At 68.1% G+C, this 51,454-nt stretch carries 47 protein-coding genes; 26 read left to right on the top strand and 21 right to left on the bottom strand.

Annotated features, from left to right (window positions below; genetic code table 11):
* Positions 1-40: 40 nt before the first annotated feature.
* The 3 genes from U0177_RS27015 to U0177_RS27025 are packed head-to-tail and all read right to left on the bottom strand — an operon-like array spanning position 41 to position 2,382.
* Positions 41-1,549 carry a CHAD domain-containing protein gene (locus tag U0177_RS27015; RefSeq protein ID WP_409573792.1) on the bottom strand — a complete coding sequence of 503 codons (1,509 nt, stop codon included), beginning with the start codon at positions 1,547-1,549 and terminating at the stop codon, positions 41-43.
* A 25-nt stretch (positions 1,550-1,574) separates the two neighbouring features.
* A complete protein-coding gene (locus U0177_RS27020; RefSeq protein WP_409573793.1) occupies positions 1,575-1,754 on the bottom strand; it encodes a hypothetical protein in 180 nt (59 codons plus the stop codon).
* Positions 1,747-2,382: an inorganic triphosphatase gene (locus tag U0177_RS27025; protein WP_409573794.1), complete on the bottom strand. Its 636-nt coding sequence runs from the start codon at positions 2,380-2,382 to the stop codon at positions 1,747-1,749. Before U0177_RS27025 ends, U0177_RS27020 begins: the two co-directional genes overlap by 8 nt.
* Before the next feature lie 213 nt (positions 2,383-2,595).
* Between U0177_RS27025 and U0177_RS27030 the strand changes: the two genes are divergently transcribed.
* Positions 2,596-3,402, top strand: a complete 807-nt coding sequence (locus U0177_RS27030; protein WP_409573795.1) for an ECF transporter S component — start codon at positions 2,596-2,598, stop codon at positions 3,400-3,402.
* A gap of 357 nt (positions 3,403-3,759) precedes the next feature.
* On the opposite strand, the gene U0177_RS27035 is transcribed toward U0177_RS27030, so the two are convergent.
* Positions 3,760-4,548 carry an FRG domain-containing protein gene (locus U0177_RS27035; protein ID WP_409573796.1) on the bottom strand — a complete coding sequence of 263 codons (789 nt, stop codon included), beginning with the start codon at positions 4,546-4,548 and terminating at the stop codon, positions 3,760-3,762.
* A gap of 183 nt (positions 4,549-4,731) precedes the next feature.
* Here U0177_RS27035 and U0177_RS27040 point away from each other — a divergent pair, with 183 nt between their 5' ends.
* Complete coding sequence (locus U0177_RS27040) at positions 4,732-5,169, top strand: nuclear transport factor 2 family protein (RefSeq protein ID WP_409573838.1); 438 nt, start codon at positions 4,732-4,734, stop codon at positions 5,167-5,169.
* Between the two features lie 189 nt (positions 5,170-5,358).
* Here the strand turns inward: U0177_RS27040 and U0177_RS27045 are convergent, their stop codons facing one another.
* The 5 genes from U0177_RS27045 to U0177_RS27065 form a co-directional block, all read right to left on the bottom strand.
* Entirely contained in the window at positions 5,359-5,601 is a 243-nt protein-coding gene (locus U0177_RS27045; protein ID WP_409573797.1) for a hypothetical protein, read from the bottom strand.
* Positions 5,602-5,759: 158 nt separating this feature from the next.
* Entirely contained in the window at positions 5,760-6,749 is a 990-nt protein-coding gene (mgrA, locus tag U0177_RS27050) for an L-glyceraldehyde 3-phosphate reductase (RefSeq protein WP_409573798.1), read from the bottom strand.
* 15 nt (positions 6,750-6,764) lie between these two features.
* Positions 6,765-7,742, bottom strand: coding sequence for an NAD-dependent epimerase/dehydratase family protein (locus tag U0177_RS27055; protein ID WP_409573799.1), 978 nt, complete (start codon positions 7,740-7,742; stop codon positions 6,765-6,767).
* Between the two features lie 169 nt (positions 7,743-7,911).
* Complete coding sequence (locus tag U0177_RS27060) at positions 7,912-8,616, bottom strand: TetR/AcrR family transcriptional regulator (RefSeq protein WP_409573800.1); 705 nt, start codon at positions 8,614-8,616, stop codon at positions 7,912-7,914.
* Between the two features lie 578 nt (positions 8,617-9,194).
* On the bottom strand, positions 9,195-9,680 hold the full coding sequence (locus tag U0177_RS27065; RefSeq protein ID WP_409573801.1) for a hypothetical protein: 486 nt from the start codon (positions 9,678-9,680) through the stop codon (positions 9,195-9,197).
* Between the two features lie 275 nt (positions 9,681-9,955).
* On the opposite strand from U0177_RS27065, the gene U0177_RS27070 reads away from it, so the two are divergent.
* The 10 genes from U0177_RS27070 (at position 9,956) to U0177_RS27115 (ending at position 20,618) form a co-directional block, all read left to right on the top strand.
* Positions 9,956-10,960: a hypothetical protein gene (locus U0177_RS27070; protein ID WP_409573802.1), complete on the top strand. Its 1,005-nt coding sequence runs from the start codon at positions 9,956-9,958 to the stop codon at positions 10,958-10,960.
* A gap of 175 nt (positions 10,961-11,135) precedes the next feature.
* The gene (locus U0177_RS27075) at positions 11,136-11,399 is read left to right on the top strand and encodes a hypothetical protein (protein ID WP_409573803.1); all 264 of its coding nucleotides are present in this window, start codon (positions 11,136-11,138) and stop codon (positions 11,397-11,399) included.
* A gap of 3 nt (positions 11,400-11,402) precedes the next feature.
* Complete coding sequence (locus U0177_RS27080; RefSeq protein ID WP_409573804.1) at positions 11,403-11,846, top strand: ABA4-like family protein; 444 nt, start codon at positions 11,403-11,405, stop codon at positions 11,844-11,846.
* 63 nt (positions 11,847-11,909) lie between these two features.
* Complete coding sequence (locus tag U0177_RS27085; protein ID WP_409573805.1) at positions 11,910-12,329, top strand: hotdog fold thioesterase; 420 nt, start codon at positions 11,910-11,912, stop codon at positions 12,327-12,329.
* A gap of 139 nt (positions 12,330-12,468) precedes the next feature.
* The gene (locus U0177_RS27090) at positions 12,469-14,151 is read left to right on the top strand and encodes a GAF domain-containing sensor histidine kinase (protein WP_409573806.1); all 1,683 of its coding nucleotides are present in this window, start codon (positions 12,469-12,471) and stop codon (positions 14,149-14,151) included.
* Complete coding sequence (locus U0177_RS27095; protein WP_409573807.1) at positions 14,148-14,777, top strand: response regulator; 630 nt, start codon at positions 14,148-14,150, stop codon at positions 14,775-14,777. Before U0177_RS27090 ends, U0177_RS27095 begins: the two co-directional genes overlap by 4 nt.
* 239 nt (positions 14,778-15,016) lie before the next feature.
* Positions 15,017-17,473: a BTAD domain-containing putative transcriptional regulator gene (locus U0177_RS27100; protein ID WP_409573808.1), complete on the top strand. Its 2,457-nt coding sequence runs from the start codon at positions 15,017-15,019 to the stop codon at positions 17,471-17,473.
* A 333-nt stretch (positions 17,474-17,806) separates the two neighbouring features.
* A complete protein-coding gene (locus tag U0177_RS27105) occupies positions 17,807-18,433 on the top strand; it encodes a hypothetical protein (protein WP_409573809.1) in 627 nt (208 codons plus the stop codon).
* A 350-nt stretch (positions 18,434-18,783) separates the two neighbouring features.
* Positions 18,784-19,749, top strand: coding sequence for a COX15/CtaA family protein (locus U0177_RS27110; protein WP_409573810.1), 966 nt, complete (start codon positions 18,784-18,786; stop codon positions 19,747-19,749).
* Positions 19,750-20,171: 422 nt separating this feature from the next.
* Complete coding sequence (locus tag U0177_RS27115; protein ID WP_409573811.1) at positions 20,172-20,618, top strand: cyclic nucleotide-binding domain-containing protein; 447 nt, start codon at positions 20,172-20,174, stop codon at positions 20,616-20,618.
* 6 nt (positions 20,619-20,624) lie between these two features.
* Here U0177_RS27115 and guaA read toward each other — a convergent pair whose 3' ends face one another.
* Positions 20,625-22,166: a glutamine-hydrolyzing GMP synthase gene (gene guaA, locus U0177_RS27120; protein WP_409573812.1), complete on the bottom strand. Its 1,542-nt coding sequence runs from the start codon at positions 22,164-22,166 to the stop codon at positions 20,625-20,627.
* A gap of 229 nt (positions 22,167-22,395) precedes the next feature.
* Here guaA and sixA point away from each other — a divergent pair, with 229 nt between their 5' ends.
* Both sixA and U0177_RS27130 read left to right on the top strand, forming a co-directional pair.
* The gene (gene sixA / locus U0177_RS27125; protein ID WP_409573813.1) at positions 22,396-22,869 is read left to right on the top strand and encodes a phosphohistidine phosphatase SixA; all 474 of its coding nucleotides are present in this window, start codon (positions 22,396-22,398) and stop codon (positions 22,867-22,869) included.
* Positions 22,870-23,093: 224 nt separating this feature from the next.
* Positions 23,094-23,711 carry a hypothetical protein gene (locus U0177_RS27130; protein ID WP_409573814.1) on the top strand — a complete coding sequence of 206 codons (618 nt, stop codon included), beginning with the start codon at positions 23,094-23,096 and terminating at the stop codon, positions 23,709-23,711.
* Positions 23,712-23,863: 152 nt separating this feature from the next.
* Here U0177_RS27130 and U0177_RS27135 read toward each other — a convergent pair whose 3' ends face one another.
* The 7 genes from U0177_RS27135 to U0177_RS27165 all read right to left on the bottom strand — a co-directional run bounded on the left by U0177_RS27135 (position 23,864) and on the right by U0177_RS27165 (position 33,802).
* The gene (locus U0177_RS27135; protein WP_409573815.1) at positions 23,864-24,622 is read right to left on the bottom strand and encodes an RNA polymerase sigma factor; all 759 of its coding nucleotides are present in this window, start codon (positions 24,620-24,622) and stop codon (positions 23,864-23,866) included.
* A gap of 249 nt (positions 24,623-24,871) precedes the next feature.
* Positions 24,872-25,936, bottom strand: coding sequence for a tetratricopeptide repeat protein (locus U0177_RS27140; protein ID WP_409573816.1), 1,065 nt, complete (start codon positions 25,934-25,936; stop codon positions 24,872-24,874).
* 35 nt (positions 25,937-25,971) lie between these two features.
* Complete coding sequence (locus U0177_RS27145) at positions 25,972-27,402, bottom strand: hypothetical protein (RefSeq protein WP_409573817.1); 1,431 nt, start codon at positions 27,400-27,402, stop codon at positions 25,972-25,974.
* A gap of 71 nt (positions 27,403-27,473) precedes the next feature.
* Entirely contained in the window at positions 27,474-28,967 is a 1,494-nt protein-coding gene (locus U0177_RS27150) for a hypothetical protein (protein WP_409573818.1), read from the bottom strand.
* A gap of 159 nt (positions 28,968-29,126) precedes the next feature.
* Positions 29,127-31,127: a hypothetical protein gene (locus U0177_RS27155; RefSeq protein WP_409573819.1), complete on the bottom strand. Its 2,001-nt coding sequence runs from the start codon at positions 31,125-31,127 to the stop codon at positions 29,127-29,129.
* 1 nt (position 31,128) lies between these two features.
* Positions 31,129-32,547, bottom strand: coding sequence for a sugar transferase (locus U0177_RS27160; protein ID WP_409573820.1), 1,419 nt, complete (start codon positions 32,545-32,547; stop codon positions 31,129-31,131).
* Positions 32,548-32,614: 67 nt separating this feature from the next.
* Positions 32,615-33,802, bottom strand: a complete 1,188-nt coding sequence (locus U0177_RS27165) for a glycosyltransferase (RefSeq protein WP_409573821.1) — start codon at positions 33,800-33,802, stop codon at positions 32,615-32,617.
* A 207-nt stretch (positions 33,803-34,009) separates the two neighbouring features.
* On the opposite strand from U0177_RS27165, the gene U0177_RS27170 reads away from it, so the two are divergent.
* The 4 genes from U0177_RS27170 to U0177_RS27185 all read left to right on the top strand — a co-directional run bounded on the left by U0177_RS27170 (position 34,010) and on the right by U0177_RS27185 (position 39,216).
* The gene (locus U0177_RS27170; protein ID WP_409573822.1) at positions 34,010-35,419 is read left to right on the top strand and encodes a hypothetical protein; all 1,410 of its coding nucleotides are present in this window, start codon (positions 34,010-34,012) and stop codon (positions 35,417-35,419) included.
* 257 nt (positions 35,420-35,676) lie between these two features.
* Positions 35,677-36,186 carry a DUF4870 domain-containing protein gene (locus U0177_RS27175; protein WP_409573823.1) on the top strand — a complete coding sequence of 170 codons (510 nt, stop codon included), beginning with the start codon at positions 35,677-35,679 and terminating at the stop codon, positions 36,184-36,186.
* A 27-nt stretch (positions 36,187-36,213) separates the two neighbouring features.
* Positions 36,214-37,026 (top strand): glutamate racemase, encoded by an 813-nt coding sequence (murI, locus tag U0177_RS27180; protein ID WP_409573824.1) that lies wholly within the window; start codon positions 36,214-36,216, stop codon positions 37,024-37,026.
* A gap of 93 nt (positions 37,027-37,119) precedes the next feature.
* On the top strand, positions 37,120-39,216 hold the full coding sequence (locus U0177_RS27185; protein WP_409573825.1) for a protein kinase domain-containing protein: 2,097 nt from the start codon (positions 37,120-37,122) through the stop codon (positions 39,214-39,216).
* A gap of 20 nt (positions 39,217-39,236) precedes the next feature.
* Here U0177_RS27185 and U0177_RS27190 read toward each other — a convergent pair whose 3' ends face one another.
* Positions 39,237-39,842 carry a hypothetical protein gene (locus U0177_RS27190; protein ID WP_409573826.1) on the bottom strand — a complete coding sequence of 202 codons (606 nt, stop codon included), beginning with the start codon at positions 39,840-39,842 and terminating at the stop codon, positions 39,237-39,239.
* Positions 39,843-40,133: 291 nt separating this feature from the next.
* On the opposite strand from U0177_RS27190, the gene selB reads away from it, so the two are divergent.
* From selB to U0177_RS27210, 4 genes are read left to right on the top strand one after another with little or no spacing between them, the layout of a single operon-like run.
* Positions 40,134-42,032, top strand: a complete 1,899-nt coding sequence (gene selB, locus U0177_RS27195; RefSeq protein WP_409573827.1) for a selenocysteine-specific translation elongation factor — start codon at positions 40,134-40,136, stop codon at positions 42,030-42,032.
* Positions 42,033-42,073: 41 nt separating this feature from the next.
* Positions 42,074-42,340, top strand: coding sequence for a hypothetical protein (locus U0177_RS27200; protein ID WP_409573828.1), 267 nt, complete (start codon positions 42,074-42,076; stop codon positions 42,338-42,340).
* The gene (locus U0177_RS27205) at positions 42,337-42,600 is read left to right on the top strand and encodes a hypothetical protein (protein ID WP_409573829.1); all 264 of its coding nucleotides are present in this window, start codon (positions 42,337-42,339) and stop codon (positions 42,598-42,600) included. The genes U0177_RS27200 and U0177_RS27205 overlap by 4 nt, the downstream gene beginning before the upstream one ends.
* Positions 42,601-42,625: 25 nt before the next feature.
* The gene (locus U0177_RS27210; protein WP_409573830.1) at positions 42,626-43,807 is read left to right on the top strand and encodes a zinc-dependent metalloprotease; all 1,182 of its coding nucleotides are present in this window, start codon (positions 42,626-42,628) and stop codon (positions 43,805-43,807) included.
* Between the two features lie 156 nt (positions 43,808-43,963).
* On the opposite strand, the gene U0177_RS27215 is transcribed toward U0177_RS27210, so the two are convergent.
* Positions 43,964-44,245: a PspC domain-containing protein gene (locus U0177_RS27215; RefSeq protein WP_409573831.1), complete on the bottom strand. Its 282-nt coding sequence runs from the start codon at positions 44,243-44,245 to the stop codon at positions 43,964-43,966.
* A gap of 207 nt (positions 44,246-44,452) precedes the next feature.
* Here U0177_RS27215 and U0177_RS27220 point away from each other — a divergent pair, with 207 nt between their 5' ends.
* Complete coding sequence (locus tag U0177_RS27220; RefSeq protein WP_409573832.1) at positions 44,453-45,352, top strand: DMT family transporter; 900 nt, start codon at positions 44,453-44,455, stop codon at positions 45,350-45,352.
* A 68-nt stretch (positions 45,353-45,420) separates the two neighbouring features.
* A complete protein-coding gene (locus U0177_RS27225) occupies positions 45,421-46,581 on the top strand; it encodes an aminotransferase class V-fold PLP-dependent enzyme (RefSeq protein WP_409573833.1) in 1,161 nt (386 codons plus the stop codon).
* A 547-nt stretch (positions 46,582-47,128) separates the two neighbouring features.
* Here the strand turns inward: U0177_RS27225 and U0177_RS27230 are convergent.
* Positions 47,129-47,617 (bottom strand): hypothetical protein, encoded by a 489-nt coding sequence (locus U0177_RS27230; protein WP_409573834.1) that lies wholly within the window; start codon positions 47,615-47,617, stop codon positions 47,129-47,131.
* A 321-nt stretch (positions 47,618-47,938) separates the two neighbouring features.
* Here U0177_RS27230 and U0177_RS27235 point away from each other — a divergent pair, with 321 nt between their 5' ends.
* Positions 47,939-48,337, top strand: coding sequence for a hypothetical protein (locus tag U0177_RS27235; protein WP_409573835.1), 399 nt, complete (start codon positions 47,939-47,941; stop codon positions 48,335-48,337).
* A gap of 220 nt (positions 48,338-48,557) precedes the next feature.
* Here U0177_RS27235 and aceB read toward each other — a convergent pair whose 3' ends face one another.
* Positions 48,558-50,153, bottom strand: a complete 1,596-nt coding sequence (gene aceB, locus U0177_RS27240; protein ID WP_409573836.1) for a malate synthase A — start codon at positions 50,151-50,153, stop codon at positions 48,558-48,560.
* A gap of 460 nt (positions 50,154-50,613) precedes the next feature.
* On the opposite strand from aceB, the gene U0177_RS27245 reads away from it, so the two are divergent.
* On the top strand, positions 50,614-51,454 hold an 841-nt coding region (locus tag U0177_RS27245; protein ID WP_409573837.1), incomplete at its 3' end, for a hypothetical protein.

Below are 51,454 nucleotides of genomic sequence, written 5' to 3' on the forward strand. Positions count from 1 at the left end.
CACGCGAGCAACCAGATTTGGGCGGCGCTCGCCGCAGGCGCTAGACCTTCACGATCAGCTCGAACAAGTGCCGGCGATAGGTTGCGCTATCGACTTTATCCCACAGCCTGGACAGCTCGGCCAGCAGCGCGGTGCGATCGGCGGCACGCTCGGCCAGGTACGCCTGGGCGCCGGGCTCGCCGGCCAGGCCCAGCGCGGCGACGTGCGCGCGGGCGGTGACAATATCCTGCAGCGAGCCAAGGCATTCCTGCAGCGCGATCAGCGGCTCGAGCACCTGCTCGACGCGCGGGCCGAGCGGCTCGGCGAAGAACTCGAGCGTGTAGCGGAAGCGCTTACCGGCAATCCGCGCCTGGTGCAGCGTCTCGTCGGAGGCGCCGTGCAGGGCACCCTCATACGCGCGCCACAGCTCGTAGCGCCGCCAGATCGCCGAGCCGGCGAAATCGCGCACGCGCTGGTTCACGCCGGGCTCGGGCGGCGGCAGCACGCCGGCGCCGGGCGTACTGAGAAACTCGGCGAACTCGCGCTTGAACTTGCGGTAGCGCCGCGACTCGAGATCGGCCAGCAGGGCGGCGCGCGCGTGCGCGCGCTCGGCGCGCACTGCCGCCAGCAGCGGGCCAAGTGCGGCGCTCTGCGCATCGAGATGCTCGAGAAACACGTCGGCGTCGCGCACCACACCGAGCGACTGGGCGATCCGGCGCAGGCCCTTGCGGTAGCGGCGGATCAGGTCGGGCTCGTACACGCCCGCAAGCGTCTGAAGCGCGGCGCGCAGCCGCCGGGTAGCCACGCGCATCTGGTGCACGTCTTCCGGGTCCTCGTCTTTCAGCACCGCCTCTTCGCGCGCCAGCAGTTTATCGAAGAAGCGGCGCAGCGCGCGGCGCGACGACTCGGCCACCGGCTCGGCGCCAAGGTCGGCGCTGAGCGGGCGAATGGCCGCCAGTATGCCGTCGCGCTCGGCCGCGAGCCAGAGCGGCGCGGGCGCAGCCGGCGAGCGAGCATCGGCAGGGCTGGCGGCATCGGCCAGGCGCGCCACCAGCGGCCCGATCGCGTCGCGCCACAGCCCGGCGGCCTGCTCGGCCGCCGCAAGCGCCTGCGCGGGCGCCTCGCCGCCGGCCAGCAGCACGGTGGCATCGCCCTCGGCGGCCACGAACAGCGAGGCCGGCAGCCCGGCAAGCCCGCGCGCGAGGCGCACAATCGCCGCGAGCGCCAGCGCGCTGCGCTGACCTTTCTCGCCCAGCCACACCAGCACCGACTCGCGGTTGGGGCGGGGCTTTTCGCGCTGCAGGGCCACAACCCCGGCGACGATCGCCTGCTGCTCGGCGTCGAGATGCGGCAGCCGCGCAGCCAGCACCATGTCGCGGCCCAGCCGCTCGCCGCGCGCATCGGCGAGCTGCCCGGCCCGCTGGGCGGCCTCGGCGGCGAGCCACAGCAGCGTGCGCGCCCGCGCGCCAAGCTTGTGCGCCTCGGCAGTAGCGTCGAACAGCGCCAGCGCCAGTTCCGAGGCGGCGGCGCGCGGCAGGGGGATCAGCTCGCTCGCCAGGGTTTCGGTCATAGTCATAGTTCCCTTTCTCAAGGGCCTAGCTCGCCGCGCGGTCGAGGGCGCACCAGCGCGCGCCGCTCGAGTACACCTCGAGCGATGCACCCAGCAGCTCGCCGAGCGCCTGGCCCAGTCGGTTCGAGGGCAGGCCGGCCATAGGGCGTTCGCGGGCCGGGTTAGCGTGGTTTGCGCGCAGCCTGCCGCCCGCCGGGCTATCCACCGTGCTGCGCGTTGGCCTCGTCGAGCAGCGCCAGGCCGCGCGCCAGCTTGCTGCGGTTCTCGGGCGCCAGCGGAAAGCGCGCGCGCAGCAGCCCCACCAGCTCGTCGAGGTCGGCGCGCGTTCCATCGCGCAGCAGCTCGGCCTCAAGCTCGCGGAAATGCTGCGCCAGGCCGCCCGCGCTGATATCGCCCTCGTCGAGGCTCAGCTCGGCCACGCGCGCGCCGCCGCGCTCGGCGTAGACGTGGTGGCGCAGCGTGCGCATCGACAGCTCGGGCGCCACCGGGGCGCCGCCCAGCAGCGCCAGCACGCGATCGCGCAGCTCGCCCGCCGGCCAATCGGCCGGGTCGTCGCTCGGGCCGATCTCGGCCTCCCACTCGTCGCGCTCGTACATGCCATCGCGCACGGTAGCGGCGCCCTTCAGCGTCGCGATGCGGCGCTGGCCGATCAGGCGCACGCGCAGGCCATAGCGCGCCTGGCGCAGCCGCCGGTCGGCGGTATCGAAATACACATTCAGCTGATCCTCGACCTCGGGCGCGGGCACGAGGCGAAACGGCCCGAGCGCGCCGAGCGCCAGCAGCGCCGGAAACACGCCGCCGTCGTCGACCCGAAATTTCGCTTCGATTTCCATAGCCAACCTATACGCGCGAAGTATTATGCGGAGATGAAGAGCAGGTAAATTTAGGCGTGCCATTTTGGCAGCCAGGTAGCCCTGGCAGCCATGCCGGCAAGATCGTTGCCAGCGCATGGCTTCGGCACCAGTATACCCTGCAGATCTGCGCGATGCAACCGCGCGCGGCCCCAAAATAATGGTATACTCAACCGCTCAGAGACGGGGGACGCGATGATCACACAGCCAAGAGCATCCAAATGGCCTGGCCTGGCCAGCACGGCGGTGCTGGCGCTGCTCTGCGCATTCGGCGCGGCGGCGTTTCTCTACCCATTCTTTCTCGCGGGCCGGGCGCTCAACGAGCAGAGCGCGCACGCCGCCGACGCGCCGCTGATCTTCGCGGTGCTCGGGCCGGCGCTACTGGCGCTGCTGGTGGCCGACCTAGCGGCCGGGCGGCTGAACGCCAAGACCGTGGCGGTGCTCGGGATGCTCACGGCGATCAACGCGGTGCTGCGGCTGCCGGCCGGCCCCGGCGATGCGCCGACGTTTTTCTTTCTGGTGATCCTGGCCGGCTACGCGTATGGCGCGCGCTTCGGCTTTCTGCTGGGCGCTCTGTCGCTGCTGGTGTCGGCGCTGCTCACCGGCGGCGTAGGGCCGTGGATGCCATTCCAGATGTTTGTGATGGGCTGGATGGGGCTGGGCGCCGGCGCGCTGCGGCCGCTGGCGCGCCGGCTCGCACCGGGCGGGCGCGCCGAGCTGCTGCTGCTGTGCGCGTATGGCTACGCCTGGGGCCTGCTGTTCGGCGCGCTCATGAACCTGTGGTCGTGGCCGCTGATCGGCGCCGGCGCGCTGTACTGGCAGCCCGGCCTGGGCCTGGGCGCGACGCTGCAGCGCTACTGGGCGTTCTACGCCACCACCTCGCTGGCCTGGGATTCGCTGCGCGCGCTGACGAACGTGCTGCTGATTGGCGCGCTCGGCCGCCCGGTGCTCAAAGAGCTGCGGCGCTTCCAGCGGCGCTTCCATGTCGATTTTTATGCGTAGGCGCAGAGCAAGGCGCGTGCGAAGTCTTTCGACCCGTCCCCCGAGCCGGGATGGGAAAACAAATCTAGCTGTGTGGTGGGGGGGGGGGGGGGGCGCCCCCGCCCCCCCCCCCCTTTTGTTTTGTGGGGGGGGGGCCCCGGGCGGGGCCCCCCGCCGCACAAGAAAACACAAGTAATCAAACGGAGTTGGTGTAAGCAAGGCCGTATGGTGGCGGAACTGGCGCCGGCGCGATTGCGGCGCCGGTGGCGCAGGCCTCAGGCTACGGCCACACCGGCCGGCGCGCCCTGAGGCATGATCCAACCACGCGCTCGCCAATACCGGCACCTATTTCCGCCAACTTCCAGAAACCTCGCGAGGCTACCCGGTTTTGGGGCGGTAGTAGCGCGCCAGCCAGCGGCTTAGCCCGTCGAGGCCGGGGAACAGCACGCGCTCGGTGACATTCGCCTGGTCGAGCTTGTCGCGCACCTCGCGCTGCAGTTCGGCCGGGATCACCAGCTTGCGCCCCACGCCCGGCTGCGCCGCCAGCCAGTGGTCGAGCCGCACGGCGTTGCTCGAGAGCAGCGAGAACAGCGCGAACTGGTTGACGATCCGGTCGTCGAGCGAGGGCGGCTCGAAGAACACCACAAACGGCTCGGCGGCCAGCCGGTCGAACTCGGCGAGGCTTGCGGCGGCGCGGTTAAGCATCTCGGCGGTGAACATATCGGCGCCCTCGTCGCGCAGCAGCGCCCGCAGCCGCTCGGGCAGCAGCCGGTTAGAGGCCACGTAGTCGACGCACCAGATCACGCCGTCGCGGTGGTGCTCGTAGGCGTCGTAGCTAGCGAAATGCAGCGCCACCTGCGGCGAGTAGGTCCAGTCGAGCATGCGCGTGGGCAGGCCGTGGTGCTGCGCCACCGCCAGCCAGTTCCACACCGAGTCCGACGGCGAGGCGTAGCGGTGGGCGTAGCGCCGGAAGGTGCGCAGCAGGTGCTGCTCGAGCTGCCCGAACCCCGGCCCCAGCCGCATCAGGCTGGTCAGCAGGTCGAACGACGCGTCGGGCATGCCGCGAAACACCTCGGTCGAGCGGAAGCGCCCAATCTGCGCCTGCCATGATTTGGCGTAGAGCTGCTCATTCAGCTCGTTCCAGCTTGTGACGCGAATTTCGTCCACAGCATCTCCGCAACTGCGAGCGCCGGCGCTCGTACGCGCCGTGCAAGAAACAGGCCAAAAGCGCAGGTCGCCGCGCGCCGCCTATGTTCGCGCATCGGGTGGGCGCGGCCACGAGCATCCGTGGTATAGTTGCGGCAGGTACCGCACGGCAAGCGCCACGCCAACGGAGGCATTGTGGATCGGATGGACGAGGCATATCGCCAGATCGAGGAGATCGTCGGGCGCGAGACGCGCGCCTGGGACACGCAGGACGCCGACCTGCTGCTGACGCTATTTCACCCCGACATGGTCTGGCCGTGGCCGCCAACCGCCGCCGACCACGACCCGCTCACGTGGGTGCTCGAGCTAGGCCGCTTCGACGCGCAGCGCTGGCGCGCGGGCTGGCAGGCGCTGTTCGACACTCACGCGCTGGTGCACAACCGCCGCGCCATACGCCGGATCGCGATCTCGAACGAGGGCGACGGCGCGCTGGCGGTTGTCGATATCGACACACTCTGGCGCGACGGCGCGGGCCGCGAGCAGCACTGGTGCGGGCGCGTCTGCAAGGTGTACGCCAACGTCGGCGGCGAGTGGAAGATGACCATGCACACGGGAGTGCTAGATTATAGCATCTCTGCTTGATCACGCTCTTTGTGTGATGCCCTGCGCGGCTTCGCCGTTTAGGGCATCACACAAAGAAATTCGGGTGCGGCTGCGCCGCCCCCGCCCCCCGCCATACAGCATAGATGCCGGCGTGGCTACACACAAAGAAATTCGGGGGCGGCTGCGCCGCCCCCGAACCCCGACCATACAGCATAGGTGCCGGAGTAGCTACATGGGCGCCGTGCCGCCGTGCATGTCTTCGACCAGGTGCGAGCGCGTTTCAACCTCGGCCAGGTGCGCGGAGGCGTACAGCGACGCGGCGCGCATCAGCAGCTCGGCCTGCGGCTTCGGCAGGGTTGCCAGGCTGGCGAGCGTGTGGCCCTGGCTGCGCAGGTACTGCTCGATATACGCGCGCTCCAGGTGCCCAGGCTCGGCCAGGTCGCTCGGCTCATCGATTCGTTTCTCGGTCATCGCACACCTCCTCGCTGGGTTGGCCGGCCGCCACTTCGCCCCGCCGCGCCTGGCGGGCTGGTATTGACCGGCGCCCACCGCTGGCTCTACTATAAGCCGAGAACGGCCGCCGCGGCGTGCCGAATCGTGCCCGCCGCGTGAAGAGATCGCCACGCGCGCTACCCCGCCAGGATCTGCTCGATCGCCTGCAGCTCGTCGGCGGCAAGCGGCAGGTTGGCAATCGCGCCGGCCGCATCGTCGATCTGCTCGGGGCGGCTGGCGCCGATAAGCGCCGAGGTAACGGCCGAGTGGCGCAGCACCCAGGCCAGCGCAAGCTGTGCCAGCGTCTGGCCGCGGCCGCGCGCCAGGTCGTTCAGGCGCTGCACCTTCGCCAGCTTCTCATCGGTCACGTGCTCGGGCCGCAGAAAGCCGTGGGGCTTCGAGGCGCGCGAGCCCTCGGGGATGCCGCCAAGGTACTTATCGGTCAGCAGGCCCTGCGCCAGCGGCGAAAACACGATCCCGCCGATGCCCTCGGCGTCGAGCGTCTCGAGCAGCCCATCCTCGACCCAGCGGTTGAACATGCTGTAGCTGGGCTGGTGGATCAGGCAGGGCGTGCCCAGCTCGCGCAGGATCGCAGCGGCCTGGCGCGTCTGCTCGGGCTGGTAGTTCGAGATGCCGGCGTACAGCGCCTTGCCGCTGCGCACCGCCTGGTCGAGCGCGCCCATCGTCTCCTCCAGCGGCGTGTTTGGGTCGGGCCGGTGGTGGTAGAAAATGTCGACGTACTCCAGCCCCATGCGCCGCAGGCTTTGATCCAGGCTGGCGAGCAGGTATTTGCGCGAGCCCCACTCGCCATACGGGCCGGGCCACATCAGGTAGCCGGCCTTGGTCGAGATGATCAGCTCGTCGCGGTACGGCCGCAGCTCCTGGCGCAGCAGCTGGCCAAAGGTTTCCTCGGCCGAGCCAGGCGGCGGGCCGTAGTTGTTGGCAAGGTCGAAGTGCGTGATGCCCAGGTCGAAGGCCCGCCGCAGTATCGCCCGGCACTGCTCGAGCCGGTCGACGCCGCCGAAGTTGTGCCACAGCCCGAGCGAGATCGCGGGCAGGCGCAGGCCGCTGCGGCCGCAGCGCCGGTACTGCATGCTGTCGTAGCGCGTATTCGCTGCCAGGTACATAGGAAGCCTCGCAAGCTAACTGGAAACAGTGCCGGCGATTGTACCATGGGGCGCGGCGGCGTGGGCGCGATACCAGGCGATCGTGGCGCGCAGCCCCGCGCGCAGGTCGGTGGCCTGGCCGCCAAACGCGCGCTCGTAGGCGCTGCTGTCCACCACAAACGGCCGCTCGAACTCGTACATCATCTCCACTGTCTCGCGCGCGCCCACGATGAACAGCCCGGCCAGGCGCATCATGGTGCGGCCGACGCTGCCGAACTTGGGCGGCAGGCCCAGCTCGTCGAAGAGCATGCCGAAGATCTGGCGCTGCGTCAGCGGCGCGGCGTTCGGCACATGCCAGGCGCGGCCCAGCGCCTCGTCGCGCTCGCCCAGCACTGCCAGCGCCTCGCCAAAGTCGTCGATATACGTGAACGAGTGCGGCGCGTCGAGGCTGCCGGTGCCGCTGGCCGATTTGCCGGCCAGCGCCGGCGCGAACACCCGATCGCCTAGCGCCGACTCGAGCACGCCCGGCCCGTAGAAATCCGAGCCTCGGGCGGCGGTGGTGCGCAGCTTGCCCGAGCGGTGGGCCTCGGCCACAGCCTCGGCCATGCGCGCGCGCACCGCGCCCTTGCGCGTGGTGGCGTTGAACGGCAGGCTCTCGCCGAGCGGGCCGCTCACCTCGCCGTACATATACAGGTTCTCGGCCACCACCAGCCTGGCGCCGGCGCCGGCCACGCCCTCGATGATGCTGGCCTGCAGGCGCGGGAACAGCTCGGGCCACTGGTGGTAGGCTGGCTGGGCGCACTGGTAGGCGGCGGTGGCGCCGGCGCACGCCTCGCGCACGGCGGCCGCGTCGTAGGCGTCGGCGCGGCGCACCTCGGCGCCGGCTGGGGCCGCGCCGGCTGCACCGCTACGGTTGACCATCCGCACGCGCTGGCCGCGCCGCAGCAGCGCGCGCGCCGTGGCGCTGCCGAGCGGGCCGGTTCCAAAAACAACATGCAGCTGCTGTGGTTCCATGGTCTTGCTCCTTCTGAACAATCAGGGCTTACGCTGTTGGCACGCTCGCACTTCGGCAGCGCGCCTCTTAATTCCGTTGTTGATCGGCTCGGGGTAGCGGTTTTGCGACAGCACGAAGCCACGCTCGCGCAGGCATGGCGCGGGCGGATCGCGCAAGCTTCCGGTAACGTCAGGCGCTCGGTGGCACCACCAGCCCCACATCCGCGAGGTAGCTGGCAACCTGGTGGCGGAAAAACGCGTCGGGGTCGCTCAGCGTCGGCCCCAGGTGGCCAAACAGCTCGAGCATGATCATGCCGTGAACCAGCGACCAGCCGGCCAGCGCGATCACCGCCACTGGCGCGGCCACGGCCTCGCCCGTGGTCGTTATCAGCGTGAAGCGCAGATCGGCCGGCAGCTGCTCGTGCTCGGGGCGCGGCCGCAGCGCGCCGGCCGTGTAGGCCGCCTGCAAGGTTTCGAGCAGCACCGCCACGCTGCGTCGCACCGCCGGCACCGTCTGCTCGGCCGGCGCGTGGTAGCCGGGCACGGGCGTGCCATAGATCAGCTGGAAATCGACCGGGTGGGCCAGCGCCCAGCCGCGGTAGGCCAGCAGCGCGGTAAGCATGCGGCTGGCGTATGCGCCGGGCGGCAGCGGTGCCACTGCGGCCTCGACCGCCGCCGCCAGCGCGTCGAATGCGTCGATGATCAGCGCCGTCAGCAGCGCGTCGCGGTCGGCGTAGTAGTAGTACAGCGACGGCGTGCTCAGGCCCATGGCGCGCGCCACCGCGCTGAGCGAAAGCCCCGCGCTGCCGCTCTCGGCCATCTGCTGGCGCGCCGTGGCTTTGATCTCGTCGCGGGTTTGCTCGCGCTGGCGCTCGCGCCGGTGTGTGCTGCCCATGCCTATATACTCTCGATTTATCTAATACATTTAGAATTATTGCATGGCTTTCAAAATCTGTCAAGCCCCTTTTGATACCAACTCCGTTTGATTACACGAGTTACGCGGTGGGGGTTTGGCGGCGGCTTTGCCGCCCCCGAAAACTTCCTTTTGGCCGGTCGCGGCCACGGCCGTGGCCGCGACCGGCCAAAAAGAGATAATTTTGGAGGGCTTGCGCCCTCCAAGCCTCCCACGCGGGAGGACACCGCGTAACTCGTGTTGATTACTTGTGTTTTCAGGCGCCCGGCACCGGGCGCCGCACAAGAAAACGAATGAGGGGCGGCTTCGCCGCCCCCGAACCCCCACCAAAGTAAGTGTAAGTAATCAAGCGAATTTAGTATAATGCCCTGCTCGGCAAGGCTGGGCAGGGCATTACACAAAGCAAGTTCGGGCGGCAATGCCGCCCCGAACCCTCACCATAGAGCCAGCGACCTGCCGGTTTTGGTACAGCGAGCGAGGCCGGCCTGGTTTCAGCCTGTGCGCCCCGCTTCGCCAGGCGCCGCCCCGGGCCACAGCAGCGCAGCCCGCCGCGCCGCAGGCTAGGCTCGCGCCGGCTGGGCGCACCGCGCGAAGGGCGGCACGGCGCTCAGCGCCGGCAGCTCATCGACAAACAGCGCGGTGAAGCGGCGGCGCGGCGGCCGGCTGGCCAGAAACACGTCGAAGCCGCCGGCGGGCACCACCAGCCCGGCGCGGCGCTCGCCGATCATGGCCTCGATCCAATCTTCGTGCGCGTCCTCGTCGCACAGCTCATCGTCGGGGAAGCACTCGCGAAACATCGCCTGCCACCACGCGGTGGTAAAGTCGGGCTCGAGCGGGCGGCGGCGCGCGTCGTAGACGCCGATCAGGTCGATCACCAGGTAGCTGCAGCCAACATTCCGCTCGGCTGCTGTCGTCACCTCGACGCGCTCGGCCGCGGCGCCGTAGATGTCGCGGGCGTAGCTCACAAACTCGCGCCACAGCTGAAACGCGCGGAACTCGTGCACAAACGCCGCAATCTCTTCCTCGGTCATTCCTCGGTACGCCATACTCGTTTCCCCCATCAGTATGCGCTAAAACGCTTGTTTGCCGGGCGAGTGGTGTGCCACCAGCATAGCACATACGTGCGACATGTATCGTCACACCCGTACCGCCCCCTCGCTCTCCGCTCCACCGCTCTCCGCTCTGCCATAGTCCGAAATAACTAGCGCGCCGCTCGTCCATCCGCCCGCGCAAGATAGCCTCGAAAGCCGATGCCCCCGGCGGCCGCGCGCGCTACCATAGCCCCAGCAACCGACCACATATACGGCAAGTGAGGAACCCAATGCTACGACCATCCGCTCAACCGATCGCCACGCAGCTGCCGCGCGCCGGCGGGCTGCGCAACCCGATCGCGGCGCTGCGCCGCGCCTATGCCGCCAACCGCGCGCTCACGCTGCTGGGCGTGCTGATGCTAATCTCGCTGATCGCCAGCATCGCCGGGGTGCTCTTCGACCCGCGCGTGATCGCCGGCGCGCCGGCCTGGCTCAAGCCGCTGAAGTTCTCGATCTCGATCGCGATGTACTCGTTCACGCTGCTGTGGATCCTGTCGTTTGTGCAGGGCCGGCGCTTCTGGATCGGCCTGGTGTCGTATGTCTCGCTGCTGGCGTTCTTTATCGAGACGGTGGTGATCATCACGCAGGTGCTGCGCGGCACCACCAGCCACTTCAACTTCAGCACGGCCTTCGACGGCGTGATGTTTAACTTCATGGGCTCGTTTGTGCTGGTGATCTGGCTGATGAACCTGGTCGCCGCGATCCTGCTGCTGTTCCAGCGCCTACCCGACCGGGCCTTCGCGTGGTCGCTGCGGCTGGGCCTGCTGCTCACGCTGGTGGGCGCCGCGCTGGGCGCGCTGATGACCATGCCAACTGCGGCGCAGCTCGCGGCGGCAAAGGCCGGCCAGGGGCTGCCGATCATCGGCGCGCACAGCGTCGGCGTGGCCGACGGCGGCCCGGGCATGCCGATCACCGGCTGGAGCACGATCGGCGGCGACCTGCGGATCGGCCATTTCATCGGCCTGCACGCGCTCCAGGTGCTGCCGATCATCGGCCTGCTGCTGGCGCGCGGCTGGCCCCTGCGCCTGAGCGACCGCCGGCGGCTGGCGCTGGTGCTGATCGCCGGCCTGAGCTACCTAGGGCTGATGGCGCTGGTGACGTGGCAAGCGCTGCGCGGCCAGCCGCTGCTGGCCCCCGACGCAGCCACCCTGGCGGCGGCTGGCGCATGGCTGGCCGGCACGCTGCTGGCGGCTGGCGCGGCGATCGGCCTGGGCAGGGCACGCGAGGCGGCCTGATCAGCCAGGCGAGCGCGGGGCGCTGCCCCGCGTTCGCCTGGCTCCGGCGCTGCGCTCCGTTGCAATAGCTTCCAGGGTTTACGCAGCTGGCGCGCTCAGCCTTCGGCGGAATTGTGAGCGGTTTGTGCTCTACGCCGATGATCGCTCTAAACGCTTCAACAGAAAGGAACAGGCAATGTGCCATTCGCATAGCAACCATGGCCAGCGCGCCGGCGCCGCGTGGGCGGCCGAGCGCCAGGGGCGCGCGCACTTCCCGTGGTGGATCTGCTGGATGATCTGGCCGCTGATCGCGCTGGCGAAGTGGCTCGCGCCGCTCTACCTGGCCGCGGCTGCGGCAGTGGCAGGCGCGCTCCAGAGCCTGCGCACGCCGCTCATGGCCGGCCTCGCGCTGCTGCTGATCGTCGCCGGGCTGGCGCTGATCCGCGAAGAACAGGAGTAGACCTTGGAAACGATCTTTTCGCTCAGCAACTTGCTGGTGCTGCCATTCTGGCTGCTGATGATCACCCTGCCGCGCTGGCGCGCCACCGAGCGCATCATGCGCTCGCCGCTGGTGTCGGCCGCGCCGGCCCTGCTCTACCTGGTGCTGGTGCTGCCGCGCCTGGCCGAGCTTCTGCCCGCCCTGGCCAACCCCACGCTGGCCGGTGTGGCCGCGCTGCTGGGCACGCCCGCCGGCGCCACAATCGCCTGGGCGCACTTCCTGGCCTTTGACCTGTTCGTGGGGCGCTGGGCCTACCTCGATAGCCGCGAGCGCGGCGTGAGCGCCTGGATCATGGCGCCAGTGCTGCTGTGCGTGCTGATGCTGGGGCCGGTAGGCTTCCTGCTGTACCTGGCGGCGCGCGCGCTGGCTGGCCGGCGCGCTGCTGGCGCCGCGCTGTCGCACGCCTGAGGCGGTATAATGATGCCACCGCCGGCTAGCTGGTTTGGCCGCGCGCAAGAGGCGGAGGCACCCATGTCACACATCAGCGCCGCGATGCTCGATCGCGACTGGCTCGGCAAAACGCTGGGCATTGAGTTCCCCGAGGCCACACCCGAGCGCATAGTGGCCACCATGCCGGTGACGCCAGCGCACCAGCAGCCGTTCGGCTACCTGCACGGCGGCGCCTCGGTGGCGCTGGCTGAGTCGGTCGCTAGCGTTGGCGGAATGCTGAACGCCCCGCCCGGCAAGGTCGTGTTCGGTCTCGAGATCAACGCCAACCACGTGCGCCCGCGCCGCTCCGGCACGCTTAAGGCGATCGGCACGCCGCTGCACGTCGGCCAGACAACCCAGATCTGGGATATCCGCATCGTCGACGACGACGACAAGCTGGTGTGCGTCTCGCGCTGCACGCTGGCAGTGGTGCCGATCCCTTCCCAGGGCGATCCGGCCTAGCACGCCGGGCACGAGCCGCCGCGCACGCCGCGCCGGTGGCCCGCGCACATGAGCGGCATTCGCGGCTCGCACCCGCACCCGTGACAGTACTCTGGCGCGCCGCCGGCGAACCTTGCGGCGCGCCACAACCGCACAAAGCATGGCAACGCCAACACACACCCGCAGGCTCGCCGAAGCCTTCACCCGGCCGCCGAACCTCGAAGACATCGACGTTGGCCGCCTAGTGATGTGGGCAGGCTTTCTCAGCAGCGCCCTGCCCTCGGCGCTGCTGCTGACGCTCTCGCTGCTCAGCGGCAGGCTGGCGCTCCGCCCGGCGCTGTATACGCTGCTGGTGCTGGCCTACCTCGCGCTGCTGCTGCTGATCGACATCCGCTCGGCGCTCTCGCTGTGGATCTGGCGCCGGCTCTGGGCATTCCTGCTGCTGCTGAGCCTGGTGTGCCTGGCGATACAGTCGCAGATGCGCGAATCGTTCTTGCAGCCGCTGATCTTCATTCTGCCGCTGATCTACGCCGCGCTGGCCTACCCGGCCGGCCGCGTGCTGCTGACCGGCCTCTGGCTGCTGGGCATGATGAACCTGGGAATCTGGCTGAGCGGCGAGCACGAGCTGATCGCGTTTCTGTTCCCAACATTCGGCTATGGCACGTTTATGACATTCACCTATGCGTTTGTGCATCTGTCGTTGCAGCAGGCCGCCGCGCGCCGGCGCGCCAGCCGCCTGGCCCACGACCTGGCGCAGCAGCGCGACTACCTGGCCCAGCTGGCCGAGATCACCGCGACGCTGACGCGCGACCTCGACCTGGCCACGGTGCTCGAGCAGGTGGCCGCCGCCGGGCGCGCGCTGGCCCGCGCCAGTCAGGCGCGCGTCTGGCTGCGCGATCTGCCCGACGACGACGACCTCAGCCTGGCGGCCGCCGTGCCTTCGCAGCCCGACCATCCGGCGCTCACCGCCAGCGAGCTGTGGGGCCAGGCCACGCTGGCGAACATGGCGCCGATCGTGAGCGAGCGCGGCCTGGTGCTGCCGCTGGTGTCGAAGGGCAGCACGATCGGCGCGCTCGAGCTGCGCGACCGCCCCGAGTCGCCCTTCGCCGACGCCGACGCCCGGCTGCTCCAGCCGTTCGCTAACGCCGCCGCTGTGGCGATCGAAAACGCGCGCCTGTACGACCAGGCGCGCCTCTCGGCGACGCTGGCCGAGCGCAACCGGCTCGCCCGCGAGCTGCACGATACGATCGCGCAGGGCCTTACAGCCGTCACGATGCAGCTCGAGGCCGCGCAGCGCGGCTTCGATCGCGACCCGGCGCGCGCCCGCGCGCGGATCACCCGCGCCCACGAGCTGGCCCGCGAGTCGCTCGAAGATGTGCGGCGCAGCGTCTGGACGCTTGCGGCGCCGCTGGTGGATGGCGCTGAGCTTGGCCAGGCGCTGGCCGACCTCGCCGCGCGTTTCGCCGAGCGCAGCGGCCTGGCTGCGAGCTACAGCCATACCGGCGCCGCGCCCCGGCTTGGCCACGCTGCCGCTACCCAGGTGCTGCGCGTGGTGCAAGAGGCGCTACAAAATGTCGAGAAGCACGCCCACGCCAGCGTGGTGAGCGTCGCGTCGGATGTCGAGGGCGGCGCGCTGCGCGTGGCCGTGCGCGACGACGGCGCGGGCTTTGCCCCAGGCGAGCTCGCCCGCCCGAATGGCAGCGGCGGCTTCGGGCTACTAAGCCTGCGCGAGCGCGCCCGGCTGGCCGGCGGCACGCTGCGCGTCGAGAGCGCCCCTGGCGCCGGAACGATCGTCGAGCTCACCATTCCGCTGCCCGCGCCACCGAAAGCTGAGAGCGTATGACACCGATCAAAATTCTGATCGTCGAAGACCAGCGCATTGTGCGCGAGGGGCTGCGCGCCGTGCTCGAAGACGAACCCGAGATCGCCATCGTCGGCGAGGCGGCCAATGGCCAGGAGGCGCTCGAGCTGTTCGCGCGCTTGCGCCCCGACGTCGTGCTGATGGATCTGCAGATGCCGGTGGTCGATGGCCCCGAGGCCACGCGCCGCATCCGCGAGCACTCGCCCGACGCGCACATCCTCGTGCTCACCACCTACGCCACCGACGAGTTCATCTTCAAGGCGCTGCGCGCCGGCGCCCAGGGCTACCTGCTCAAAGACGCCTCGGTCGACGACCTGCTGGCCGCGATCCGTAGCGTCCACGCCGGCCAGACACTGCTCGCGCCGGCGGTGGCGGCGCGCCTGGTGGTGGGTGTCAGCTCGGGCGGCCCCGAGGCGCTCACGCCGCGCGAGCTCGAAGTGCTCACGCTCATGGGCCAGGGCCGCAGCAACAGCGAGATCGCCGCGCTCCTGTCGATCGCCCCGCGCACAGCCAAAGTCCACGTCCAGAATATCCTCGGCAAGCTTGGCGCCACCAACCGCACCGAAGCAGTCAGCATCGCCGTGCGCCAGAAGCTGATCAGCCTCTAGGCAGCGCCGCTACAAGGCCCGTGCAAGATTCTCCGAAGCCCCCTTATAGCTGCGGCCGCTCTGCGGCCGCACCACGACGCCAAAATAATCCCCTCGCGCGCGCTCGGCAGGGGCAAAGAGCGCCAGGCTTGACGGTACCCTGGCGCGGGCCTGCAATATGTTATAATTGTAAATCTGAAAACGTCGCTTTATACCAGCCGCGTCCGCGCTGCCCCACACGCGCAAAGGAGGCTGCCGCCATGCTCAGGCTGCGTTTACTCGGCGCACCGTCGCTTGCCGACGACGCCCGTGAACTGTACCTGCCGTCGCAAAAAGCCCAGGCGCTGCTCTTCTACCTTGCCGCCGAATCCGAGCGCAGCTTCTCGCGCGGCCAGATCATCGCACTGCTGTGGGAAGATAGCTCCGAGCGCGAGGGCCGCAACAGCCTCAGCACCGCGCTCACCCGGCTGCGCCAGGCCCTGCCGCTGTTCCCGCTACGCACCGAGGGCGATACGCTGGCCTGGCTGGCCACCCCCGACGTCTGGGTCGACCTGCACGGCTTCCAGGCCGCCGCGCAGCCCGCCCAGGCCGGCGCCGCCGCGCGCCGCACCGACCAGCTCGAAATGGCCGCCGGCCTGTACCGCGGCACCTTCCTCGACGGCTTCAGCGTGCGCGATAGCGCCACCTACGATGAGTGGCTGCGGCTCGAGCGCGAGCGCTGGCAGCAGCGCTGGCTCAACCTGATCGACCAGCTGATCGAGGCGTATGCCCAGAGCGGGAGCTGGGATCGCGCGCTGGTGCACGCCCGCAACGCCATGAACGCCGACCCGCTGCAAGAGCGCTTTCACCGCGCGCTGATGCGCCTGCACTACCAGGCCGGCGACCGGGCGGCTGCGCTGGCGCAGTTCCGCATCTGCCGCGATGTGCTCGACCGCGAGCTGGGCGTCGAGCCCGACCCCGAGACGACCGCGCTCTACCAGGCGATCGCCGACGGCACGCTTGAGCGCGCCGGCCGCCCGGCCACCGCGGCCCCGCCCGCCCGGCCAGCACCCTCGGCGGTGGTGCCAGGCTCACGGCTCGGCGCGCGCCTGGCCTCGGCACGCCGGCGCAGCTTCGTGGGCCGCACCGGCGAGCTGGCTACCTTCGCCGCCGCCCTGGCCGACGAGCAGCCGCCCTTTGTGGTGCTGCACGTCTATGGGCCTGGCGGCGTTGGCAAAAGCACGCTGCTGAGCGAGTTCTCACGCCTGTGCGCCGAGGCGAATGTGCCAGCCTGGCTGATCGACGGCCGGAATGTCCAGCCGACGCCCGATGGCTTTCTCAACGCGCTGCGCGAAACCCTCGGCACCGACAGCCCGCTCGAGGCGCTGCCCCAGCGCCACGTGCTGCTGATCGACACTTACGAGGTGCTCACCCCGCTCGATAGCTGGCTGCGCGACCAGTTTCTGCCGCAGATCCCCGAGCAGGCGCTGGTGGTGCTGGCCGGGCGCAACCCGCCCGCCGCAAGCTGGCGCGTCGACCCTGGCTGGCAGGAGATCACCCAGGTGGTGCCGCTCGGCAACCTGAGCGAAGCCGAGGCCGAAGACTACCTGCAGCGCCGCAATATCCCGCCCGAGCAGCGCGAGCCGGTGCTGCGCTTCACGCGCGGCTACCCACTGGCGCTGTCGCTCGCGGTCGAGGTGCTGATCCAGCGCCCTGGCTACAGCTTCGATGGCACGGCTACGCCCGATATTGTGCGCGTGCTGCTCGAGCGCTTTGTGGCCAGCGTGCCCAGCGTGGCCCACCGCGCCGCGCTCGAAGCCTGCTCGCAGGTGCGCGTGATGGGCGAGCCGCTGCTGGCCGCCATGCTTGGCTCGCCCGAGGCGCGCGAGCTGTTCGACTGGCTGCGCGGGCTGTCGTTTATCTCGGCCGGGCCGCGCGGCATCTTCCCGCACGATCTGGCGCGCGAGGCGCTGGCCGCCGACCTCAAATGGCGCAACCCGCCCTGGCACCACGAGCTGCACCGCCGCGCCCGCAACTTCTACATGGCCGAGTTCGAACGCTCCCGCGCGCACGAGCAGTACCTTGCGCTGCTCGACCTGATCTACCTCCACGACAACCCGCTGATCCGCTCGACCTTTACCTGGAACGATATCGCCGGCCTGGTCGAAGATACGCCGCGCGCCGCCGACTGGCCCACGCTGATCGAGATGGTGCGCCGCCACGAGGGCGATGAGTCGGCTGCGCTGGCGGCGCGCTGGTTTGCGCGCCAGCCCGAGGGCGTGACGGTGTTTCGCGATGGCGCCGGCAATGTCACCGGCTTCAACTGCTTCCTGGCGCTGCGCCCCGAAGATCGCGCCGCCAGCGAGTTCGACCCGTGCGCCCAGGCGCTCTGGCGCTACGCCGACACGCTGCCGCCGCTTCAGCCGGGCCAGTTCATCGCGATCGACCGCTTCTGGATGGACAGCGAGGCGTACCAGGGCATTTCTCCCACCCAGGGCATGATCTTCGTCTCGGCGCTGCGCTATGTGCTCACGGCCCCCGGCCTGGCCTACTCATTCCACGTCTGGAAGAACGCCGACAGCTGGCTGCCCGCCGCGTCACAGGTGCTGTTCCAGCGCATCCCTAGCGCTGATTTCCCGGTGGGCGGCCATTCCTACGGCGTGTTCCTACGCGATTGGGTCGCCACGCCACCCGCCGCCTGGCTTGAGGCGCTGGCCGAGCGCGAAACCGCCTCGTGATGCCGAGGCCCTCTACTACTCGCCTGGTCTTGGGGTGCGGGGCGGCTTCGCCGCCCTTTCTTTCGCCTGGTGGGGGGGCGCTTCGCGCCGCATTTTCGTTTCGCCTGGTGTGGGGTGCGGGGCGGCTTCGCCGCCCCCGCATTTTGTTATGAGATGCCCCGCCCGGCTTCGCCGGGCAGGGCATCTCATAACAAAAGAGATCAAACCAAGTTCGTATAACTTGTGACAATTATCAGGAAAAGAATCTTAACCCCCAGATACGAACCTGTTCCATACAAACGCGCGCCCTACTGCTATAAAGAAAGGTACAAACGCGTTTGGAAAGAGGTTCGTATGAACCTGCAGTTCATCTTGCCAACACTCGCGGATGAAGAGATCGAAGCGCCCTGCAGCTGCCCAATGCCCAACTGCCGCAGCAAACTGCTCCGTTTGCACCAGCGTGTCTACAAGCCTGTGCGCGATCGCAGCGACCGCCAGGTGCTCGCCTACCGCTACCGCTGCCTGGCCTGTGGCCACACCTTCCGCGTCTACCCGCACGGCATCTCGCAGGCGCATATCTCGCGGCGCGTGCGCGACCTGGCCATCCTGCTGTATTTTCTGGGCCTCAGCTACAAAACCGTGGCCGAGGTGATGGACGCGCTGAAGCTGTATATCTCGAAGACGCGCGTCTACGAGGCCGTGCGCGCCGAGCAGAGCATTGCCCACAGCACGCGGATGCACATTCTCAGCAATCTGCGCGCGCCGAGTATCCTCCATCGCTGGCCGATCGTCGATTGCCAGAACCGCCCCACCACACTCGAGCTCAGCCAGAACACCGCCGATCAGCTGATCCTAACGATGCACTGCGCGACGCTCGACGACGCGCTGAACTGCCGCGAGCTGATCACCCCGCTGGCCAACCAGCTCGGCATCCGGCTGCACGTCGCCGAAATTCTCGAGCGCAATATCGGCGCGGCCTGATTCGCCAACCTACCAAACTCAGAACGCTCCAACACTGCGACTCGCATTCGCACAGGGTTTATCATATACTTACACACGAAGTGCCCAATCCTAGTTCCAAGGTGTGAAACACCAAACTCGGCCTGTCTCCTGCGCCCGTTGGCTACTGTCGGCGAGCGTATGTCGAACTTGCTCCTTATCTCCGTCAGTGGCGTGGCGCTACCGATGGCGCTAGTGCTGCGCGCTGACGACTGGGCGTATGGAGCTGCGATGGCGCAGCCCCCAGCGCCCTTTTTTGTACGCGCTTGCGGCCGGGCCGCTTTGTGCTACCATGCGCTCGCGGCGATCGTTCTTCTAGAGGGATGCCACCAATGAGAGTAAATCGCTACGCCCGCTTCGCCTGGGCTACGCTGGCCTACAACCTCGCGGTGATCGTGTGGGGCGCATATGTGCGCGCCTCGGGCTCGGGCGCCGGCTGCGGCAGCCACTGGCCGCTGTGCAACGGCGAGATCGTGCCGCAGGCGCCGCGCATCCAGACGCTCGTTGAGTTCGCGCACCGCATCAGCAGCGGCGGGTCGCTACTGCTCGCCGTGGCCATGCTGGCGTGGGCCTGGCGCGCCTACCCGCGCGGCCACCAGGTGCGGCTCGGCGCCGGGCTGGCTATGTTCTTCATGATCACCGAGGCGCTGGTGGGCGCCGGGCTGGTGCTGCTCGGCCTGACCGATAAAGACGACTCGGTGGCGCGCGCGGTGTCGCTCGGCATTCACCTGGTGAACACGTTCCTGCTGATCGGCTCGATCGCGCTGACGGCCTGGTGGGCTTCCGGCGGCCGCGCGCTGCGGCTGCGTGGCCAGGGCACGCTCGCACTGGTGCTCGGGCTGGCGCTCGGCGGCGCGGTGGTGGTGGGCGTCACCGGCGCGATCACCGCGCTCGGCGACACGCTGTTTCCGGCTCAGTCGCTGGCACAGGGGGTGCGCCAGGATTTCTCGCCGACCGCGCATTTCCTCATCCAGCTGCGGATCATCCATCCAATCCTGGCGGTGCTGGTCGGCCTGTTCACGATCTACACCGGGCTGTTCGCCGCCGCCCGCCGCCCCGGCCGCACTACGCGCTGGTTTGTCCGCGCGCTGATCGCGATCTTCCTCAGCCAGCTCGGCATCGGGCTGGTGAATGTGGTGCTGCTGGCGCCGATCTACATGCAGCTGCTGCACCTGCTCATGGCCGACGTGGTGTGGCTCACGCTGGTGCTGGCTGCCGCCGCCACCCTGGCCGAGCCGGCCAATGCGGCCGAGCGCGCCACCCTGGCCGAGCCGGCCTTGCGCGCCAGCAACACATAAAAACACATCACGCCACTGGCCTGCGATTGCTCGCATATAGCAATGGCGTGATGCGTTCGGTAGGCTCCGAACATGAGCTTGGATGACGGCACATCGTGCGAGCACAATCTGGGAGCCTGCGCGATTGAGAGCACGATCGTGGTGCTTCTCCGAGCCGATCCGTAGTTGCTATAAAATATACCCGGCCGTTAAATTTCCAATGAATAATTTTTCTATGCCGTACATATTGCTATTGCGCCACAGCGCCGCGTTCTGCCTTTGGTAATAGCTTTGCGGCTACCGCGCCAATATGAATTGCACAGGCCCAGGGCATAACATTCCGTTGCAATTCCTGCCATTTTTTGCCACTTCCCGCCGCGTAGGCGTACAATTGGCAAGATCTGGCAAGTGCGCGGCCGAAGCCGTCAAAAAGGAGCAGCCGCATGTCGTACGCCTCGATGCTGGCCCGCGTCGAAATCTTCGATGAGCTGGGCCAGGAGCGGCTCGAGCGCATCTCGCAGATCTGCATCGAGCACCGCCTGCGCGAAGGCGATGTCGTGTTCGAGCAGAATGCGCGCAGCGATGGCCTGTACATTATCCTCGGCGGCGCGATCGACATCCAGGTGCAGGCGCCCGGCGCCGCCGCGCCGGCCACGGTGGCACGCCTTAAGCCCGGCCAGTCGTTCGGCGAGGTAGCGCTGGTCGACGAAGGCATTCGCACCGCCACCGCGCGCGTCGGCTCGGCCGAGGCCCGGCTGCTGGCGCTACGCCGCGCCGACCTGATGGAGCTGTGCCGTGAAGATTTCGAGCTGGGCTTCGTGCTGATGCGCAACCTCGCCGCCGACCTGGCGCTGAAGATCCGCCAGACCGACCTGCGCGTGCGGTCGTAGCGCAGCCTACTCCCACTCGATCGTCGAGGGCGGCTTGCTCGAAATGTCGTATACCACCCGGTTCACGCCCTGCACTTCGTTGACGATCCGGCTGCTGACGCGCGCCAGCAGATCCTCGGGCAACCGCGCCCAGTCAGCGGTCATGTAGTCTTCGGTGGTTACGGCGCGCAGCGCGATCACATCAGCATATGTGCGCCCGTCGCCCATAACGCCCACGCTCTGGATCGGCAGCAGCACCGCGAACGCCTGCTGCGTGGCGCGGTACAGCCCGGCCGCGCGCAGCTCGCCGATAAAGATCGCGTCGGCCCTGCGCAGCGTTTCGAGCCGCTGCCAGCTCACCGGGCCGAGCACGCGCACCGCCAGGCCAGGGCCGGGGAATGGGTGGCGCCAGACCCAGTCTTCCGGCAGGCCAAGCTCAAGCCCGGCCGCGCGCACTTCGTCTTTGAACAGGTAGCGCAGCGGCTCGACCAGCTTCAGCCGCATATCGGCCGGCAGCCCGCCGACGTTGTGGTGCGTCTTGATCGTCACGCCCTTCTGGCGGTCTGGCGCTTTGCTCTCGATCACGTCGGGGTAGAGCGTGCCCTGCGCCAGGAAATCGACCGCGCCGATGCGCTGCGCCTCGCGCTCGAAGATCCGCACAAACTTCTCGCCAATGATCTTGCGCTTGCGCTCGGGGTCGGCCACGCCTTCGAGCGCGCCCAGAAACTCTTCGGCCGCGTCGACCGCCACCAGCGGCACGTGCAAGTGCTCACGAAAGGTTTCGACAACCTGCGCGGCCTCGCCCAGCCGCAGCAGCCCGTTGTCGACAAACACGCACGTGAGCTGCTCGCCCACGGCGCGGTGGATCAGCAGCGCCGCCACCGCCGAGTCGACGCCGCCCGAGAGCGCGCAGATCACCCGGCCATCGCCGACCTGGGCTTTGATCCGCTCGATCGCCTCGGCCACAAAGCCGGCGGCCTGCCAGTCGCTGCCACAGCCGCAGATCTCGTGCACGAAATTGCGCAGCAGCTCGCGGCCAAAGCGCGTATGCACCACCTCGGGGTGGAACTGGATGCCATACCAGCGGCGGGCGTCGTCGCCCATGGCCGCGAATGGCGAGTTGGCGCTGTGGGCCAGCGAGCGAAAGCCCGGCGGCATGGCCTCAAGCCGGTCGCCGTGGCTCATCCATACCAGCTGCTGCGGTGGCGTGCCCGCGAACAGCGCGTGGTCGCCGCCGAGCTCGATCGTCGCCGGGCCGAACTCGCGCTCGGCCGGCGGCGCCACCTGGCCGCCCAGGGCGTAGCTCTGCAGCTGCATACCATAGCACACGCCCAGCACCGGCAGCCCGGCGCCCAGCAGCCAGGCCGGCATCTGCGGCGCGCCCGGCTCGTAGACGCTCGACGGCCCGCCCGAGAGGATCACGCCGCGCGGGTTAAGCTGGCGCACCGCCTCCTCCGTGGCGTCGTGCGGCAGCAGCTCGCTATAGACCCCCAGCTCGCGCACGCGCCGCACCAGCAGCTGCGCGGTCTGCCCGCCAAAATCGAGCACAGGCACCGATACTTGTGTCATAATAGGCTTTCTTGAATAAGAAACTGTCTGAAAAGGAGAAGTGCGCGGGCATAGTCCCTCGCGCAGCTCCTTTCTGGCGAGCGGCGACAGATTCGTGGCCACCACCAGTTTCAGCCAGCTTCTAAGTACAACTCTGCCGAGCGAAGGCGGCCGCGTAGGCACGGGAAAGAGCACCGACGTAAGCCTAGCGAACCCGGATTGGAGCTGCATTATAGCATAGGGGGGGCCAATGGAGCTGTACTTCTTGCGCCACGGCGTCGCGGCCGAGACCGCGCCCGACGGCACCGACGCCAGCCGCGCGCTGACGAAAGAGGGCATCGCCAAGATGAAATCGGCGGCGCGCGGGCTGCGCAAGCTCGGCCTGAAGCTCGACGCGCTGCTGAGCAGCCCGCTGACGCGCGCCCACGAGACGGCCGCGATCGTCGGGCGCGAGCTGGGCCTCGAGCCGCAGCTGAGCGACGCACTCGCGCCCGGCTGCGATCTGCCGCGGCTGCTGGCGCTGCTGGGCGAGCACCGCGCCGCCGAGCGGGTGATGCTGGTTGGCCACGAGCCCGATCTCAGCGGCCTGGTGGCCACACTCAGCGGCGGGCGCGTGCTGATGAGAAAAGGCGGCCTGGCCCGCGTCGACGCCGAGGTGCTCGAGGCCGGCGCCGGAACACTGGTGTGGCTGCTGCCGCCGCGCGCCATGCGCGAGGCCGATTAGCACGGCCGCCGGGGCCGCATGAAAAGCGCCGGGCAGCGCCAAATAGCCTGCCGCCAGCGGCCCCTGCCTGTGACCATAACCCACATGCGCCTAGATGCGGCGGCCCACTCGGGCCAGGCCAGGTAAGTACCGCCAGCCTATTGTTGCCTGGCGCGGCACCCCGTACAATAGAACCAGCAAAGCCGCTCGCACATTTCCGACAACCCACTACCGAGAGGCATTCTATGCGAATCATTCCGAACCAGCCGCGCCTGCGGCTGGTGGCGCTGGCGTGCTGGATCGTCGGCTGCTGGTGCCTGGTCGAGGGCGCGCGCCTGCTGGCGATGCCGCCAATCAGCCGGCTGCTGGCGCTTGGCGTCGTGCTGCTTGGGCTGCTGGCGCTGGCCACCGGCGTGGCATTCTGGCTGATCGGCACCGACCAGCGCGCCGGCATCACCTTCGATACCAAAGGCATACTGCTGAACCTGGGCCACTCGTCGGCATTCGTCGGCTGGGGAAATATTCGCCGCATCGGGGTGACGCGCCAGCGCGCGAGCGTGCTCTCGATCGGCAGCCCGCGCCAGCTCGGCATCGCGCTGCTCGACACCGAGCAGTACGTGCAGAGCTACGAGGCGCGCCTGCCGGCGGCGCGCGGGCCACTCTCGGGCGCGCTGCATATCATCCACTGGCTGCTGCACCGCTCGGCGCCGGCCGACGATCACGCGCTGCGGGGTGCGCTGGCGGCCTGCCGCGCCCGCACCGGCTACGACTTGCTCATCCCCGAGGCCCTGCTGGGCCGCTCGGCCGAAGAGTTTGCCGCGCTGCTCGACCGCTACTGGCAGCGCTCGGGCATGCACGGCTGAGCGATCTTGGGCTGGCGGCGTATCGTTTTCCGCCGCGCGCAGAGCGCCGCAGCGCACGCCACGGCTGGGGCGCTGCTTTCGGCAAAAAAAAGTGGGGATGCTGCCGCGTGACGCGCGGCAGCATCCCCACAAACGATCGGCGCACGCTTGGATCAGGAAGCCAGCATGCTGCGCAGCTCGGGGTTGCGGCTCAGGCGGCCGAGCACATTGCGCTTCACGTTATACACGTCGTTGATGCTCTGAAACAGATCCTGGCGATCCTGAAAGATATCGAGCGGCTTCATCCCCAGCACGTACGAGCGGAACACCACCACGCGCTCGGCCTCGCTGTGCAGCTGGGTGTTGATATAGCTCCAGAACTCCTCGCAGTACACCCGTTCCATGGCTTCCTCGTCCGGTGCTGTCTGGGGGGCGTGGCCGGTGGGCAGCGCCTCTTCCGGCAACATCTCGGCCCACGATTGGGCGCGGACGCTATCTATTACGACTGAGCCCGAGCAAAGTTGCAAGTAGTGCAGCAGCGACGAGAGCGTCGGGAACTGGTCGAACCGCTCGCTGATCGCCTTCCAGAACTTGGTGAATGCCGCGCCCACAAAATACTCGCTGCTCTCGCCACTGCTGGTGAACGCGCCACTGCGGCGCACCCAGCTCTCGACCAGCGGGCTATAGTGGGTGTAGATATGCTCCCAGGCGACGTCGTTATGCTCGACGATCGCGCGGCGAAACAGCTCGTAGGCGAAGCGCGTGTCGTGCTGGATGCCGCGGTAGAATCGCTCGCTCTCGGCGAGGCAGTGCCGAAGCAGCACCGCCAGATCCATGTGGGCAAGCTCGGCGGCATCAACGCTCGCCAGTGCAGCGTGCGGGGCGCTCGATCGAGCGGAAGGCCGGGTCGTAAGCGTGCGTGCTGCGATCATCGTTACCCTCCTGCAACGAGAACTGCTGCGCCGGCGGGCCAGGCTGAATACCGGCAGAGCAGCGTAGTAGTGCGGTATCGGTTCGATGTGACCAGCGAGATCGGCGAATGCCGGATCGAGCTCACGAAGGCTATTGTAAAATTTGGCCGCCGCGTTGGGAAGGGGTGGGGATGAGCGAATGATGACAGAGAAAACTATTTTGAGTAGTATTTGGCTTTGTAACGCCTTAAAATGAATTTCTATTCATCTTCAGCGTATGCCGCGCCGCAGATCGCGCGCGCGCTCTGCCAGTGGCACGGTGGCATAGCGCGCGGCTTCGGGGGTAGTGAACGCCAGATCGCCCCAGGCATACCAGTCGTCGGCGGCATCGCCGGCCGGGCCGGGGTGCGACTCAAGCGTCAGCTGCACGGTTTGCCCGGCCCAGGGCGCAAGATCGGCCCAGCCAGGCACCCAGCCACGCTGGGCGGTAGCGCGATCGATCGGCAGATCGGCCACGCGCGTGCGCTGGCCACCCACGGGCGCGACCCACACGCGGAAGCTTGCGCCATTGGTGGCCCAATCGTGGGCGGCTGGGTCGAGGCCAACCACAAAATGCAGCGCCGGCCGATCCTTCGGCACCGCGAGGCTGGCCGTGAGGCTTGCTGGTGGGTGCAGAAAGATCGCCTGCGTCTCGAGCGCGGGCGCGGCTGGGTCGTTGGCGAAGCCCTGGCGATAAGTGACGCGGCCGAGGTAGCAGGTTTCGGCGCCGCGATCGCTGCAGAACTGCGATTTGATCAGCCGACCGGGGGCGTCGAGCCGGCCGTCCAGCAGCTGGTCGATAATCGGCGTGCGCGGCGCGGTACGGCTGATCTCGTCCATACGCGAATACACAAGGCTGGCCTCGTAGCGCAGCAGCGGGTTATCGGGCGCGAGCGCCACAGCCTGCTCGTAGGATGTGGCGGCGCGATCCCAATCGCCCAGCGCGGCGTACACCTGGCCGCTAAGCCGGTACGCGTGCGGATGGGCGGGGCGGTGGCGCGTGGCCGCCGCGAGCAGCGGCAGCGCGCGCTCGAGCGTCGCGGCGTCGCGGGCGTGGGGCAGGCTATCGGCGCGGCGCGGCACAGGCCAGGCCAGGCCGGCGTCGATCAGGCCGCCGGCGCGCTCGAGATCGTAGGCCCACAGCAGCACCGGCGCGGCCAGCCAGCCCGCGCCAAGCAGCACGGCCAGCACGGCCAGCGCGGCCGCAGCCCAGCGCGCCCCGTGGCGGAGGGGCGGCGCGCCGGCCTGCGGCTCGGGCGCGGCAGCCTGGGGCTCGGTTTTGCTAGCGGCGTTCATGCTGGCCGCGAGTATAGCGGGGCGCGCGCCGGGCGTCAAGCCGAGCCGCATGCGAAAATAATCAGCGGGTAGGCGTACACCGCGTCGCGCAGCTCGTGCACGGGATGGCAGCCACCGGCCGGCGCGGCTTCGTGCTGCAGACGCGGCAGCGCGCCATCCTGCAGCACCAGGTAGCGCGGGCGATACCGCTGAAACGCCCATACTGCGGCGGCGTCGTAGCTGCTGGCAGGCGAAAGCTGCTGGGCGACCGGCGGCTGGAGCAACCCGGCGAAGTCGAGCATCGGCCGCTGGGCATAGTAGCCGATGATCCCAACCTCCAGGGTGCCAACGCGCGCGTCGGGCGGGGTGTTGGCGCGCAGCCACTCGCCGGCGGCCTGGTAGATCGCCACGCGCGTATCGCGGTGATCTTTCAGAAACAGCAGCCCCTGGTACTCGACACGCAGCAGCTGCAGGCCCAGCGCCAGCGCCACAGCCCAAGCCGCCGCCGGGTGGCCCCAGCCGCGCCGCGCCAGGCCGGCCAGCGCGTCCAGGCCCAGGCCCACCAGCGCGGCCAGCCCGACGATCACCGGGCCGTAGTACCAGAAGTAGCTGGTGACGCCCAGCGCGGCGTAGGCCGCGGTATACAGCGCGCTCCAGCCGATCGGAATGAGCCAGGGGCCGCGCCGGCGCAGCGCCGCCACCAGCCCCAGCGCCGCCAGGGTAAACATTGGCCGGAACTCGGCGTAGCGCCAGTAGTTATCGCGCAGCTGCGCCAGCAAGCCGGGCAGAAACAGCTCGCTGCCGGGCAGCAGGGCTTGCCGGCGCTTGGCCTCCAGCGTCGCCGGGAATGGCGCGCCGAAATACAGCTGTGCGAAGGCCAGCCAGGGCAGCAGCAGCGCCAAGTACAGCGCCAGCGCGCGCCAGGGCAGCGGCCGGCGGCGCTGCAGCAGAAACGCCGCGCCAAGCACGCCGGCGGCCAGAACGCCATCGGCGCGGATCAGCGCGGCCAGCGCCAGCAGCGCCGCCGCCGCCAGGTAGCGCTCGTGGGCGTAGGCCAGCGTGGCCCCCAGCACCAGCGCTAGGTACAGCGGCAGCTCGCTACCCAGCGTGGTGACGAGCAGCGGGAACAGTGGGTACACCAGCATGGCCGCCAGGCCGGCCAGCGGCGCGCGCCAGGCCAGGCCCAGCCGCCAGAGCGCCAGCCCGCCGAGCGCCAGGCTGAGCGCGCCCAGCGCATTGCTGAAGGTTGGAATATCGGCGCCGAACAGCCGCGCCGCCGCCAGGATCAGCGCGTACAGCGGCGTGGTTGTGCTGAGCACGCGCTCGCCGGAGTTATACACAAACCCCAGGCCGGCGGCGAGGTTTTGGGCGTAGCGGTAGGTGATGAACGGGTCGTCGTAGGCGTGGCCGCCAAACCAGCCGAGCAGCGCGGCAGAGACGATCGCGGCCCACACAATCGGCCCGTATACGCGCAGGCGCTGGAGCATGGCTGCATCTTTTCTCGAAAGGCTACCTTGATGCGGAAAGCGAGCCGGGCGAGGCACGCGCCAGGCGCGCACTATGGCTTGAGCGTAATATATATCGGCTCGAAGCGCGCCAGGAACAGGTAGTTGTCGCCGAACGCAATCGGCGTCAGCGCATTGCCATCGCGATCGACGGCGGCGATAAACCGCGACTGCGGGACGCTAATGGCCAGCGTCTGGTCGTCGATCGCCCACACCACGTGCACGCGCCGGTCGTAGCGCGCGAAAGCGTACGCTTCCACGCCCTGGCCGTAATCGACCGTGCCGGTGTACTCGGCGGTCTGCAGCAGCTCGCTCAGCACCTTGAAGGCGCGGAAGGCCTGGGTTGGCGTATCCTGCGCGTCGAGCAAGCCGGTGTTGAACCAGCCCGGGCCATTGATCGTATACCAGATCACACCTTGAACGTCGTTGGCCAGCGCACGTGTGAACGAGCGCACCAGGTACACCGCCTGCATCTGGAAAAACGCATCGGCGGGCGGCGAGCAGTAGGCCTTGTAGGGCAGGTTATCGGTGGGGCACATCAGCGCGGTTTCATTCAAAAACAGCGGCTTGCTCACGCCATACGCCGCCATGATCTCGCGCAGAAACGCGGCCTTGCCGCGCACACGGCCGCCGCGCGAGTACCACGGCGAGGCGGGCGCGTTGTCGGGGTCGACGGTCTGGTTGAGGTATGGAGTGTAGGCGTGGTATGGCACCACGTCGAAATACGGCGCCGCGCCGGCTTCCAGAATGCCCTGCAGAAACAGCTCGGGCCGGCCCTTGCCCGCCGCGGTGGTGTATGGCTCGTCGAGCAGCAGCCCGCCGATCCAGATCTGCACGGCGGGATCGGCCGCGCGCAGCACCGGCGCAACCGCCTTCAGCATCGCACCATAGCTGCGGCCGCCATAGAACCGATCGTTGATATTGCCCCAGCAGCCGAAGCCGTTGTTTGGCTGCACCAGCCGCGGGTCGATATCGATCTCGTTGCCCAGCTCCCAGTGGTGCACATTGAACTCGGGCGTGCCGTAGCGCTCGATCAGCGCGCTGATGAACGCCGCGTAGGCGCCATACTTCTCGGGGCGAATCGCGCCGCACGAGGTAGCAAACGGCTTGTTGATCGTAGCCCAGGCCGGCGAGTCGTAGATCACCACCTCGGGCGTAATGCCAAACTGCCGCACGGCGCGCAGCTCGGTCTCGAGCTGGGCCAGCACGTCCCAGTTGATCGGGCCGCCCTCGGTTGGCTGCATCAGGCGCCACGAGATCGGGCCCATGCGCGCCCAGCCGGCGCCCAGCTCAGCGGTGCGCGTTAAAATCGGCGAGCCGAGCGTCAGCGGCCGCTCGGCCTGCACCCCAAAAGGCGCCTTCCAGGGCGAGTTGCGCGTGAACACCGGCACGTACACGCGATGCAGCGGCGTCGCCGCGGCGAGGGCCGGCGCCAGGGCGCGCGCCAGCGCGGCAGGTGGGGCGGCTGGCGCAAAGCAGCCCACGCCCAGAGCTATCAGCAGAAGGGCAAGCAAGCCAGCGCGGCGGGCAGGTGTTGGTCGATTCATGTCCTCAGTCCTAGTGCGATCCAAACGCGCCTGGCGGCTCTGCGCCCACTCGTGCGCGCGGTACGCGGCCGGGGCGTATCGCGCGGGGCGCGGGGCACAATCGGGGGCGGCAAGAGGCCCTGCCCGCGCCACATCTTGAAGAAGCGTAGCTGCTGCCAATCAACGCACTGGCGGGAGCGTCTGATAGAACCACCAGATTGTCTGGATCGAAACCCCATTCAGGATGATCAATCCCACGATCAGCCCAAAAGTTACGCTGGTGCGCCAGCGCGCGCCCCACAGCGCGCGCCAGCCGCCCACCAGCGCCAGCAGCGAGACAATGATCGCCGGGTAGGTGTAGCGCGCCGCCGGCACGACATACAGCTCGCCCAGTAGCGGCAGCGGGCGCAGCAGGGTGTTGGCCCAGATCAGCAGCCCGACGAGCAGCAGAAACAGCGCGGCCGGGCGCAGCGCCAGGCCGGCCGAGCGCCGCGAAAGCAGCCAGCGCAGGCCGCCCAGCAGCGCCAGCAGCGCAAGGTAGCGCGAAAGGTACAGCCAGATCGGGTCGCGCAGGCGCACATTGCTCCAGGCGAACGACTGCACGAAGCTGTCGGTGGCGGGCAGCAGCATGGCGCTGAAGAAGATCGGCGCGACGCGCCACACGTCGAACAGCGCGGCGATCGACTGAGCCGGCGAGCGGTGGATATAGCGCACCAGCAGGCGGTCGACGACGGCGCGCAGCCGCGGCCAGCCCGCGTCGGCCGAGGGATTGCGCAGAAGGTTGGCGAAGCTGCGGCCGGCCCATATGCCAGCCGTGGCGCGGCTGTCGTCGAAGCGCGGCGCCTGGTCGAGCGGGAAGGCGCCCTCGGCCAGCACCATGCCATCGGCAAACATGCGTGTAGCCGCTGCGCCGGCCGGGGTGTGCAGGCTGATCTGGTAGTGCAGGTACATGGTCTGCGGCGGCAGATCCAGCGTCAGCGCCACAAACGTCGGCACGGTGGAGATAGCGACCTGGCGCTGCTGCAGCGCGGCCCACGGTGTAGACGGCGTCTTGTAGGCCACGCCGAGGTACGCGGTTGCGTCGGGGGTATCGGCCCATACCCACGCGCCCACGGTGACCGGCTGGCCGCCCAGGCGCTGCAGGCTCACCCCCGCCAGCGGGCTCAGCAGCATCTGGTTGGCGCCACCGGCCGGCACCATCAGCTGGAGTGCGTGCTGGCCCAACGGCGCCTGCGGCGTGGTGGCGCGGGTAGCTTCGGCCTGAACGGCCTGGGGGTTGCCGCGGTACCAGTAGGCCGCGTCGCCCCAGCCGAACAGCAGCGGCAGGGCGAGCGCCAGCGCGGTGGCCACGCCGACCACCAGCCAGCGCCAGCGCCAGCCGCGCTGGGTCCAAAAAGCCACCAGGCAGGCCAGCGGCGCCAGCGCCAGCGCCAGCGCGGCGGTGTTTTTTGTAGCCACCGCCAGCAGCGCCGTGCCGAACACCCAGGCAACGCGCCGCCAGCCCAAGCCCTGGCGGATAGTGCGCACCGCGCCCCACAGAAACAGCGAGAACACCGCCACCGCGCCGACATCGTTGTTCACCGCAGTCATCAGGTCGGCGAATGGCGGCAGCAGCGCGATCGCCAGCGGCACGGCCCAGCGCAGATCGTGGCCGGGGGGCGTCAGCTCGCGCAGCGTGCCTGCGGCAAAGGCAACCGTCAGCACAAACAGCAGCAGCGAGACGCCGCGCGCCAGGTAGAGCTGGCTTTCGAGGTCGAGGTGGCGCGCCAGCCGCAGCGGCAGGCTCACCAGCAGGTAGTAGCCGGGCGGGTGGCCCAGCTCGGTCACGCCCACGTCGATCGGGCCGGTATCGGTGAGCAAGCGCGGCTGCTCGAGGTTCCAGTAGAAGCGCCGCGCCAGCATGGACGCCGCCAGGTCGCGGCGCATGGCCTGATCTTCGTCGCCGGCGTGGGGCAGGCCCGGGCGGTTGGCGATCAGCCAGGCGTACTCGAAATGCGTCGGCTCGTCGTAGTGCTGCCAGGGCGGCAGCAGGCACAGGTAAAGCGCGCCCTGGCACAGCGCGATCAGCAGCACCAGGGCTAGCCTGGCACGCTCGCTGGCCAGGCGGCCGAGCGGCAAAGCGGCCAAGCCAGCCCCGCGCGCCGCAGGCAGCGGCGAGGCGATCGACGAGTGACGCGCCACGCTAGAACGCCCCTTGCCCGCTGAGCACCACCAGCAGCGTACGCAGCAGAATACGCATGTCGAGCAGCAGCGAGTAGTTCTGGATGTAGTAGAGGTCGTCGGCGGTGCAAAGGTGCTGGTGCTCGAAGCCGCGGCGGTTGATCTGCCACCAGCCGGTCATGCCCTGGGGAACGGTGAAACGGCTCCACTGCCATGGCTCGTACTCTTCGCGCACGACCATTGGCAGCTCGGGGCGCGGGCCTACCAGGCTCATATCGCCGCGCAGCACATTCATCAGCTGCGGCAGCTCGTCGAGGCTGGTGCGGCGCAGCCAGCGGCCCACCCTGGTGATACGCGGATCGTCGGCAAACTTGAAGTGCAGCTTGCCGTCGGCGCTGCGGAAGGCCACCTCCTCCCAGCGCTGGTCGGCGTCTTGCACCATGGTGCGAAACTTATACATCTGGAACAGGCGGCCATTCTCGCCCACGCGCTCGGCGCGGTACAGCGCCGGGCCGGGCGAGTCGCGGCGGATGAGCCAGGCGATCAGCAGCAGAAACGGCGACAGCAGCAGCAGCAGCAGCGCGCTGAGCGCGATATCGAACAGCCGCTTCATGATCCGCGCTTTGTCGCTGATCGCCGGCACGCGCAGCCCGACGATCGGCAGGCCCTCGATGTAGTTCACGCTGGCGCGCATCACCGCGAAGTCGAGGAAATCGGGCACCAGGCGGATGTGCACCGGCTTGGTTTGCAGCTGGCGCACCAGCAGCACCGTCTGCGGATGGGCCTCAAGCGGCAGCGTGATGATGATCTCGTCGATGGCGTAGTGCTCGATCACGCTATCGGCATCGTCGAGCGTGCCGAGCACGGGCCAGCGCTCGAGATCGTGGCCAACCATGGCCGGCTCGGTGCCCAGAAAGCCCACCACCGGCGCGGCGCCATTCCACTGGCGCATCAGCGCCTGGGCCAGCCGCAGGCCATTGCGGCCGGTGCCGGCGATCAGAATGCGGCTATGCGCTTGGCCGCGCCCGCCGCGATGCCGCACAATCAGCCGCATGGCGCCGTAAAACAGCAGCAGCGCGGCCAGATCGAGCAGCACGAAATACACAAAATACAGGCGCGAGATCTGGCGAAACGAAAGGAACAGCGCGCCGGCGAAGGTGAGCGATGCCAGCAGCACCGCGGCCACCAGCCGCCACAGCCCGTCGATCAGCTGGCCATCGCGCACCAGCCGCGGCGTCGAGAAAATAAACTGCATCGCGAACCAGATCAGCGCGACCAGCGGGTAGAGCACCACCGGGATGTAGTTCGCGCCCGGCTCGAGCGGCACCCAGATCGAAAAGCGCTCGCGCAGCGCCATAGCGACGACGAGCATCAGCTCGGTGATCAGGATGCTGCCAAACATCACAAATACGTCAAGGTTAGTTGTTGTTCGTGGTTTCATTCTGGCTCCGCTGTTCAGCCCGGCGCGGCAGCGGCGCAAGCGTCGTTGCGCTGGCCCCGCCCGGCATTCACACGCTCAGTGCGGCCGGCTCGGGCGCTGCGTGCGAGTGCGGCCGCGGCGCGGCAACCGACTCGTACAGCCGGGCCATTGCGCCAAGCATGCGCTCGGACGTGCCATGTTCAGCGTAGTAGCGTTGCCCGGCGCGCGCCAGCAGCGCCCGGCGCCTGGGCATCTGGGCCAGCCGCAGCGTCGCGGCGGCGAAAGGCTCGGCGTGGCGCGGCGCCAGCAGGCCGGCGCCGCTGCGCAGCAGATCGCGCGTGCCAACCACGTCGGTGGCCACGATCGGCACGCCCAGCGCCATTGCCTCGAGCGGCGCCTGCGGCAGCGCCTCGTAATCGGAGGTGAGCCAAAACACGTCGAGCGCCGCGATAATCTGCGCGGCGTCGTCGCGGTGGCCTGTGAAGTTGCACGCGTGATCAATGCTGAGCTGCCGGGCATACGCCCGCGCCTGCGCTTCCAGCTCGCCGCCGCCACACCATACAAACCGCGCCTCGGGCAGCTGGGCCAGCAGTCGCGCGGCCGCTTCAAGAAACAGGCGCGGATTCTTCTGCGGCGCCAGGCGCGCGGCCGTGCCGATCAGCGGGGCGCCTGTGGCCTGCCCCAGCGCGCGCCGCATCGCCGGGCGGTCGTAGACGCCTGGCAGCGCGGGCGGCTGGATGCCATTGGGAATACACACGATCCGGCCAGGATCGGCCAGGCCCGCCGCCAGCGCCAGCGCGCGCTCGCCCGCCGACACCGCCACAATGCGGTCGCACATGCGGCCAGCCAGCCGCTCGAGCGCGAGGTACAGCCCACGGCGCGCGCCGCCCGCGCCCAGAAACGCCAGCCCATGCGGGGTATACACCACCGCCGCCGAGCTGCCGCTGGCGCGCGCTGCAAAACGGCCGAGAAACCCGGCCTTCGAGCTATGCAGGTGGATCACGTCGAAGGGCTTGTGGCGCAGAATCGCGACCAGCTGCCGCAGCGCGGCAACATCGGCGCGCGGATCGATCGACCGCTGCATGGCTACCGGCAGAACGGGGATACCAGCATTCGCCAAATATGTAACGAATTGGGCATCACCGTAGGAGTTCTGGCGGAGAAGCGGACAGGCGACCGTGGAATCGATACCGTACTGCCCTAACCCGGCCGCCAATGTCTGAACGTGGGTGCGAACTCCGGCGATCGTTGCCTCAACAATATGGAGGACTCGCATATACACCAGCGTGCCCAGGCTTGTGCATCTGCTTTTGAGAAGCAAAACAGTACTACATGAGCCAGCGCGGCAACCATTATAGCATAAGTCGTTTCGGTTACGATAGCGCGCAAATTGGCACGCAGCCGCAATCTTCCGCCGGTTGCAGTTCGATCGCTATCGGCTATAATCAGCTGGTAGGTTGGCAGTTCGTTGTACCAGGTGCCCATGGCGTTGTTGTATCGCCTAGCCATTATCGTGTCGCTGCTGTGTGCGCTGGCGCTCCCCGCCGCCGCCATGCCCCGCCCGGCCACAGCCGGCACGCAGATCTACCTCCCGATCGTCGCCGCCAGCGGGCCAGCCAGCCCGATCGGCGTCGATCTGCGCTGGTACATCGACGACGCCGTGATGCCGTATGTACGCGCCGCGCAGCCGCGCTGGGTGCGCGCCGGCGACGTGCTGTGGCCCGATGTCGAGCCGGTGCGTGGCGGCGGCTACCGCTGGGACGCGCTGGCGTATATCGACGCGAATGTCGCGCGGCTGCGCGCGGCCGGCATCGAGCCAACCCTGGTGATCCAGCGCTCGCCGGCGTGGGCGCAGCGCGTGCCCGGCCGGCTGTGCAGCCCGCCGGCCCCCAGCGCCCTCGGCGATTTCGAGCGCTTTCTCACCGCGCTGGCCGCGCGCTACGCCGGGCAGGTGAGCTACTGGGAGATCTGGAACGAGCCAGATTTCGCGCCGGCCAATGTCGCCGACGCCGACGGCACCGGCTGCTGGCTCGACGCCAGCCAGCCGGCGTATGGCGGCAGCTACTATGGCGAGGTTGTGCAGCGCGCCGCAGCTGCGCTACGCGCCGGCAACCCGCACGCCCAGGTGATCGCCGGCGCGCTGATGTACCAGTGGCCCGACGACACCAGCGCCCAGCTGTTCCTGAAGGGCATGCTCGGCAGCGGCGCAGGCCGCTCGATCGACGCGCTCAGCTTCCACGCCTATGGCGAGTGGGGCGCCGGCGACCTGCTGATTGCCAAAACAACGCGCATCCGCGAGATTCTGGCCGGCTACGGCCTGGCGAACATGCCGCTGTTCGCCACCGAGATCGCCGCCACCTGCGGCTCGAATAGCATCGCCAACTGCAAGCCGAACTTCACGGTGTGGAAGACGCACCAGGCCAACTACGCCGCGCGGATCTACGCCGAGGCGATCGCGCTGAACTTGAAAGGCGCCTTCTGGTACACGCTCACGCTCGACAACCCCGGCTTCCAGTTCAGCCAGCTGATTGACATCAGCAATAGCACCCTGGTGCCGCGCCAGTCGTACTATGCCTTCGCCAACTCGGCGCAGCTGCTGCAGGACGCACGCTACACCGGCGCGGCGCTGGCGGAGCCGCCGATCGACCAGCTGGGCAAGGTTCAGGTGCTGCCCTTCCGCAAGCTCAACAGCACGCTGTATGTCTTGTGGGTGCCGCGTACCGATTTCCCGGTGCTCTACAACCTGCCGGTATCCGCCGGCGCGCGCGCGGTCTGCACCGACCACCTCGACCAAAACCCGCCTGCGATCTACGATTGTTCCGACGCCAACCGCGACGGCATGATCGCGCGCGCCGTGAATGAGCTACCTCAGTACATCGAAATCTTCCCATAATGCTCTGCTCCCGCGCACAGAAGAGGGAGCACAGAGTGAGCGCAAAGAGCGCCGGATTTGGACGGCGCACTAGAACCTCTTTGAAAAGGGTGCTTTGGAGGGACGAAGTCCCTTCAAGTATTGTTCTGCGGGCGGCGGCCACATCTGTGGCCGCCGCCCGCCAGAAAGGAAGTGCGAGGGATATGCCCCTCGCGCACCCCCTTTTCAAACAGGCTCTTAGTGCTATAATGCGCCAGCAATACACTGGAGAGACCGCCATGCAGCCTTCCAACGACGAGCGCATGCTGGCCGCACTCGCGCACGCCAGCATTGTTGCAAATGTTTTCAACCTTGCCGGGATGTTCGCGGCCATGCTGATCTGGGCCACGCAGCGCGAGCGCTCAACGTATGTGCGCGGCCATGCGCTGCAGGCGCTGCTGTACCAGGGGCTGGCGCTGGTGGCCGGGCTGGCGCTGGCGGGCTGCTGGGGCCTGTGCCTGCTGGTGTCGCTGCTGCCCGCCGCCGTGCGCCCCGATCTGTACCGCACCAGCCCGCCCAACTCGTTCTGGATCGCCCTGCTCGGCCTGGTAGTGCCGCTCGGCTTTGGCGTAGCCGCGACGCTGTATGGCCTGTATGGCGCCTACCAGACATACCGCGGCAAGCCGTTTCGCTACCCTATCGCCGGGCGCGTGGCGCGCGAACCCGCCGCCGAGCCACCCGCCGCCGAGCCACCCGCCGCCGAGCCACCCGCCGCCGAGCCCGACCAGCCGCCGAGCGACATGCCCTGACCGAGAACTTCGGGATCGACCTGCACCGTGACACTTGGCTCGCACCCAATCGGCATCTTCGATAGCGGCATCGGCGGCGCGACGGTGCTACGCCAGCTGCAGCGGCTGCTGCCCTACGAAGATCTGCTGTTCCTGGCCGACCACGCCAACTGCCCGTATGGCGCGCGCCCCGCCGCCGAGCTGCGCGCGCTCTCGGCCGCGAACACGCGCTGGCTGCTCGATCGCGGCGCCAAACAGATCGTGGTGGCCTGCAACACCGCCAGCGCAGCCGCGCTCCACTGGCTGCGCCGCGAGTTTGCCCACGTGCCGTTTGTCGGCATGGTGCCGGCGGTGAAGCCAGCCGCCGCGCAAACCCGCAGCGGTGTGGTGGGCGTGCTGGCCACCCCCACCACCATCCGCGGCGCGCTGCTCGACGAGGTGGTGCTGCGCTGGGCCGGCGGCGCACAGGTGCTGCGCCAGGGCTGCCCCGGCCTGGTCGAGCGGATCGAGGCCGGCGAGCTGAACACGCCGTCGACGCTGGCGCTGCTCGAAACCTACCTGCGCCCGCTGCTGGCCGCCGGCGCCGACACGCTTGTGCTCGGGTGTACCCACTACCCGTTTCTTGCCCCGCAGATCCAGCAGATCGCCGGATCTCACGTGCGCCTGCTCGACGCTGCGCCGGCAGTGGCGCGCCAGGCTGGCCGCGTGCTGGCCGAGCGCGGGCTGCTGCGCCCGGTCGGCGCCGGCGCTGGCGCGATCACCTACGCCACCACCGGCGACACCACCGCGCTGGCTGGGCTGATCAGCCGGCTCGCGCTGCCGCCTGGTCTCGTTGTTCGCGCGGATACCACCGCCCGCTAGTATGAGAATGACTATTTATTCACTGTACGTGAATATTTAGGCTCTGCTATAATGAGCATGAGGTCGCCCGCTCAAAATGCCCAGGAACCAGCCATGCTCGCACCTAACACCTTTGTCGGTAATCGCTACTTGATCGTGCGCGTGATCGATGGCGCGGTATACGAGGCGCTTGACACCAGCACCAATCTGAATGTCGCGCTGAAGCTGTTCGATCTGAGCGGCGCGAGCGCCACTACGCCTGGGCAGCTCGATCGCGAGGCCCAGGTGCTGCGCGGGCTGCGCCACCCGCTGCTGCCACAAGTCACCAATTATGTAGCCGAGGAGGGCCGGGCGCTGCTCGTGAGCGAGTTTGTAGCCGGCGAAAGCCTAGCGGCCGCGCTCGCGCGCAACGGGCGGCCATTTGGCCCCGAGCCGATCGCCGACCTGGCCAGGCACATGCTCGATACCCTGGAGTACTTGCACCAGCAGTCGCCGCCGGTGCTGCACCGGGGCATCAAACCACAGAACATCATGGTTGCGCCCAGCGGCCAGCTGAAGCTCGTCGACTTGAGCCTCGGCGTACCGCGCGCCCAGCCGCCACAGGCCCGGCCGGCCGGAACCGGGCTGGGCTCGTCGTTGCAGTTTATGCCACCCGAGCAAGTGCAGGGCGCCGCGCTCGATCAGCGCAGCGATATCTACTCGCTGGCCGCAACGCTGTACTACCTGGCGACGGGCACGCTGCCCGCGCTGGCGGGAAAGCGCATCAACGCGCGCCTGCGTGGCCAGCCCGACCCGCTGCGCCCCGCCCACGAGGTCAACTCGCACGTGCCGATCAGCCTGAGCGCCGCGCTGGCCCAGGCTATGGCGCTTGACGCGGTGCAGCGGCCGATCGACGTGGCCGCGCTGCGCCGGCTGCTGATCCAGGCGCCGACCGATAGCCAGCCGCCAACGCTGATCGCGCTGCCGAGCCAGCCCGCGCCGCCAGCACCCGTGCCGCCAAGCGCGCCGCCGGTGCTGCCGCCTGCCCCGCCGGTGCCTGCAGCCTCCGCGCCGGCTAGCCGGCCACGCCCACCGTGGTTGCTACCGGCGATCATCAGCGCGGTTGGCTTTATCCTGCTGTTCGTGGTAGTAGCGCTGATTCTGCTTGAGCGGCGCGGCTCCAACAACACGCCGATGGTGGCTTTACCAGCCACTGTCGCGCCGGCCCCAACCGCCGCGCCGGCACCAACCGCCAACGCGCCCGCCATCGCCGCGCCGCGCGTCACGGCGATCGAGCCGGCCGACGCCCAGGTGGGCGCCCAGCCGGTGACGCTGACGCTGCGCGGAAGCAACCTCGACCTGGTGCGCGTGGCCAGGCTGGTGTCCGAGGGCGGCGCATCGCTGAATGTGGCGGTGCTGCCGAGCGGCCAAGACCAGGCGACGTTGACCATCCCGGCGCTGGCGGCGCCGCTCAACGGCGAGGCCGAATACCGGCTCGAGGCCAACGGCACGCTGATCGAAGCGCCGGCCATTAGGCTGCGCGATTTCATCGGCCGCAAGCCGGCCGCGGGTATTCTGCCCGAGTACGCCTACACCGAGCGTGTCGGCACCGACGCCGCAGGCGCGTATGCTACGCTGCACGCCGAGGCCGACACCAGCAGCCAGCCGCTTGGCGCGCTGCGCAACGGCGACCAGCTCGACATCCTGAGCGACACAGTGGAGGGCTGGTACCAGGTGCGCGTCTACACAGGCGCCGACGCCAAGCCTGGCTCGGTCGGCTGGGTCGAGCGCTGGCTGATCGACAACCAGGATGTTCCGCAGCAGAGCGCCGAGGCGCCCACCGCTGCACCTACCGCCGAGGCACCTACCGCCGCGCCCACCCCCGACGCGCTGGTGTTTGTGGGCAAGGTGTACAGCACGCCAACCGATAGCGCAGCGCAGTGCGGCAGCTCGTTCGAGTCGTCGATCTACGGCAGTGTCGAGGACGCACGCGGCCGCGGCATCGCCGGGGCCAAGCTGCGCATCACCTCGGGCGACGGTCGCAACACCTTCTCTGTTACCACTAGCAAAGGCGGGGTCTATAAACTACCCGGCCTGGGCTGCACCACCTGGGTCGTGCGGCTGCTCGGCGTGCCGAACGCGCCTGGCGGCATCAAAGCCAACCGCGTCAGCGTCAGCAATCTGAATGGCGGCAAGTTCACCGCGGCCGAGGTGCGCTTCAAGCAGCAGTAGGCCGGCGGCGCGCTTTGGTGCTATTTCGGGGCGGCCAGGGCGCGTAGCGCGCGCACATCGATCGGCTGGAGCGACCCGGCCACGCGCAGCAGCTCGTCTTCGCTCAGGCCTAGGCTATACACGAACAGCGTGCCGCGCGGCACCTCAAACACGATCTCGCGCTGCTCGCCATTGCTGATCAGCTTGCCCGCGCGCCCGCCGCTGGTGATCGCCCGCGTATCGCCCGTCAGCGGCAGCGCGTCGCGCAGGCCGCCGCCGCCGATCGCCAGCTTCTTGCCGCTGCCGTTCAGCGTGATCAGGTAGAAGCCAATGTCACCCTCGCCAAGCTCGCTCTCGCCCGACACGCGCGACTCTTGCGGGGCGGGCTGCATGCCCTCCGGCAGGTAGCTGGGCCACAGATAGATCGACGGCTCGGCCGGCGCCGTGGCGGCCGGGCTGGTGGCCGGAACCACGGCCGGCGTTGCCGCCGCCGCGACGGTTGGCGAGGGCGCTGGCGCAGCCGGCGCCGCCGCGATTGTTGGCGAAGGGCTGGGGCTGGCCGGCGCAGGCGCAGCGCCGCAGGCCACGCAGGCGCAGGCCAGCCCCAGCGCAGCACCAGCTTTTCGAAGACCCCTGAATAGTCGCATAGCCTGTCCTCTGGTGGGGTTTGGGGCGGCTTCGCCGCCCCCTTTTTGTGCTGCACTGCGTGGCTTCGCCACGCAGTGCAGCACACTCTATACGTGTAGGACGTACGCAGTTGGCGCGCTCAGCCTTCGGCAGAGTGGGCACGCGCTATTCTACACCACCGTGGCGCTGCCTTGCCCGCGCTTGCCGCGCGTGCTACAATACGCCTCACTTTTCGCTGTGTACGCGCTGTCTCCGCACCACCAAGGCACAATCCGGCCCACCCGCGACCGCGCAGCCTGGTATGGCTCCCAATGTATGTGATAGGCACCGCAGGCCACGTGGATCACGGCAAATCCACGCTGGTGAAAACGCTCACCGGTATCGACCCGGATCGCTGGGAAGAAGAGCGCCGCCGCGAGATGACGATCGACCTGGGCTTCGCGTGGCTCGTGCTGCCAAGCGGCCGCAGCGTCAGCATCGTCGATGTGCCCGGCCACGAGCGCTTCGTGAAAAACATGCTGGCCGGCGTGGGCGGGATCGACGCCGCGCTGCTGGTGGTGGCCGCCGACGAGTCGATCATGCCGCAGACCGAAGAGCACCTGGCGATCCTCGATCTGCTGGGCGTCGAGCACGGGCTGGTGGTGCTTTCCAAGGCCGATCTGGTCGACGCCGAGTGGCTCGAGCTGGTGAGCGAAGAGGTGGCCGAGCGGCTGGCCGGCACCAGCCTGGCGCAGGCTCCGCGGCTGGCGGTGTCGGCCCGCACCGGCCAGGGCATCGCCGAGATGCTGGCCGCGCTCGACACCCAGCTCGACCGCACGCCCTCGCGCGCGGGCGCGCACGGCGCGCCGCGGATGTCGATCGACCGCTCGTTCACCATCGGCGGGTTTGGCACGGTGGTGACGGGCACGCTGCTCGACGGCCCGCTGGCGATTGGCGACGAGGTCGAGATCGTGCCGAAGGGGCTGCGCGCGCGCGTGCGCGGCCTGCAAACGCACCAGCGCAAGGCAGAGCGGGCGCGGCCCGGCGCGCGCGTGGCCGTGAACCTGGCGGGGGTCTCGCACCACGAGATCGGCCGCGGCGATATGCTGGCACTGCCGGGCCAGGTGCGCGCCACCAACCTGCTCGATGTGCAGCTGCGCGTGGTGGCCGGCGCGCGCCCGATCGCGCATAACGACCGGCTGGATCTGTTCGTTGGCGCGGCCGAGGCGCCCTGCCGCGTGGCGCTGCTCGACGCCGACGAGCTGGCGCCCGGCGGCACCGGCTGGGCGCAGCTGCGGCTCGAGCGGCCGATCGCCACGTCGCGCGGCGACCGCTACATTCTGCGCCAGCCGTCGCCCAGCCAGACGCTCGGCGGCGGGCGGGTGCTCGACACCGAGCCAGCGCGCCACCGCCGCTTCCGGCCCGATGTCGTGGCTGCGCTCGGCGCGCTGGCGCGCGGCCGCCCATCCGATCTGCTGCTGCGCGCGCTCGACGACGGGCAGCCGCACGCATGGGCCGCGCTAGTCAAAGCGAGCGGGCTGACCGAGGCGCTGGCATTCGAGGCTCTGGGCGAGCTGGTGGGCGAAGCAAGCGTCCTTGTGCTCGCAGAGCAAGGCGAGGCGAGAAGCCAGGCCGATGCAGCAGTTTCGCCTGGCCCTCCCGGCCTGCTTATCTCGGCAAAGGGCTGGGCCGCGCTCAGCGAGAAGCTAGCGACCGGGCTGCGCGGCTACCATCGGCGCTACCCGCTGCGGGCCGGCATGCCGCGCGAAGAGCTGCGCAGCCGCCTGAAGCTGGGCGGCGACGCGCTCGAGGGCGTGCTGGCGGCGGCCGTGGCCCGCCGGCTCGCCGCCGTAAACGAGGCCAGCGTGCGGCTGCACGAGTACGTGCCGGCACTGGCGCCCGAGCAAGAGCGCGCCGTCACGCGGCTGATTGCGGCATTCCGCGCGGCGCCATACAGCCCGCCCGCGCTCGATCTCGAGCCCGAGCTGGCCGGCTGGCTGGCCGAGCAAGGCCACGTGGTGCGGGTCGCGCCCGAGATCGCATTCTTGCCCGAAACCTACGCCGAAATGGTGAACTGGGTACGCGAGAGCATTCGCGCGCGCGGCAGCGTGACGGTGGCACAGTTTCGTGATCACTTTGGCAGCAGCCGCAAATATGCCCTGGCCTTGCTCGAGCACCTCGACGAGCGCAAGGTGACGCGGCGGGCCGGAGAGGCGCGCGTGCTGTACTGACGCAACAAACCAGCGCTCTTCGTCGTCGGAGGGACAAACGCATGCCTGTGCAGAATCCGCGCGTCGACTACCCCGAGCTGCTGCGCGCGCTCGGCCACTTCATTCAGCGCGAGCACCTCAGCGACGTCAGCATTGTCGAATTCGACCGCGGCTGGGTGGTCACCGGGCTGACGTTCAAAAGCACCGCGCAGGGGTTCATCCGCGTCCCGGCCGATTTCGTGATCGCGCACGACGAGGTGCGCAAGATGATCCAGGATCTCCAGGATCTGCGGCAGGGCGATCAACCGAAACGGGGGTGGCTCGGATGAGACTATTCCGCGGCCTGAAGCGCAGCGACTACCAGGATGTGCTGCGCGCGCTCGGCTACTTCATCGACGACCACGGCTACACCGACGTGCGCATCGTCGAGACCGAGGACGGCGTCGTGCTGCAAGGGCGCGTGCCCGACCGCCACGATATTGGCGCGTCGAGCTACGACACCTACCTGATCACCGACGACGATATCAAGATCATGGTGCGCGACGCGTTTATGCGCCGCGGCCAGAAACCACCAGCCTACAGCGAGTGAGTTTCAGAACCGAAAGGATTTTTTCGTGCCATCAAAATCGAATTCAAGCCTGCGCCGCGTCGGCACCGTGCTGCTGCTCGGCGTGGTTGCCGGCTATGGCGTACGGTATGTCGCGTCGCGCATGGCCGCGCGCCCGGCCAGCGGCGGCCCCACCAGCCTGATCGACTGGGACCAGGCGCGCAAGTTCGCGCTGCGCGTGTCGCAGTGGGAGCAAGCCGGCATTCCCGAGCGGGCGCGCCGGCGCGAGCAGTACGAGCGGCTGGTCGGGCGCAGCGAGCCGCTGATCGCCAAATACCTCAACGTGCAGCTGCCCGCGCCGATCAACCGGGTGTACGTGGTCGACCGCCGCGAGTGGCTCGAGGCCAACTTCAGCTCGTTCGCGGTGGTGTTCAAGCCGATCGAAGAGCTGTACGAGCGCCTGGGCGCGCGCCAGAATAGCCTGGGCGCGGCGCTCGGCACGATCAACGGCACGATCATCGGCACGCAGATGGGCGTGCTGCTGGGCTTCCTGGCGCGGCGCGTGCTCGGCCAGTACGATCTCAGCCTGCTTTCGCCCGACCCGGAGATTCGCGGCGCGCTGTACTTTGTCGAGCCGAATATCGCGCGCGTGCAGACGCAGCTGGGCCTGAGCGACGAAGACTTCCGGCTGTGGATCGCGCTGCACGAGGTGACGCACGTGTTCGAGTTCGAGGCGTACCCGTGGGTGCGCACCTACTTTAACGACCTGCTGCGCCAGTTTCTAGGGCTGCTGACCGACCAGCTAGCCACGGCCGGCGGCGGGCTGCCGCAGATGCTGCGCCGGCTGGTTGGCGGCGGCGCGAGCGGCGCGCACTGGCTCGAGCGCGTGCTCACGCCCGAGCAGCAGCGGATCTTCGACCAGCTTCAGGCGCTGATGTCGCTGGTCGAGGGCTACTCGAACCATATCATGAACGCGATCGGCGAGCAGCTGCTGCCGAGCTTCCGCGAGATCGAGGCGCGCGTCGAGCAGCGCCAGCAGAGCAAGCCGCTGTTCGAAGAGATCTTCAACCGCGTCACCGGCATGGATCTCAAGCTGGCGCAGTACAAGCAGGGCGAGGCGTTCGTGAACGCCGTGGCGGCGCAAAAGGGCGTGGCGTTCATCAACCGCGTGTGGGATCGCCCCGAGCACCTGCCGACCATGGACGAGATCCGCAGCCCGCAGCGCTGGATCGCGCGCATGGGCGGCTAGAAGCCCGGCCCATACAAAAGCCCGCCGCCCGAGCGTTCTGCCTGGGCGGCGGGCTGATTCGTGAGAGGCTGTCTGACAAGGGTGGCGGCCACCCGCCAGAAGGGAAGTGCGAGGGGCTATGCCCCTCGCGCACCCTTTTCAAACAGGCTCTGAAGGCTACTTGATCTTCTCGCCGGTGTATGGGTCGAACTTCCACTCCTCGACGGGGCGCGGATGGTCGGGCAGCGCGCTGGGCGCCGGCGCGATGTAGCCGGGCTGGTCCTCGGGCATGACGACCCACAGCACCAGGTAGATCAGCGGGCTGGCGCCGCCAAGCACCACCGCCAGCACGAACAGCAGCCGCACGATCGCCGGGTCGATGTTGAAGTAGCGCGCCAGGCCGGCGCACACGCCTGCGATCATTCGGTCGTTCTTGCTGCGCGCGAATTGAGTATTCATGCGAATTCCTTTGCTGTTTCAGTCACCGCACGGGTGCGGTTGTTTATCGCTCTGCCAATAAGACGAGCGGTGCGCCAAAAGGTTGCGGCCTCATTGTTCCCGCGAATCAGGGCAGCTTGTCACTCGACAGCACGCGCCGCGTGGCGGATACTGGGGGCTCCGCTGTTTGAGCCTGCGGCAGCAGCGCTGCCAACTAGGAACACAACCATGCAACGCACGATCGCGAACGAGCGCATGCCCGCCGAGACCGCCGGGCTATGGTATGGCCTGCTGGGCGTGCTGAGCTTCAGCCTGACGCTGCCAGCCACGCGCGTGGCAGTGGCCTACCTCGACCCAAGCGTGGTGGGGTTGGGGCGCGCGCTGGTAGCCGCACTGGTGGCGGCGGCGCTGCTGGCCGCCACCCGGCAGCGCTGGCCCACCCGAGCCGAGTGGCGCAGCCTGGCGATCGTCGCCTGCGGCGTGGTGCTTGGCTTCCCATTCCTCTCGGCCTGGGCGCTGCGCAGCGTGCCGGCCGCGCACGGCGCGATCGTGATCGGGCTGCTGCCACTGGCCACCGCGCTCGTTGCCACGCTGCGCGGCGGCGAGCGGCCCTCGCGGCTCTTCTGGCTGGCGAGCCTGGCCGGCAGCGCGGCGGTGGTGAGCTTCGCGCTGGCGAGCGGCGCGGGCGGGCTGACGCCGGCCGACCTGGCGCTGCTCGGCGCAGTTGCGGCCGGCGCGGTGGGCTATGCCGAGGGCGGGCGGCTCGCGCGCTCGCTCGGCGGCTGGCAGGTGATCTGCTGGGCGCTCATCCTCGCCGCGCCATTTATCAGCCTGCCGGTGGGCCTGGCGCTGTGGCAGCATGGCGCCGCCGCGCCGCCGCTGGCCTGGCTGTGCTTCGCCTACGTCGCGCTGGTGAGCCAGCTGCTCGGGTTTTTCGCGTGGTACCACGGGCTCGCGCTCGGCGGCGTGGCGCGCGTCAGCCAGCTGCAGCTGCTGCAGCCGTTCTTCACGCTGGCGGCCTCGGCGCTGCTGCTGGGCGAGCACGTGACACCTGCGACGCTGGCGGTGGCGCTGGTGGTGATGGCGGCGGTGGCGCTGGGCCGCCGCGCGCCGGTGCGGCGAAGCTAGGCTAGCGCGGGCAATCCGGCCGCGCACGGTCAACACCCTGAATAAGCGTTTGTATCACGGAGTACGTCATGGCACCGCTCTCACTCCCGCGCTACGCCGGCGAATTTCTGCTGCGCCCCGAGATGGCGTTTCTGAACCACGGCAGCTTTGGCGCCTGCCCGCGCCCGGTGTTCAAGGAATACCAGGCCTGGCAGCAGCGGCTCGAAGAGCAGCCGGTCGAATTCCTCGGCCGCCGGATCCACACGCTGCTAGCCGAGGCGCGCGCCGGGCTGGCGGCGTACCTCGGCACCCAGGCGGGCAACATCGTGTACGTGCCGAACGCCACCTACGGCGTGAATATCGTCGCGCGCTCGCTTGGCCTGCAGCCGGGCGACGAGGTGCTGGCCAGCGATCACGAGTATGGCGCGGCCGATCGAACCTGGCGGTTTGTGTGCGAAAAGCGCGGCGCGCGCTACATCAACCAGCCGATCGCGCTGCCGCTCGCCAACGACGCGCAGTTTGTCGATCAGCTGTGGGCCGGCGTCACCCCGCGCACCAAAGTGATCTTTCTGAGCCACATCTCCTCGCCCACGGCGCTGATCTTCCCGCTGGCCGAGGTGTGCCGCCGCGCCAGGGCCGCCGGCATTACCACGGTGATCGACGGGGCGCACGCGCCCGGCCAGATCGACCTGGCGCTCGACGCGCTGGGCGCCGACTTCTACACCGGCAACTGCCACAAGTGGATGTGCGCGCCCAAAAGCGCCGGCTTTCTCTTCGCCCGGCCAGAGTGCCAGGCGCTGCTCGAGCCGCTGATCGTCAGCTGGGGCTGGCGAAGCGAAACGCCCGGCGAGTCGCAGTTCCTCGATTACTTCGAGTGGCGCGGCACCCACGACCCAGCCGCCTACCTGAGCGTGCCGGCGGCGATCGAGTTCATGGCTACGCGCGATTGGCCGGCGGTGCGCGCGGCCTGCCACGCGCTGCTGCTCGACGCCGAGGCGCGGATCGTGGCGCTCTCGGGGGCGCAGCCGATCAGCCACCCCGACATGTTCGCCCAGATGCGCACGATACCGCTGCCGCCCTGCGACCTCGGCGCGCTGAAGGCCCGCCTCTGGGATGAGTTCCAGATCGAGGCGCCGCAGGTCGGCTGGAACGGCGGCCACTACATTCGCGTGTCGGTGCAGTGCTACACCAGCCCGAACGACCTCGATCGGCTGGTCGGCGCCTTGCAGCAGCTACTGCCCGGCGCTTAAGCCGGGCGGCCTGAGGATGCAGGCCGCCCGCGGCCGGCGCATTGAGCCACACAGCGTCGCCCGTAGCTCCGGCCAGCTTCTCCCCACCTATCGCCAAGCGCGCCCTGATACCAGGCGCGCTTGGTGCTTTTGTGCTGCGGCGTCGTGCAACGCCTTTCTTCCCCTGCGCCCACCCATCGTACGCTCTTCGCTTGATCACCTATAGCTTGAGTTGCACTGCGTGGCCGCCACGCAGTGCAGCTCAAATAAAGTCACGCAGTTGCGCTGTTCGGCTTTCGGAAGCCGTGCATATTGCCTGCGGCAGCAAGGTACTTTTTGATTATCGTGTATGCGGTTTTTCCGCGCTCCGCGCGGAAAAACCGCTACCTATACACGAAGAGAGTACCGCTCTGCCGAAGGCTGAGCGCGCCAACTGCGTACGTCCTAACAAAAGAAATCGGAGGCGGCGAAGCCGCCTCCAGACCCCACCAATGTATTCCCGAAGCAGTTTCGGCTTTGCCGAAACCGCCACACCGCCGTGTGTTCCCGAAGGGGCAGGCGGGTGGGATCAAAGGACGTTGCGCGAGCCTCGCTGCGGTGTATCACCGGCCGCCAGCGCCACCAGCGGCGCCGCCCAGTGCCGGCCAAGCTCGGCGCGCAGCTGTGTGCAAAGAGTGTGCTGGCTGTAGTGCAGCAGCGCAGTTTCGGCCAGCTCGAACACGTGCAGCCCGTAGGCGATCTTTTCGTAGGCCGGGCCAAGCTCGAGGCTCTGGGCTTCGTAGGTGGTGATCAGCAGCGTGCCTGTAGGCATATACTTGCCCTGAATGAGGTTGGCGATCAGGTTCACGCCAAAGCCGCCGGCCAAGCTCACGAGCGCGCTCATTACTCCGTTCGGCGCCTCGTCGTAGGCTGCGACAATCGGCAGCATCGTGCAGCCCAGCAGCATTGGGTACAGCGTTGGCGTGCCCGATCGCGCCAGCGCGTCGGATGGATCACGCGCGATATCATCGATGATATTGCGCAACTCGTGGCGCCAGCGTTCGATCGTAAACGGCATTGTGCCACTCCTTGATTCGGAAAGCCCTTTCCGGTCGTATAATGGTAAAACGATGGTTATGAGAGAAGAGATACGCGGGCGCGTCAGGCAGACTCCGCCGGGCGCTTGGCGCAGGTTTTGCGGCCGGGCCGGCGCTAGCAGGGTTTCGAGCTTTGGGCGTGTGGAATGTGATACGCTGTTCGCTTGATCACTTCTAGATTGTGTTGCACTATGTGGCTTCGGCACATAGTGCAACACAATAAAAGCTCTGGGGGCGGCTTCGCCGCCCCCAAACCCCCACCAAAGTGTCAGTCATCAAGCGAATTTGGTACGAGGTGGCAGATGCATTCGCAGGCGCGTAGGCTTGCGGCCGGCTGCGGCGTCGCGCTGCTGGTGCTGCTCGTAGGCGCCTGCGCGCTGGCGCTATCGCCGGCCGGCGGGCGCCAGCAGATTGTCACGATCAGCAGCCAGGCGCCCTACAGCCCCGGCGTGATCTTGCTGTGGCGCACGATCGACCCGCGCGACACGTGGGTGCAGGTGCGGCGCATCCGGCTGTGGCCGGGCGCGGCCGCCCCGGCGCTGCTGCGCCGCTCGATCGCCAATAGCCTCGCGCCGATCGCGGTGGTGGACGACAACGGGCGCCCAGGCGACTGCTTTATCGGCTCCAGCGGCTATACCCAGCGCGGCGCAGAGGTGACCACGCGCACGCTGTTGATCGGCTGCCTGCTTGATTGGAAATAACAATGGTGGGGGTTTGGGTTCGCAGGCCCTCAAGAATGCTATCTTGGCGGGGGCGGCAAAGCCGCCCGCAGATGCTTGTTTCGCGCTGTGGCAGAGCGGCGGCTCTGCCAGGCGCGAAATGGATCGTTACCTGGAGGCTCACAGACCCTCCAAACCTCCCGTTGGATAATTACTAATGAAGCCGAAGCGGGGGGCAGGCGACGAACAGCCGCCCCGCGGCCTAGTCGATATACTCGTAGCCTGGCAGGGTGAGGAACTCGACAAACGAATCGTCGGCGATCAGCCGGTCGAACAGCGCGCCGGCCTTGGCAAAGTTGCGCGCGTCGTACTGGGCCGCGCCGTAGCGCTCGCGGAGCTTGGCAAGCTCCTCGGCCAGCACCTGGCGGAACAGATCCAGGTCGATCTTGCGGCCGTCGCTCAGCACGCCCTTGGGGCGGCGCACCCACTGCCACACCTGCGCGCGCGAAATCTCGGCGGTGGCGGCGTCTTCCATCAGGTTGTTGATCGGCACCGCGCCCTGGCCGCCGAGCCACGCCTCGATATACTGCACCCCCACGCTCACATTCGTGCGCAGGCCAGCCTCGCTGATCGGGCCATCGGCGAACTTCAGCAGGTCGGCGGCGCTCACCTGCACGTCGTCGCGCCTGCGGTCGATCTGGTTGGGCTGCGGCATCACCGCGTCGAACACCGCGAGCGCCACCGGCACCAAGCCGGGATGCGCGACCCAGGTGCCGTCGTGGCCGTCGTTGGCCTCGCGCTCTTTGTCGGCGCGCACCTGCGCGAAGGCGCGCTCGTTGGCCTCGACGTCGTTCTTCACCGGGATAAAGGCCGACATACCGCCCACGGCGTGGATGCCGCGGCGATGGCAGGTTTTGATCGCCAGCAGCGAGTACGAGCGCATGAAGTGCGTGGTCATCGTCACCAGCGCGCGGTCGGGGAACACGTGCTCGTGGTTGCGGAACTTCTTGATGCAGCTGAAGATATAATCCCAGCGGCCGCAGTTGAGGCCAGCCGAGTGGTCGCGCAGCTCGTAGAGGATCTCGTCCATCTCGAAGGCGGCGAGGATCGTCTCGATCAGCACGGTGGCGCGGATCGAGCCCTGCGGCACGCCCAGATCGTCCTGGGCCATCACAAACACGTCGTTCCAGAGCCGGGCCTCAAGGTGGCTTTCGAGCTTCGGCAGGTAAAAGTACGGGCCAGTGCCGTTGGCCAGCAGCGCCTTGGCGTTGTGGAAGAAGTACAGGCCGAAATCGAACAGGCTGCCCGAGGCGGGCTGGCCGTCGATCAGCAGGTGCTTCTCGTTGAGGTGCCAGCCGCGCGGGCGCACCAGCAGCGTGGCGACCTGCTCGTTCAGGGCGTAGGCTTTGCCCTCGGGGCTGGTGTAGTCGATCCGGCGGTTGATCGCGTCGCGCAGGTTGATATGGCCCTGGATGTTGTTGTCCCAGGTAGGCGAGTTAGCGTCCTCGAAATCGGCCATGAACACCTTGGCGCCGGAGTTGAGCGCGTTGATCACCATCTTGCGATCGACCGGACCGGTGATCTCGACGCGGCGGTCGCGCAGGTCGGCCGGGATGGGCGCGACATTCCACTCGGCCGCGCGGATGTGGGCCGTCTCGGGCAGGAAATCCGGCAGCGTGCCGGCGTCGATCGCGGCCTGGCGCGCGTCGCGCTTGGCCAGCAGCTCGGCGCGGCGAGCCGAGAACGCGCGATTGAGCTTGGCGACAAACGCCAGCGCCTCGGGTGTAAGCACCGTGGCGAAATCATCGTCGACCCGGCCCAGAACTTCAATACCGTCGGGATACTGGTGCTTGCTCATGCGCGCGCGCTCCTTCGCTATGCTGTTGAACCCAGAGATATTCAGCCTATTATACGGGCTCTTGATCCGGGGTAGTTACAGGCGGCCTCTGCATGTGCTTTCAAGCGCCCAGTTGGCGAGTGAATAAAAAACGCGGTTTTGCCTCTAATATCATGGTGAGAGTACGAAATTCTCCTAGCGCGGCGACCTGCTCGAGGGAGCCGTGATTCAGTGACTCGATCGTTGGGCGATATTTAAAAATTCAAGAAATGAATGTTCTCGCGAGAAAATTTATCAAAAACGACTATTGCGATCACGATTTCCTTATGATATAGTAAGCTCAACCTCTAAAAGAAACCGGAAATCTCAGGCGATCTTGGGTAAGGCGCGACCTTCTATGGTTGCGTCATGTGCAATGCATACCCTAGCAAGAGTGTTGGCTCTTGTTTCCTTTTGGCTACATTCATAATGAAAAACGTCCATGCACATTAACGACGCAGAACAGAAAGAACGGCAAACGCGCCTTCGCAAAATAGGTTGGATCCTGGCACTCTTGTTTATTTTGATTCGCACAGCAATCGGCTTTTGGCTAAATGTGCCAGCAGCGCAGGCCCTCGGTATTACATGTGTTAAAGCCGATCAGCGGCTGAATATCGGGCCGGCAGATCAAAAGATTATATCGATTCCAAAGCAAGGTTGTGAAGAGATAGCTCTTTCTCAACCCTTTCATGGCGATGGAACGCCTGCTTATGATCTTGTGCTGTATGAAAGCTACGCCCCCAAGCCCGATCACATAGATCTAGACTGGATCGAACTACAAGTTTCAGCCGACGGCCAGGATTGGAAAACGGCATTTACATGGAGTAGCGATAAGAATAGCGCGAACAACTCGAACATTGCCAGCTATGCCACTGACAAAGACGGTGCGTCTGATAACGAAAAAATCCCGGTATCCGCTTTGTATGGCAAGCCAATTCGAACCGGCATCCTGATCGACATCGATCAGCTTGTGCCTCCCGGCGATTACGCTTATATTCGGATAGTGAGCCCGCCGGATAGCACCGAGGCGGCGCAAGTCGATGCAATCGAAATCCTGACGGAACCCTTGCACCGTCCAACTCCGACGCCGGAGTCGCCAACTCCTATATCACCGACGCCGACCGACACGCCGACGAACACACCCGTGCCGCCGACGAACACGCCGACGAACACGCCAGTGACACCGACGGATACGCCGACGAACACGCCAGTGACACCGACGGATACGCCGACGAACACGCCAGTGACACCGACGGATACGCCGACGAACACGCCCGTGCCGC

The sequence above is a fragment of the Kouleothrix sp. genome, assembly GCF_046328425.1.
GTDB lineage: Bacteria > Chloroflexota > Chloroflexia > Chloroflexales > Roseiflexaceae > Kouleothrix.

Coding starts and splice junctions, on each gene's coding strand:
- U0177_RS27055 (WP_409573799.1), bottom strand. CDS start 7,742: ATGGAACCACAGCAGCTGCATGTTGTTTTTGGAACCGGCCCGCTCGGC.
- U0177_RS27185 (WP_409573825.1), top strand. CDS start 37,120: ATGCTCGCACCTAACACCTTTGTCGGTAATCGCTACTTGATCGTGCGC.
- U0177_RS27150 (WP_409573818.1), bottom strand. CDS start 28,967: ATGAATCGACCAACACCTGCCCGCCGCGCTGGCTTGCTTGCCCTTCTG.
- U0177_RS27135 (WP_409573815.1), bottom strand. CDS start 24,622: ATGATCGCAGCACGCACGCTTACGACCCGGCCTTCCGCTCGATCGAGC.
- U0177_RS27220 (WP_409573832.1), top strand. CDS start 44,453: ATGCAACGCACGATCGCGAACGAGCGCATGCCCGCCGAGACCGCCGGG.
- U0177_RS27100 (WP_409573808.1), top strand. CDS start 15,017: ATGCTCAGGCTGCGTTTACTCGGCGCACCGTCGCTTGCCGACGACGCC.
- U0177_RS27070 (WP_409573802.1), top strand. CDS start 9,956: ATGCTACGACCATCCGCTCAACCGATCGCCACGCAGCTGCCGCGCGCC.
- U0177_RS27130 (WP_409573814.1), top strand. CDS start 23,094: ATGCGAATCATTCCGAACCAGCCGCGCCTGCGGCTGGTGGCGCTGGCG.
- U0177_RS27170 (WP_409573822.1), top strand. CDS start 34,010: ATGGCGTTGTTGTATCGCCTAGCCATTATCGTGTCGCTGCTGTGTGCG.
- aceB (WP_409573836.1), bottom strand. CDS start 50,153: ATGAGCAAGCACCAGTATCCCGACGGTATTGAAGTTCTGGGCCGGGTC.
- U0177_RS27065 (WP_409573801.1), bottom strand. CDS start 9,680: ATGGCGTACCGAGGAATGACCGAGGAAGAGATTGCGGCGTTTGTGCAC.
- U0177_RS27110 (WP_409573810.1), top strand. CDS start 18,784: ATGAGAGTAAATCGCTACGCCCGCTTCGCCTGGGCTACGCTGGCCTAC.
- U0177_RS27200 (WP_409573828.1), top strand. CDS start 42,074: ATGCCTGTGCAGAATCCGCGCGTCGACTACCCCGAGCTGCTGCGCGCG.
- U0177_RS27045 (WP_409573797.1), bottom strand. CDS start 5,601: ATGACCGAGAAACGAATCGATGAGCCGAGCGACCTGGCCGAGCCTGGG.
- U0177_RS27075 (WP_409573803.1), top strand. CDS start 11,136: ATGTGCCATTCGCATAGCAACCATGGCCAGCGCGCCGGCGCCGCGTGG.
- U0177_RS27205 (WP_409573829.1), top strand. CDS start 42,337: ATGAGACTATTCCGCGGCCTGAAGCGCAGCGACTACCAGGATGTGCTG.
- U0177_RS27145 (WP_409573817.1), bottom strand. CDS start 27,402: ATGCTCCAGCGCCTGCGCGTATACGGGCCGATTGTGTGGGCCGCGATC.
- U0177_RS27090 (WP_409573806.1), top strand. CDS start 12,469: ATGGCAACGCCAACACACACCCGCAGGCTCGCCGAAGCCTTCACCCGG.
- U0177_RS27105 (WP_409573809.1), top strand. CDS start 17,807: ATGAACCTGCAGTTCATCTTGCCAACACTCGCGGATGAAGAGATCGAA.
- U0177_RS27230 (WP_409573834.1), bottom strand. CDS start 47,617: ATGCCGTTTACGATCGAACGCTGGCGCCACGAGTTGCGCAATATCATC.
- U0177_RS27040 (WP_409573838.1), top strand. CDS start 4,732: ATGGACGAGGCATATCGCCAGATCGAGGAGATCGTCGGGCGCGAGACG.
- U0177_RS27165 (WP_409573821.1), bottom strand. CDS start 33,802: ATGCGAGTCCTCCATATTGTTGAGGCAACGATCGCCGGAGTTCGCACC.
- U0177_RS27225 (WP_409573833.1), top strand. CDS start 45,421: ATGGCACCGCTCTCACTCCCGCGCTACGCCGGCGAATTTCTGCTGCGC.
- U0177_RS27095 (WP_409573807.1), top strand. CDS start 14,148: ATGACACCGATCAAAATTCTGATCGTCGAAGACCAGCGCATTGTGCGC.
- mgrA (WP_409573798.1), bottom strand. CDS start 6,749: ATGTACCTGGCAGCGAATACGCGCTACGACAGCATGCAGTACCGGCGC.
- U0177_RS27030 (WP_409573795.1), top strand. CDS start 2,596: ATGATCACACAGCCAAGAGCATCCAAATGGCCTGGCCTGGCCAGCACG.
- U0177_RS27160 (WP_409573820.1), bottom strand. CDS start 32,547: ATGAAACCACGAACAACAACTAACCTTGACGTATTTGTGATGTTTGGC.
- guaA (WP_409573812.1), bottom strand. CDS start 22,166: ATGACACAAGTATCGGTGCCTGTGCTCGATTTTGGCGGGCAGACCGCG.
- U0177_RS27215 (WP_409573831.1), bottom strand. CDS start 44,245: ATGAATACTCAATTCGCGCGCAGCAAGAACGACCGAATGATCGCAGGC.
- U0177_RS27015 (WP_409573792.1), bottom strand. CDS start 1,549: ATGACCGAAACCCTGGCGAGCGAGCTGATCCCCCTGCCGCGCGCCGCC.
- U0177_RS27025 (WP_409573794.1), bottom strand. CDS start 2,382: ATGGAAATCGAAGCGAAATTTCGGGTCGACGACGGCGGCGTGTTTCCG.
- U0177_RS27175 (WP_409573823.1), top strand. CDS start 35,677: ATGCAGCCTTCCAACGACGAGCGCATGCTGGCCGCACTCGCGCACGCC.
- U0177_RS27060 (WP_409573800.1), bottom strand. CDS start 8,616: ATGGGCAGCACACACCGGCGCGAGCGCCAGCGCGAGCAAACCCGCGAC.
- sixA (WP_409573813.1), top strand. CDS start 22,396: ATGGAGCTGTACTTCTTGCGCCACGGCGTCGCGGCCGAGACCGCGCCC.
- U0177_RS27235 (WP_409573835.1), top strand. CDS start 47,939: ATGCATTCGCAGGCGCGTAGGCTTGCGGCCGGCTGCGGCGTCGCGCTG.
- U0177_RS27140 (WP_409573816.1), bottom strand. CDS start 25,936: ATGAACGCCGCTAGCAAAACCGAGCCCCAGGCTGCCGCGCCCGAGCCG.
- U0177_RS27085 (WP_409573805.1), top strand. CDS start 11,910: ATGTCACACATCAGCGCCGCGATGCTCGATCGCGACTGGCTCGGCAAA.
- selB (WP_409573827.1), top strand. CDS start 40,134: ATGTATGTGATAGGCACCGCAGGCCACGTGGATCACGGCAAATCCACG.
- U0177_RS27115 (WP_409573811.1), top strand. CDS start 20,172: ATGTCGTACGCCTCGATGCTGGCCCGCGTCGAAATCTTCGATGAGCTG.
- U0177_RS27190 (WP_409573826.1), bottom strand. CDS start 39,842: ATGCGACTATTCAGGGGTCTTCGAAAAGCTGGTGCTGCGCTGGGGCTG.